General features: G+C 60.9%; 57 protein-coding genes, 1 tRNA gene and 1 other annotated feature (2 of these 59 cut by a window edge). Of the genes, 18 read left to right on the top strand and 40 right to left on the bottom strand.

The annotated features are described in order from the left end of the window. Positions 1–6: the 5' end (the start) of a Na(+)-translocating NADH-quinone reductase subunit C gene (locus AB5Y91_RS08425; RefSeq protein WP_368169540.1), read on the bottom strand. It extends 783 nt beyond the left edge of the window; only the first 6 of its 789 coding nucleotides appear in the window; its start codon is at positions 4–6; the stop codon falls past the left edge of the window. Next, positions 1–1225 carry the 5' portion of an NADH:ubiquinone reductase (Na(+)-transporting) subunit B gene (locus tag AB5Y91_RS08420; RefSeq protein WP_042649549.1) on the bottom strand. 5 nt of this gene lie to the left of the window's left edge, so only the first 1225 of its 1230 coding nucleotides appear in the window; it begins with the start codon at positions 1223–1225; its stop codon lies beyond the left edge, outside the window. The genes AB5Y91_RS08425 and AB5Y91_RS08420 overlap by 11 nt, the downstream gene beginning before the upstream one ends. Before the next feature lie 3 nt (positions 1226–1228). After that, positions 1229–2572 carry a Na(+)-translocating NADH-quinone reductase subunit A gene (locus AB5Y91_RS08415; RefSeq protein WP_111909909.1) on the bottom strand — a complete coding sequence of 448 codons (1344 nt, stop codon included), beginning with the start codon at positions 2570–2572 and terminating at the stop codon, positions 1229–1231. Positions 2573–2704: 132 nt separating this feature from the next. Further along, positions 2705–2908: a hypothetical protein gene (locus AB5Y91_RS08410; RefSeq protein WP_368169539.1), complete on the bottom strand. Its 204-nt coding sequence runs from the start codon at positions 2906–2908 to the stop codon at positions 2705–2707. Between the two features lie 101 nt (positions 2909–3009). After that, positions 3010–3318: a BolA family protein gene (locus AB5Y91_RS08405; protein ID WP_368169562.1), complete on the bottom strand. Its 309-nt coding sequence runs from the start codon at positions 3316–3318 to the stop codon at positions 3010–3012. Positions 3319–3537: 219 nt separating this feature from the next. Between AB5Y91_RS08405 and AB5Y91_RS08400 the strand changes: the two genes are divergently transcribed. The 6 genes from AB5Y91_RS08400 (at position 3538) to AB5Y91_RS08375 (ending at position 8733) form a co-directional block, all read left to right on the top strand. Further along, positions 3538–4671, top strand: coding sequence for a methyltransferase (locus AB5Y91_RS08400; protein WP_368169538.1), 1134 nt, complete (start codon positions 3538–3540; stop codon positions 4669–4671). Between the two features lie 26 nt (positions 4672–4697). Continuing rightward, positions 4698–5270: a YajG family lipoprotein gene (locus tag AB5Y91_RS08395; protein WP_368169537.1), complete on the top strand. Its 573-nt coding sequence runs from the start codon at positions 4698–4700 to the stop codon at positions 5268–5270. A 15-nt stretch (positions 5271–5285) separates the two neighbouring features. Next, positions 5286–5837, top strand: a complete 552-nt coding sequence (locus AB5Y91_RS08390) for a peptidylprolyl isomerase (RefSeq protein ID WP_106886050.1) — start codon at positions 5286–5288, stop codon at positions 5835–5837. A gap of 114 nt (positions 5838–5951) precedes the next feature. Continuing rightward, positions 5952–6281, top strand: a complete 330-nt coding sequence (locus tag AB5Y91_RS08385) for a hypothetical protein (protein ID WP_106886049.1) — start codon at positions 5952–5954, stop codon at positions 6279–6281. Positions 6282–6468: 187 nt separating this feature from the next. Next, positions 6469–7770: an MFS transporter gene (locus AB5Y91_RS08380; RefSeq protein WP_043131200.1), complete on the top strand. Its 1302-nt coding sequence runs from the start codon at positions 6469–6471 to the stop codon at positions 7768–7770. Positions 7771–7926: 156 nt separating this feature from the next. Beyond that, complete coding sequence (locus tag AB5Y91_RS08375) at positions 7927–8733, top strand: outer membrane protein OmpK (RefSeq protein WP_025327958.1); 807 nt, start codon at positions 7927–7929, stop codon at positions 8731–8733. Between the two features lie 102 nt (positions 8734–8835). Here the strand turns inward: AB5Y91_RS08375 and AB5Y91_RS08370 are convergent, their stop codons facing one another. After that, complete coding sequence (locus AB5Y91_RS08370; protein ID WP_106886048.1) at positions 8836–9318, bottom strand: YajQ family cyclic di-GMP-binding protein; 483 nt, start codon at positions 9316–9318, stop codon at positions 8836–8838. Positions 9319–9532: 214 nt separating this feature from the next. Here AB5Y91_RS08370 and AB5Y91_RS08365 point away from each other — a divergent pair, with 214 nt between their 5' ends. The 3 genes from AB5Y91_RS08365 to AB5Y91_RS08355 all read left to right on the top strand — a co-directional run bounded on the left by AB5Y91_RS08365 (position 9533) and on the right by AB5Y91_RS08355 (position 12913). Beyond that, positions 9533–10480 (top strand): ketopantoate reductase family protein, encoded by a 948-nt coding sequence (locus AB5Y91_RS08365; protein ID WP_289978061.1) that lies wholly within the window; start codon positions 9533–9535, stop codon positions 10478–10480. Between the two features lie 35 nt (positions 10481–10515). Then, a complete protein-coding gene (locus tag AB5Y91_RS08360) occupies positions 10516–11076 on the top strand; it encodes a DJ-1 family glyoxalase III (protein WP_368169536.1) in 561 nt (186 codons plus the stop codon). Between the two features lie 346 nt (positions 11077–11422). After that, positions 11423–12913, top strand: coding sequence for a SulP family inorganic anion transporter (locus tag AB5Y91_RS08355; RefSeq protein ID WP_368169535.1), 1491 nt, complete (start codon positions 11423–11425; stop codon positions 12911–12913). A 172-nt stretch (positions 12914–13085) separates the two neighbouring features. On the opposite strand, the gene arsC is transcribed toward AB5Y91_RS08355, so the two are convergent. The 9 genes from arsC to AB5Y91_RS08310 all read right to left on the bottom strand — a co-directional run bounded on the left by arsC (position 13086) and on the right by AB5Y91_RS08310 (position 20524). After that, positions 13086–13517: a glutaredoxin-dependent arsenate reductase gene (gene arsC / locus AB5Y91_RS08350; RefSeq protein WP_368169534.1), complete on the bottom strand. Its 432-nt coding sequence runs from the start codon at positions 13515–13517 to the stop codon at positions 13086–13088. Next, entirely contained in the window at positions 13514–14590 is a 1077-nt protein-coding gene (gene arsB, locus AB5Y91_RS08345) for an ACR3 family arsenite efflux transporter (RefSeq protein WP_368169533.1), read from the bottom strand. Before arsB ends, arsC begins: the two co-directional genes overlap by 4 nt. Beyond that, the gene (arsJ, locus tag AB5Y91_RS08340) at positions 14590–15831 is read right to left on the bottom strand and encodes an organoarsenical effux MFS transporter ArsJ (RefSeq protein WP_368169532.1); all 1242 of its coding nucleotides are present in this window, start codon (positions 15829–15831) and stop codon (positions 14590–14592) included. The genes arsB and arsJ overlap by 1 nt, the downstream gene beginning before the upstream one ends. A 7-nt stretch (positions 15832–15838) precedes the next feature. Continuing rightward, entirely contained in the window at positions 15839–16855 is a 1017-nt protein-coding gene (locus tag AB5Y91_RS08335; RefSeq protein ID WP_368169531.1) for an ArsJ-associated glyceraldehyde-3-phosphate dehydrogenase, read from the bottom strand. A 10-nt stretch (positions 16856–16865) separates the two neighbouring features. Further along, positions 16866–17363: a protein phosphatase gene (locus tag AB5Y91_RS08330; RefSeq protein ID WP_368169530.1), complete on the bottom strand. Its 498-nt coding sequence runs from the start codon at positions 17361–17363 to the stop codon at positions 16866–16868. 108 nt (positions 17364–17471) lie between these two features. Beyond that, positions 17472–19271 carry an arsenical pump-driving ATPase gene (arsA, locus tag AB5Y91_RS08325; protein WP_368169529.1) on the bottom strand — a complete coding sequence of 600 codons (1800 nt, stop codon included), beginning with the start codon at positions 19269–19271 and terminating at the stop codon, positions 17472–17474. 68 nt (positions 19272–19339) lie between these two features. Continuing rightward, positions 19340–19768 (bottom strand): arsenite efflux transporter metallochaperone ArsD, encoded by a 429-nt coding sequence (gene arsD / locus AB5Y91_RS08320; protein ID WP_368169528.1) that lies wholly within the window; start codon positions 19766–19768, stop codon positions 19340–19342. A gap of 3 nt (positions 19769–19771) precedes the next feature. Then, positions 19772–20140 carry a helix-turn-helix transcriptional regulator gene (locus tag AB5Y91_RS08315; RefSeq protein ID WP_025327981.1) on the bottom strand — a complete coding sequence of 123 codons (369 nt, stop codon included), beginning with the start codon at positions 20138–20140 and terminating at the stop codon, positions 19772–19774. 87 nt (positions 20141–20227) lie between these two features. Beyond that, positions 20228–20524 carry a helix-turn-helix transcriptional regulator gene (locus AB5Y91_RS08310; RefSeq protein ID WP_025327982.1) on the bottom strand — a complete coding sequence of 99 codons (297 nt, stop codon included), beginning with the start codon at positions 20522–20524 and terminating at the stop codon, positions 20228–20230. Positions 20525–20631: 107 nt separating this feature from the next. Here AB5Y91_RS08310 and AB5Y91_RS08305 point away from each other — a divergent pair, with 107 nt between their 5' ends. Next, positions 20632–21714, top strand: coding sequence for a permease (locus AB5Y91_RS08305; protein WP_368169527.1), 1083 nt, complete (start codon positions 20632–20634; stop codon positions 21712–21714). A 208-nt stretch (positions 21715–21922) separates the two neighbouring features. On the opposite strand, the gene AB5Y91_RS08300 is transcribed toward AB5Y91_RS08305, so the two are convergent. Together AB5Y91_RS08300 and AB5Y91_RS08295 are read right to left on the bottom strand one after the other, a co-directional pair. Further along, the gene (locus AB5Y91_RS08300) at positions 21923–23002 is read right to left on the bottom strand and encodes an ATP-binding protein (RefSeq protein WP_368169526.1); all 1080 of its coding nucleotides are present in this window, start codon (positions 23000–23002) and stop codon (positions 21923–21925) included. Continuing rightward, positions 22999–23727, bottom strand: a complete 729-nt coding sequence (locus AB5Y91_RS08295) for a response regulator (protein WP_368169525.1) — start codon at positions 23725–23727, stop codon at positions 22999–23001. Before AB5Y91_RS08295 ends, AB5Y91_RS08300 begins: the two co-directional genes overlap by 4 nt. Before the next feature lie 155 nt (positions 23728–23882). Here AB5Y91_RS08295 and AB5Y91_RS08290 point away from each other — a divergent pair, with 155 nt between their 5' ends. The 3 genes from AB5Y91_RS08290 to AB5Y91_RS08280 all read left to right on the top strand — a co-directional run bounded on the left by AB5Y91_RS08290 (position 23883) and on the right by AB5Y91_RS08280 (position 28756). Beyond that, entirely contained in the window at positions 23883–25040 is a 1158-nt protein-coding gene (locus tag AB5Y91_RS08290) for an efflux RND transporter periplasmic adaptor subunit (RefSeq protein ID WP_368169524.1), read from the top strand. A 14-nt stretch (positions 25041–25054) separates the two neighbouring features. Beyond that, entirely contained in the window at positions 25055–28180 is a 3126-nt protein-coding gene (locus tag AB5Y91_RS08285) for a multidrug efflux RND transporter permease subunit (RefSeq protein ID WP_368169523.1), read from the top strand. Between the two features lie 117 nt (positions 28181–28297). Continuing rightward, positions 28298–28756: an MFS transporter gene (locus AB5Y91_RS08280; RefSeq protein ID WP_204787269.1), complete on the top strand. Its 459-nt coding sequence runs from the start codon at positions 28298–28300 to the stop codon at positions 28754–28756. 15 nt (positions 28757–28771) lie between these two features. Here the strand turns inward: AB5Y91_RS08280 and AB5Y91_RS08275 are convergent. Next, positions 28772–28859 (bottom strand) — tRNA-Ser (locus AB5Y91_RS08275). 198 nt (positions 28860–29057) lie between these two features. On the opposite strand from AB5Y91_RS08275, the gene AB5Y91_RS08270 reads away from it, so the two are divergent. Then, entirely contained in the window at positions 29058–29807 is a 750-nt protein-coding gene (locus AB5Y91_RS08270; protein ID WP_106886032.1) for a DsbA family protein, read from the top strand. Between the two features lie 180 nt (positions 29808–29987). On the opposite strand, the gene galE is transcribed toward AB5Y91_RS08270, so the two are convergent. The 20 genes from galE to AB5Y91_RS08170 all read right to left on the bottom strand — a co-directional run bounded on the left by galE (position 29988) and on the right by AB5Y91_RS08170 (position 47503). After that, positions 29988–31013, bottom strand: a complete 1026-nt coding sequence (gene galE, locus AB5Y91_RS08265; protein WP_290030476.1) for a UDP-glucose 4-epimerase GalE — start codon at positions 31011–31013, stop codon at positions 29988–29990. Positions 31014–31098: 85 nt separating this feature from the next. Beyond that, positions 31099–32130: an FAD-binding oxidoreductase gene (locus tag AB5Y91_RS08260; protein ID WP_368169522.1), complete on the bottom strand. Its 1032-nt coding sequence runs from the start codon at positions 32128–32130 to the stop codon at positions 31099–31101. 172 nt (positions 32131–32302) lie between these two features. Further along, entirely contained in the window at positions 32303–33952 is a 1650-nt protein-coding gene (gene hcp, locus AB5Y91_RS08255) for a hydroxylamine reductase (RefSeq protein WP_368169521.1), read from the bottom strand. 244 nt (positions 33953–34196) lie between these two features. Continuing rightward, positions 34197–34664: a Dps family protein gene (locus AB5Y91_RS08250; RefSeq protein ID WP_106886029.1), complete on the bottom strand. Its 468-nt coding sequence runs from the start codon at positions 34662–34664 to the stop codon at positions 34197–34199. Between the two features lie 130 nt (positions 34665–34794). After that, positions 34795–35337 (bottom strand): DUF3833 domain-containing protein, encoded by a 543-nt coding sequence (locus AB5Y91_RS08245; protein WP_368169520.1) that lies wholly within the window; start codon positions 35335–35337, stop codon positions 34795–34797. Between the two features lie 14 nt (positions 35338–35351). Next, entirely contained in the window at positions 35352–35894 is a 543-nt protein-coding gene (locus AB5Y91_RS08240; protein ID WP_368169519.1) for a chalcone isomerase family protein, read from the bottom strand. Beyond that, positions 35851–36069, bottom strand: coding sequence for a TIGR02450 family Trp-rich protein (locus tag AB5Y91_RS08235; protein WP_025327995.1), 219 nt, complete (start codon positions 36067–36069; stop codon positions 35851–35853). The genes AB5Y91_RS08240 and AB5Y91_RS08235 overlap by 44 nt, the downstream gene beginning before the upstream one ends. Beyond that, positions 36066–36545, bottom strand: a complete 480-nt coding sequence (locus tag AB5Y91_RS08230; RefSeq protein WP_163148776.1) for a DUF2878 domain-containing protein — start codon at positions 36543–36545, stop codon at positions 36066–36068. The genes AB5Y91_RS08235 and AB5Y91_RS08230 overlap by 4 nt, the downstream gene beginning before the upstream one ends. Positions 36546–36547: 2 nt before the next feature. Next, positions 36548–37804: a class I SAM-dependent methyltransferase gene (locus AB5Y91_RS08225; RefSeq protein WP_368169518.1), complete on the bottom strand. Its 1257-nt coding sequence runs from the start codon at positions 37802–37804 to the stop codon at positions 36548–36550. Next, positions 37804–38538 carry a DUF1365 domain-containing protein gene (locus tag AB5Y91_RS08220; protein ID WP_368169561.1) on the bottom strand — a complete coding sequence of 245 codons (735 nt, stop codon included), beginning with the start codon at positions 38536–38538 and terminating at the stop codon, positions 37804–37806. Before AB5Y91_RS08220 ends, AB5Y91_RS08225 begins: the two co-directional genes overlap by 1 nt. Before the next feature lie 17 nt (positions 38539–38555). Next, a complete protein-coding gene (locus tag AB5Y91_RS08215; protein ID WP_368169517.1) occupies positions 38556–39815 on the bottom strand; it encodes an NAD(P)/FAD-dependent oxidoreductase in 1260 nt (419 codons plus the stop codon). Beyond that, positions 39812–40546 carry an SDR family NAD(P)-dependent oxidoreductase gene (locus AB5Y91_RS08210; RefSeq protein WP_368169516.1) on the bottom strand — a complete coding sequence of 245 codons (735 nt, stop codon included), beginning with the start codon at positions 40544–40546 and terminating at the stop codon, positions 39812–39814. Before AB5Y91_RS08210 ends, AB5Y91_RS08215 begins: the two co-directional genes overlap by 4 nt. After that, positions 40543–40971: a nuclear transport factor 2 family protein gene (locus tag AB5Y91_RS08205; RefSeq protein ID WP_168235653.1), complete on the bottom strand. Its 429-nt coding sequence runs from the start codon at positions 40969–40971 to the stop codon at positions 40543–40545. Before AB5Y91_RS08205 ends, AB5Y91_RS08210 begins: the two co-directional genes overlap by 4 nt. A gap of 1 nt (position 40972) precedes the next feature. Continuing rightward, the gene (phrB, locus tag AB5Y91_RS08200) at positions 40973–42409 is read right to left on the bottom strand and encodes a deoxyribodipyrimidine photo-lyase (RefSeq protein ID WP_368169515.1); all 1437 of its coding nucleotides are present in this window, start codon (positions 42407–42409) and stop codon (positions 40973–40975) included. Beyond that, positions 42406–43293, bottom strand: a complete 888-nt coding sequence (locus AB5Y91_RS08195; protein WP_368169514.1) for a MerR family transcriptional regulator — start codon at positions 43291–43293, stop codon at positions 42406–42408. The genes phrB and AB5Y91_RS08195 overlap by 4 nt, the downstream gene beginning before the upstream one ends. A gap of 64 nt (positions 43294–43357) precedes the next feature. Further along, positions 43358–44302, bottom strand: coding sequence for a DUF523 and DUF1722 domain-containing protein (locus tag AB5Y91_RS08190; protein WP_106886019.1), 945 nt, complete (start codon positions 44300–44302; stop codon positions 43358–43360). A gap of 173 nt (positions 44303–44475) precedes the next feature. Beyond that, positions 44476–45105, bottom strand: a complete 630-nt coding sequence (locus AB5Y91_RS08185; protein ID WP_106886018.1) for an autotransporter — start codon at positions 45103–45105, stop codon at positions 44476–44478. 182 nt (positions 45106–45287) lie between these two features. Then, complete coding sequence (locus tag AB5Y91_RS08180; RefSeq protein ID WP_106886017.1) at positions 45288–45842, bottom strand: DUF3157 family protein; 555 nt, start codon at positions 45840–45842, stop codon at positions 45288–45290. Between the two features lie 95 nt (positions 45843–45937). Continuing rightward, entirely contained in the window at positions 45938–46768 is an 831-nt protein-coding gene (locus AB5Y91_RS08175) for a hypothetical protein (protein ID WP_163137168.1), read from the bottom strand. A 138-nt stretch (positions 46769–46906) separates the two neighbouring features. Then, positions 46907–47503 (bottom strand): HAD family hydrolase, encoded by a 597-nt coding sequence (locus AB5Y91_RS08170; protein ID WP_368169513.1) that lies wholly within the window; start codon positions 47501–47503, stop codon positions 46907–46909. Between the two features lie 165 nt (positions 47504–47668). Further along, positions 47669–47791, top strand: a sequence feature (Phe leader region). 38 nt (positions 47792–47829) lie between these two features. Here AB5Y91_RS08170 and pheA point away from each other — a divergent pair. After that, positions 47830–49002 (top strand): prephenate dehydratase, encoded by a 1173-nt coding sequence (pheA, locus tag AB5Y91_RS08165; RefSeq protein WP_368169512.1) that lies wholly within the window; start codon positions 47830–47832, stop codon positions 49000–49002. 337 nt (positions 49003–49339) lie between these two features. On the opposite strand, the gene AB5Y91_RS08160 is transcribed toward pheA, so the two are convergent. Continuing rightward, positions 49340–49765 (bottom strand): LPP20 family lipoprotein, encoded by a 426-nt coding sequence (locus AB5Y91_RS08160; protein WP_139745389.1) that lies wholly within the window; start codon positions 49763–49765, stop codon positions 49340–49342. Positions 49766–49778: 13 nt separating this feature from the next. Then, positions 49779–50399 (bottom strand): FlgO family outer membrane protein, encoded by a 621-nt coding sequence (locus AB5Y91_RS08155; RefSeq protein WP_106886012.1) that lies wholly within the window; start codon positions 50397–50399, stop codon positions 49779–49781. A 285-nt stretch (positions 50400–50684) separates the two neighbouring features. Here AB5Y91_RS08155 and AB5Y91_RS08150 point away from each other — a divergent pair, with 285 nt between their 5' ends. The 3 genes from AB5Y91_RS08150 (at position 50685) to AB5Y91_RS08140 (ending at position 54406) form a co-directional block, all read left to right on the top strand. Then, on the top strand, positions 50685–51839 hold the full coding sequence (locus AB5Y91_RS08150) for a flagellar assembly protein FlgT (RefSeq protein ID WP_106886010.1): 1155 nt from the start codon (positions 50685–50687) through the stop codon (positions 51837–51839). Positions 51840–52185: 346 nt separating this feature from the next. Beyond that, a complete protein-coding gene (locus AB5Y91_RS08145; RefSeq protein ID WP_335845051.1) occupies positions 52186–53727 on the top strand; it encodes a tyrosine-type recombinase/integrase in 1542 nt (513 codons plus the stop codon). Between the two features lie 226 nt (positions 53728–53953). Beyond that, positions 53954–54406 (top strand): antitoxin Xre/MbcA/ParS toxin-binding domain-containing protein, encoded by a 453-nt coding sequence (locus AB5Y91_RS08140; RefSeq protein ID WP_323921459.1) that lies wholly within the window; start codon positions 53954–53956, stop codon positions 54404–54406. The last annotated feature ends 605 nt before the right edge of the window (positions 54407–55011 follow it).

The following is a 55011-nucleotide window of genomic DNA, read 5'->3' as shown; positions in this document are numbered from 1 at the left end:
CGCCACGTGCGATCCTCCGCTTGATGTTCGCCTGCGCCACGAAATGGTCAAACAAGGGGGCAAACAGGTTGGCAAACAGAATGGCCAGCATCATGCCTTCCGGGAACGCGGGGTTCACGACACGGATCAGCACGACCATGACGCCGATGAGGGCGCCGTACCACCACTTGCCCTTGTTGGTAAAGGCGGCGGAGACAGGATCGGTCGCCATGAAGGCCATGCCAAAGGCGAAGCCGCCCAGCACCAGATGCCAGTGCCACGGCATGCTGAACATGGGGTTGGTATCTGAACCTATGACGTTGAACAGCAGGGAGGTCGCCACCATGCCGATCATGACGCCGGCGATGATGCGCCAGGAGGCGATCCGCATGTAGACGATCATGGCCGCACCGATGAGGATCATCAGGGTGGAGACTTCACCGATGGAACCCGGCAGGTTGCCGAGGAAGGCATCCATCCAGCTGATGGCTTCGCCGGTGGCACCGTTGATCAGCGCCATCTGGCCGCCCTGAGCCCACTGGCTCAGCGCAGTCGCGCCTGAATAGCCGTCAACGGCCACCCAGACGGCATCGCCGGAGATCTGGCCCGGGTAGGCAAAGAACAGGAACGCACGACCCGCCAGGGCCGGGTTCAGGAAGTTCTTGCCAGTACCGCCGAACACTTCCTTGGCCAGCACCACGCCGAAGGTGATGCCGAGCGCGGCTTGCCACAGGGGCAGCTCGGGCGGCACTATCAGGGCGAACAGGATGGAGGTTACGAAGAAGCCTTCATTGATCTCGTGCTTGCGCACCATGGCGAACAGCACTTCCCAGAAACCACCGACCAGGAACACGGTCAGGTAGATGGGCAGGAAGTGGGCCGCACCGATCAGCATCTTGCTGCCGATGCCAGCCACGGCCGGATCCAGCGAAGCACCCAGCAGGGTCGCTATGGTGTATTGCCAGGTATCGGCACCGGCCGCGCTGCCCAGATGGGCGATGGCGGCGATGGACTGGTTGCCGACGTTGTACATGCCCCAGAACATGGCCGGGAACACGGCCAGCCACACCATGATCATCATGCGCTTCAGATCGATCGCATCACGGACGTGGGCGGCATTGCGGGTCACGGACCCGGGGGTATAAAACAGGGTATACGCCGCCTCGAACAGGGCATAGTACTTGGCGTACTTGCCACCCGGCTCGAAGTGATGTTCCATATTTTCAAGAAGTTGCTTGAAACTCATCGCTTAACCTTCCAGTTCTATCTTGGTCAGGCACTCACGCAAGACTGGGCCGTACTCTGTCTTGCCTGGGCAGACGAAGGTACAGAGCGCCAGATCTTCCTCATCCAGCTCCAGGCAGCCGAGCGCTTGTGCGCTGTCGGTGTCGCCGGAGACCAGATCCCGCAGCAGCAGGGTCGGCAGGATGTCGAGCGGCATCACGCGCTCATAGTTGCCGATAGGCACCATGGAGCGATCACTACCGTTGGTGGTGGTAGTGAAGTTGATGAGTTTGCCCTTCATCAGATGAGAGAGGGTGGTACGGGTGATGGAGAACTTGTCGGCACTGGGTTTGACCCAGCCGAGGAACTCTTTCTCACGACCTTCACCCAGTACGCTCACCTGATTGTGGTAGCGACCCAGGTAGTCATGAACCCCTTCGGCCTTGGCACCGCTGAGCAGGGAACCGGAGATGATGCGATTCTCGTCCGCACGCAGCTCGTTGTTGGTCAGCTGGCTGATGCAGGCGCCCAGACGGGTGCGCAGCAGGCGCGGCTTGATCACGTTCGGGCCGGCCAGGGCGATCACCTTGTCGGTGAAGATCTGACCCGTGGTGAACAGCTTGCCGTAGGCGATCACATCCTGATAGTTGATGTGCCACTGCACTTTCTTGGCACCGACCGGGTCCAGGAAGTGGATATGGGTACCGGGCAGGCCGGCAGGGTGCGGGCCGACAAACACGGCTTCCTTGACCTGGGCCAGGGAGGCGTGCGGCAGGCTGGCTTCGCCCTTGCAGACGTGGACTGTGCCATCGGTCAGGCGGCTCAGCACGGCCAGACCGTCGAGGAAGGCCTGGGCCTGTTCCTTGATGATGATCTCGGCGTTGGCGGCCAGCGGGTTGGTGTCCATGGCGGTGACGAAGATGGCACGCGGGGCAGAGCCCACTGCCGGCACCTTGCTGAATGGACGGGTACGCAATGCGGTCCATTGGCCTGATGCGACCAGGATCTCCTGCACCTTGCTGCGCTCGAGCTGTGCCAGCTCGGCAGACGCAAAGTGTTCAAAGGTCACCTGTTCGTCAGAACCATCGATGTCGATGACAACGGATTGCAGAACACGCTTGGCACCGCGGTTGATCTCAGAAACCACACCGGTGGCAGGGGCCGTGAATTTAACGCCGGGATTCTTCTTATCTTCGAAGAGCTCCTGACCTTTAATGACGCGATCACCTACTTTGACGAACATAGTAGGGCGCATCCCCACGAACTCTTCGCCGAGTGTAGCAACACGGGTGATGGCCGGGCCATCGTAGATTACTTGCTCCGGAGCACCCAGCACGGGGATGTCCAGTCCTCTTTTAATTGTAATCATACTCACTTGCACTACCGTTAAGGGAAGACAGGTTGGTTAGCGCCGAGAAATACATCACGACGAGTTGTTGAATGAGCCCGTCAACATCGCGGTAAAATGTCGATAAAACAAACAAATCAGCAACATACAGGATCATTCAAAAGCGACTGAGTTTACCACCTTAGACAAGTCGGTCGCCACGCCAAATGGGGAAAATCCCCGTCCTATCACAAAATTAACCTCCAATGAATATTTCCCTTCCATCCCTGCAACCCGTGGTTTTAAAGGATTCTTTGTTTTACTACCCATATTGAGGTAATTCACTTGCCCCAAAGGTTGATTAGAAAAAGTAATCATTACCCCGATCCAATGCGCTCGGGGCCAGGGGCTAACGCCCCGGCCCCGTCGTGATAATTTTGTTAATTAATCGACAATTGGGTAATGAAAAGGTCAATGGCTCAGGCAAAGGGGGCCTTGCTGACACAGCCCGGAGTTTTGGGGGCCTGCTCCCGGGCCTGCCACTCCGCCTCGGTATAGGTATGCAGCGCCAGCGCATGGATGGCCCCTGCCAGCTCCTCTGCCAACACGCCGTTGACCTGACGATGGCGCCCCAGCAGGCGCTGCCCCTCGAAGGCCTGACTCACCACTATGACCTTGAAGTGGCTCTCGGATCCCGGCTCCACCCTGTGCATGTAGCTCTCGTTGATCACTTCCAGATGACTGGGGGACAAGGCGGCGGCCAGTTTGGCCTCTATCTGTTGTTGCATGCTCACGGGCAAGACTCCCTCGTTGGATATCCGGCCATTGTAGCCAGGGTTGCATACCGGATGCATCAGGCCAGCTTTAAGTAGAGGAAGGCCGGGCGCCTCCTCGCTGCGGGCTGGTGAAATTTTCCGTCGCCGCTAGAATAGCGCCACTTTCCCTGCCTGCCGGGCAACACGGTGCGGGCGGGCATCATCTATCAGCAACACGTTGGACTCTCTCTTATGCAAACCCTGCTCGACACGGCCCATTGTCGTCTGACCCTGTATCGCTACCCACGGCAGAGCCAGGATCCCCTGCAGGCCTGGGATGCGGCGGACGAGTACCTGATCAACACCCTGGCCGAGGAGCCGCTCGAGCAGGATGGCCCCGTCATCATCATGAACGACGGCTTCGGCGCCCTGGCCGCCTGTCTGCACGGCCATGGCCCGGTCTGCGTGAGCGACTCCTATATCAGCGAGCGGGCCACCCTGGCCAATCTGGCGGAGAACGGGCTGGAGGCGAGCGGGATCACCCTGCAGGATGCCCTGGCCCCGCTGCCCGCGGCCCCTGCGCTGGTGGTGATCAAGGTCTCCAAGTATCAGGCGCTGCTGGAGCAGCAACTGCTGGCCCTGCGTGCGGTGGTCACCCCGGCCACCCGCATCCTGGCCGCCGGCAAGGCGAAAGACATCCATAGCTCCACCCTCAAGCTGTTCGAGAAATACCTCGGACCGACTCGCACCTCGCTGGCCTGGAAGAAGGCGCGCCTCATTCACTGCGAGCCGCAGGCCGCTCGCCCTGCCCTGACCAACCCCTTCCCGACCGTCTGGCCGCTGGAGGGCAGCGACATGCTCATCCACAACCATGCCAACGTCTTCTCGCGCACCAGCCTGGATATAGGCGCCCGCTTCATGCTGGACAATTTGCCGATCCACAGTGCCCGCAAGGTGATAGACCTGGGCTGCGGCAACGGGGTGCTGGGTCTCTCGCTGCTGGCAAAAGACAGCGAGGTGGAGGTGACCTTCATCGACGAATCCTATATGGCGGTCGCCTCGGCGCGGCTCAACGTCGAGCACAACCTGCCGGACGCCCTGCCGCGGGCCCACTTCATGGTCAACAACTGTCTCGACGGCGTAGCGGTCGGGGCAGCGGATCGGATCCTCTGCAATCCCCCCTTCCATCAGTTGCAGGCGATCACCGATCACATCGCCTGGCAGATGTTCACCGACGCACACCGGGTGTTGCCTCAGGGGGGTGAACTCTGGATAGTAGGCAACCGTCATCTGGACTATCACAACAAACTCAAGCGCTTGTTTGCCAACGCACAAGTCGTTGCGTCGAACAGCAAATTCGTTATTTTGAAAGCCATCAAACGCTAAAGATCAAAAGCTAAAGGAAACCCATGATGAAAAAGTCACTCTTGCTGCTGGCCGCCCTGATGCTGGGTGGTTGTGCCACCCACTGGCCGGAGACGGCGTTGCTCAATCCGCAAGTCATCCCCTCCAACCAGCAGTACTACTCTGGCAACCGCATCACCATGGAAGGGGTGGACAAGCGCGAGGCCGCCTATGTCTTCTCCATCAAGAAGAAAGAGAAGGCTCCCGTGCTGGTCAACAGCAGCCAGCCCCTCAACAACCTGCTGGCGGAAAAACTGGCGGAAGGGTTGCGCAGCCAGGGCCTCGAAGTGGGTAACAGCGGCACCACCAACCTGACCCTGGCCATCTCCACCGCCGCGGTCACGGTCGAAGAGAAGACCTTCACCTATGTCACCAAGTCCAAGGTCAGCCTGCAGGTGATCGCCGACTTCCAGGGCAACAAGCTGACCAAGCAGTTCAACATGTCATCCAGCAAGGAAGAGCCGGGTGAGCCGACCATGGCCGATCTGGAGTCCACACTGAACCAGCAACTGGGCAGCGTGCTGCAACAGATCATGGCCGACGAGGCACTGCGCGGTTATCTCAAAGGCCAGCCTAGCTGAGCAAGGAGCATATAAATGAAGAAACTCTGGTTACTGGCCACCCTGATCGCCCCCCTGGCGTTCGCCGGACAAAAAGTCCAGATGGAAACCAACCACGGCAACATAGTGGTGGAGCTGGCCCCCAAGCAGGCGCCGCAGACGGTGAAGAACTTCCTGCGCTACGTGGCGGATGGCAGCTATGACGGCAGCCTGTTCCACCGGGTGATCCAGAACTTCGTGGTGCAGGGCGGGGGCTACAATCAGCAATTCCAGCCGCTGCCGACCTTCGACCCCGTGGTCAACGAGTCCAGGGGCGGCCTGCCCAACAAGCGTGGCAGCATCGCCATGGCCCGCACCCAGGCGGTCGACAGCGCCACCCGCCAGTTCTACTTCAACCTGGTGGACAACGACAACCTCAACGCCAATGCCGGCGCCGGTTATACGGTGTTCGGCCAGGTGGTGCAGGGCATGGAGGTGCTGGACAAGCTGGCTCAGGTCCAGACCGGCTACAGCTCCATACTGCGCGCCAATGACGTGCCGACCAGCCCCATCATCCTGAAAAAAGTGGTGCTGCTGGCGGACAAATAACGCGGGACGGATCACATTCCACCACTGCGTAGCCCAGGTCACCGGCGCCCCTTTCTATACTCTGGCCTTGTCCGATGTGCACGGGACATGGCCAGGCAGAGAGAGGAGGTTCCGGTGACTTGTCACGATTACATTGCCCAACACGCCATTGAGCTGGCTCAGGCGGTTCGTCACTTTCTGGCACGAGAAATGCCCTATCGGCAGCTCGAGGATCTGAGCTGGCAACTCCTCTCCCGCTGGCAGGCGCTGCCCGCCATCCCCATTGACAAAGTACCCGCCACCGAGCAGGAGGGAGTGTTCTGGCACCTGCTCCACAGCTTGCACCTGTGGGACGAGCATCAGCTCATCACAGACACCTGGCTGCGTCAGCAACTGATGGCCTGCGCCAGCTTCCTCGTGGCCGAAGGGCCCTGTCCGCGTCACTGCATCGGCTCACGACCCTGAATCCCGGGCCGCCTCGTTCGGCTTGCCTTGGCTATCCCCCTCGAACCTGACAAAATGACCCCCTTTTCTCTGAGGAGTCAGGCAGTTGAACAATCTCCGCCCGCCCAGCCAAACCCCGGACCGCGCCACAAGCTGGCGAGACGCCCTCGCCGTCTATCTGGAAGCGCGGGTACTCACTCTGTTTGCCATGGGCTTCTCCTCCGGCCTGCCCTTGCTGCTGGTCTTCGGCACCCTCTCGTTCTGGCTGCGCGAAGCCGATGTCAGCCTGACCGACATCGGCTACATGAGCTGGGTGGCGCTGGCCTATGGCTTCAAATGGCTGTGGTCCCCCCTGGTGGATCGACTGCCGCTGCCGCTGCTCTCCCGGCTGCTGGGACGACGACGCAGCTGGATGCTGCTCTCCCAGGTGCTGATCGCCCTCTCCCTGGTGGGCATGGCCTATTGCGATCCCAAAACCCAGCTCGCCCAGCTCGCCCTGTTCGCTCTGCTGGTGGCGTTTTGCTCCGCGACGCAGGATATCGTCATCGATGCCTACCGCATCGAGTCGGCACCTGAGCGCCTGCAGGCGGCCATGGCGGCCTCCTACATGACGGGTTACCGGCTCGCCATGATAATGGCAGGGGCGGGCGCGCTGGCACTGGCGGCCTGGCTTGGCAGCAACGACAGCTACGACTACCGCGGCTGGCAGCTCACTTACCTGCTGATGGCGGGACTCATGTCCCTCGGCGTCATCACCACACTGCTCAGCCACGAGCCGGATATCGACCTCCATCGCCAGAACGAGCAACAGATGGAGCGCAAGGCGCTGCTGCTCGAGCGGGGCTGGCCCAAGACCCTGGCCGGGCTGGGCGCCTGGACCTATGAAGCCATCTGGTGCCCCTTTGCCGATTTCTTCCGCCGCTACGGCGGCTCGGCCCTGCTGATCCTGGGGCTCATCGCCTGTTATCGCATCTCGGATGTGGTGATGGGGGTGATGTCCAACAGCTTCTATGTGGATCTGCAGTTCAGCAAGACGGAGGTGGCCACCATCACCAAGGTGTATGGCGTCATCATGACGCTGGTGGGGGCAGCCCTGGGGGGCGTATTGGTGATGCGCTTCGGCACCCTGCGCATCCTGTTTCTCGGCGCCGTGCTCACCGCCAGCACCAATCTGTTGTTCGCCCTGCTCAACGAAGTGGGTCACGATCTGGAGCTGCTGACCCTGATCATCTCCCTGGACAACCTCAGCGCCGGCATTGCGACGGCGGCCTTCGTGACCTATCTGTCGAGCCTGACCAACGTCGCCTTCTCGGCGACCCAGTACGCCCTGTTCAGCTCCATCATGTTGCTAATGCCCAAGCTGCTGGCGGGTTTTTCCGGTCAGGTGGTCGAGCAGATCGGCTACAGCAGCTTCTTCGTCGGCACCAGTCTGCTCGGCATCCCTGTCATGATACTGATCATCATGGTTGCCAAACGAGGCGATGCTTTGTTACCACAAGCGGACAAATAGCAAGCGTTTGCGCCATTTTGGGGGTGATTAGATTCACAAAACCGGACAAAGTTCCCTGGCTCTTGTTTATCCGATGAATTTATTTGGCTAGAATCCCTTCCGCTCCTTGTGGGCAGGCTACGGAAAACCTCAACTAACGCACAAGAGACCAATAAAATGGCCAAATTTACCAAGACTCTGATCGCTGCCGGTCTGCTGGCTGCATCCGCCACTCCGGCCCTTGCTGCCGATTACAGCGGCGACATCCACAAGAACGACTACAAGTGGTTCCAGTTCAACGTGATGCACACCATCGATCAGCTGCCCTACAGCGAATCTGAAGGTGGTTACAACGATACCTACTTCGAAATGGAGTTTGGTGGCCGCTCTGGTATCTTCGATCTGTACGGTTACGTCGACGTCTTCGACATCTTCCAGAACCGTCACGACGACAAGCACAACCAAGACAACCTGTTCATCAAGTTCGCACCGCGTATCTCCATCGATGCCATGACCGGCAAAGATCTCTCCTTCGGCCCGGTGCAGGAAGTCTACATCGCCAACCTGATCAACGTGGGTGGTCCGGATGGTCTGTTTGAAGCCATGACCGGTCTGGGTGCAGACGTACAAGTACCCTGGTTCGGCAAGGTTGGCATGAACCTGTATGCCCGTCACGTCAACGAAGGCGGCGGCGAGCAGGGCTGGAACGGCTATCAGTTCTCCATGAACTGGTTCAAGCCTTTCTACACCTTCTCCAACGGCAGCTTCGTAGCCTATCAGGGTTACCTGGATCACCTGTTTGATGCCAAGGACACTTCCACCGACGGTACCGCCATGTTCAACGGCCTGTACTGGCACTCCGACCGCTACGCCGTCGGTTACGGTCTGAAGTACTTCAACGACATCTATGGCATCCAGAACGGTTCCTACGGTCTGAAGACCACTGGTTTCGGCCACTACTTCTCCGTGACCTACAAGTTCTAATCGAACTCGTCACACGGACACAAAAAACCGGAGCAGCTGCTCCGGTTTTTTTATGGCGCTTCCTCGATGAGGGGAGTGGCCAGGGCCCTCCCCCCTTCATCATCAATCGCGGAAGTTCTGGAACTGCATCGGCTGACCCAGCTCGGCGCCACGCACCAGTGCCATGGTCTCCTGCAGATCGTCACGCTTCTTGCCGGTGACGCGCACTTCGTCACCCTGGATGGCGACCTGCACCTTGATCTTGGAATCCTTGATGAGCTTCACCAGCTTCTTGGCGATCTCTTTCTCGATCCCCTGCTTGAACTTGACGTTCAGGTGGAAACGCTTGCCGGAGTGAACGCTGTCACCCACATCCATTGAGCTGTTCTCGATGTTGCGCTTGAGCAGGGCTGCGCGCAGGATCTCGACCATCTGCTTGAGCTGGAAATCGGCGTCGGCTTCCAGCTTGACCTCTTCCTTGTTCAATTCGAAGCTGGCTTCCACACCACGAAAATCGAAACGGGTCGCCAGTTCACGATTGGCGTTATCGACGGCGTTCAACACCTCGTTCATTTTGACTTCAGAGACAATATCGAATGACGGCATAGCCGGGCTCCTCATGCTGTACTTCAGGTTGTGCTGACAAAGGGGCAAATCTACCAGAAAACCGGCAAATTTGCTGATTTCAATGGGATTGCTCTGCTAGAATCCCCTGCGCACAGGAATGGCGAGACCCGTTAGTGTCCGCCGAGCGACATCTTCACTTATCCCCGGTAGCGAGTTGCTCGGAACGCAGCCACTACCCTGATTGAGCCTCTCCATGCCAAGCGGATTACGCGACAACAACCTGAAAAACAGCCGACACCCCTCCTCCCCTCACTGGTCCTTGCTGGGTTGTGGTGCCTTGGGCGGCGTCTTCGCCTCCTTGCTGACCCAAAGTGGCCAGCCGACCCGTGTCCTGCTGAGCGAGCGACACCGCGCCACCCTGCACCCCGGCATCGACTTCACTTCCCTCGAGGGCCACACCCAGTTGCTCGCCATCGAGCGGGGTTTCATCGACAAGCCCGGCACCATCCAGCGACTGCTGGTGATGACCAAGGCGGGTCAGGTGGTGTCGGCCTTGACGCCCCTGGTAGGCAAGCTGGCGGCAGGGGTTCCCATAGTGCTGTTGCACAATGGCATGGGCATAGCCGAACAGGTGGTGCAGCTGTTTCCGCATAACCCCGTCATTGCCGGTGTCACCAGCCACGGCGCCATGCAATGCGGCCACTTCGTGTTCCGCCATACCGGCAAGGGCGAAACCTGGCTCGGCCCGATCAATGAGGCCGCCAAGGCCCATTCCGCCCTGGCAGACCAGCTCGCCACCGCTCTCGGTCAAGCCGGCTGGGATGAGCAGATCCTGACCCGCCAGTGGCAGAAGCTCGCCATCAACTGCGCCATCAATCCGCTCACTGCGCTTTACAAGCTCAAGAATGGCGAGCTGGCCGGCCCGCGCTTCGCCGATGTGCTGCAACAGATCTGCGTGGAAGTGGCTGACGTGATGCAGGCCGAAGGCCAGCCGACCGGCAGCGACGAGCTGCTGCGCCGGGTGATGACTGTGGTGGAACTCACCGCCGACAATTACTCTTCCATGTATCAGGACATGGAGCAGGGGCGTGAGACCGAGATCGAGGCCATCACCGGCTTCCTGCTCGGCAAGGCCGCCGCTCACGGCATAGCGGTGCCGGTCAATCAGGGCCTCTATCAGGCCGTCAAAGAGAAGCGCTGAGCAGAGCGGCACTGCCGGCGACGAAGGAGTGCAGGATGACAGTACTGGTATTGGTAGCCCCGGGGTCGGAAGAGATAGAAACGGTCGCCATCGTCGACACCCTGGTGCGCGGCGGCATAGAGGTGGTGCTGGCCTCCTGCTGCCCGGCGGGAGCGCGCCAGATCCGCGCCTCCCGCGGGGTACAGCTGGTGGCGGACTGCCATCTCGACGAGCTGACCAGCCGTGACTTCGATGCCATGGTCGTGCCGGGCGGTCTGCCCGGCAGCGAAGCTATCCGCGACACCCCCCTCGCCATCGACCTGCTGAGAGAACAGGCGGCCCTGGGCCGTTGGCGCGCGGCCATCTGCGCCGCCCCCGCCGTGGTACTGCACCATCACGGCTTGCTGGGGGATGCCAGCGTCACCTGCCATCCGGGCTTTCAGGCCCGCCTGCCCGCCGCGCAACTGAGCACAGCCCGGGTGGTGCGGGATGATGCCCATCGTCTCATCACCAGCCAGGGCCCAGGCACCGCCATCGAGTTTGCCCTCGAGCTGGTGCGGGTGCTGCGAGGTGACGAGGCCGCCCGCGCGGTAGCCGGGCCCATGGTGCTGCCATAACCTACGCTGGATAATCAAGAATGCCCCATGCGTTGCAAGGGGTATTCTTCTTTTCATGTATGTAGCCCCTCCCCATACACACTGAAGAAAGGTCCGGGCTTTCCTGCCCCCACCTTGACTGCTAACATGCGCCCCCTATGCCTGTTTTGCGCTCTGGCGTGACCGTCACGCCGCCCTAACCCCGCCCTTCGCGGCACCTGCCGCCTGACTCTGGTTGCCACAACCGGAGCGTTTTGTTCATCTGTCATATACCAATACAACAATGTGATCCTGCCAAAATGCCACCTGACCCCGGGTCTGTGGCGACTTGCGACCATGGATCCTCAACAAGCGAGAAAATCCCCCCATGCTGGAACGTGCAAGACAAGAGTGGTTCTCCAACATACGTGGCGACCTGCTGGCCGGTATCGTGGTCGCCCTGGCGCTGATCCCGGAAGCCATCGCCTTCTCCATCATCGCCGGAGTAGACCCCAAGGTCGGCCTCTATGCCTCCTTCTGTATCGCCGTGGTCATCGCCTTCGTCGGCGGTCGCCCAGGAATGATCTCCGCCGCCACCGGCGCCATGGCGCTGCTGATGGTGACCCTGGTCAAAGAGCATGGCCTGCAGTATCTGTTGGCGGCGACCCTGCTCACCGGCCTCTTCCAGATAGCGGCGGGCTACCTGAAGCTCGGCAGCCTGATGCGGTTTGTCTCCCGCTCCGTTGTCACCGGCTTCGTCAATGCGCTGGCCATCCTCATCTTTATGGCCCAGTTGCCCGAGCTCACCAACGTCACCTGGCAGGTCTACGCCATGACGGCGGCCGGCCTTGGCATCATCTATCTGTTCCCGCTCATCCCCGTGGTGGGCAAGCTGGTGCCCTCCCCGCTGCTTTGCATCGTCATACTGACGGCGGTGGCCATCACCATGGGGATAGATATTCGCACCGTGGGCGACATGGGCGAGCTGCCCGATACCCTGCCCATCTTCCTGTGGCCCGAGGTGCCGCTCAATCTCGAGACCTTGGTCATCATCTTCCCCTACTCTGCGGGTCTGGCCGTGGTGGGTCTGCTCGAATCCATGATGACGGCGGCCATCGTCGATGACCTGACCGATACCCCAAGCGATCGCAATCGCGAGTGCAAGGGCCAGGGGATCGCCAACCTAGGTGCCGGCCTGATGGGGGGCATGGCGGGGTGCGCCATGATTGGCCAGTCCATCATCAACATCAAATCCGGTGGCCGTGGTCGCCTCTCCACCTTTGTGGCGGGCACCTTGCTGATCCTGATGGTGGTATTCATGGATGAGTGGATCCGCCAGATCCCCATGGCGGCCCTGGTGGCCGTGATGATCATGGTCTCTATCGGGACATTTTCCTGGGAGTCGGTGCGCAACCTGAAAACCCACCCCCTCTCCACCAGCATCGTGATGCTGGCCACAGTCGCCGTGGTAGTGGCTACCCATAACCTGGCGCTCGGAGTATTTGTCGGGGTACTGCTCGCCTCCCTGTTCTTCGCCAGCAAGGTCGCCCGCTTCATGTTGGTCAAGAGCGACAGCGAGCGAAAAGGAGAAGTACGCACCTATCTGGTGCGGGGCCAGGTGTTCTTCGCCAGTGCCGAGCAGTTCTTTGCCGGATTCGACTTCAAGGAGGTGGTGGAGAAGGTGGTGATCGACCTCACCCATGCCCACTTCTGGGACATCACCGCCGTCACTACGCTGGACAAGGTGGTCCTCAAGTTCCGCCGCGAGGGCACCGAGGTGGAGATCATCGGCCTGAACGAGGCAAGTGCCACTATCGTTGACCGCTTCGGGGTACACGACAAACCGGAAGAAGTGGAAAAGCTGCTGGCTGGCCACTGATCACAAGACGGGATCCATCATGACAAGCATTGTTGCCGGGATCGACGGCTCACCTGCCCAGGCGGCGCCGCCTGGGCCTCGACCGGCACGGCGCTGCCGTGCTCCTGCGGAGATAAAGAGCGAGGGGGTGGCCATGGCCACCCCCTTCTTCCTTATACGGGCTCATGCCCCCTCACTCGATGCGCCGCCCTTTTTCGTCCACCACCCGCTCCCCGTCTTCCTTGGTGAAGGCACCTTGCTGTGGGTTCGGCAGTATATCCAGCACCACCTCTGACGGACGGCACAGCCTGGTGCCCAGCGGGGTGACCACTATGGGGCGGTTGATCAGGATGGGATGGGACAACATGGCGTCGATCAGTTCCTCGTCGCTGAATCCCTCCCCAGCCAGCCCCAGCGCCTCGTAGGGGGGCACATTCTGGCGCAGCAACCCGCGCGCCGGTATCCCCATGGCAGCAATCAGTGCGACCAGGGTCTCGCGACTCGGCGGCATCTCCAGATAGTGGATGACGGTCGGCTCCACACCTGAGTTGCGGATAAGTGCCAGCGTATTGCGTGAGGTGCCACAGGCCGGGTTATGGTAGATGGTGATAGCGGTGTCACTCATGCTTGCGCCTCCGCTTTGCCATAGTGGCGCTTCATACGCAGGGCCACGTTGACCAGGGCAATCAGCACTGGCACTTCAACCAGTGGGCCTATGACGCCGGCGAAGGCCTGATCCGAGCTCAGCCCGAACACGGCGATGGAGACCGCAATGGCCAGCTCGAAGTTGTTGCCGGTCGCAGTAAAGGCGATGGAGGCGTTCTTGTCATAGGGAATGCCCAGCTTCTTGCCCACCAGGAAGCTGGTGAAGAACATCAGCACAAAGTAGATCACCAGCGGGATGGCAACGCGAACCACATCCATGGGCAGCTCGACGATCATCTCCCCCTTGAGGCTGAACATCAGCACTATGGTGGCCAGCAGGGCGATAAGCGTGATAGGTGAAATAGCCGGGATGAAGCGCTCGCTATACCACTTCTCCCCCTTGGCCTTGACCAGGTAATGGCGGCTCAGGAAGCCTGCCAGGAAGGGGATGCCGAGATAGATGAACACGCTCTTGGCGATATCCAGCATGGTGATATCCACCGCGAAGCCCTGCAGCCCGAACAGGGGCGGCAGCACTGTAATGAACAGCCAGGCCATGAAGCTGTAGGTGAGGATCTGGAAACCGCTGTTGAGGGCCACCAAGCCAGCACCGTACTCCTTGCTGCCGCCGCCGAGATCGTTCCACACCAGCACCATGGCGATGCAGCGCGCCAGGCCTATCAGGATGAGGCCCACCATGTAGCCCGGCTGATCATGCAAAAACACCAGGGCGATGACGAACATCAGGATGGGGCCCACCAGCCAGTTCATCACCAGGGAGAGGGTGATGGCGCGGCGATCCCGGGTCATGGCGCCCATGGTGCCGTAATTCACCTTGGCGAGCGGCGGGTACATCATCAGGATGAGGCCTATGGCCAGCGGCACGTTGGTGGTGCCGACCGACATCGCCTCGTTCCACTGGGCCACCTGGGGGAACAGATAGCCAATTCCCACCCCTATGGCCATGGCGACGAAGATCCAGAGGGTGAGATTGCGGTCGAGAAAACTCATTTTTTTGCTGACGGGCAGATCGCCGCAGGCTGTTGTACTCATCACGAGACTCCATGAGGATTGGATGAAACGGGCGGCTGATGGCGGGGCAAACCGATTGAAATCAACGCCGCCAACAGGATAAAGAGGGTGGAGATCCAGAGGCAGGCCTCGAGACCATGGAGCTGGAACACCAGCCCGGAGAGCAGGGTGCCGAGCAGACGCCCCAGGGCATTGGCCATGTAGTAGAAACCCACATCCAGCGATACCCCGTCAGAACCGGCATAACTGACGATGAGGTAGCTGTGCAGAGAAGAGTTGATGGCAAACAGGGCGCCAAACACCATAAACCCTCCCACCAGACTGATGGCAGGGTGCAGATCGTAATGAAGCGCCAAGGCAATCAGGGCTGGGGTCAGTGCCAGCACCAATGCCCAGCGCATTGCCGCCTTGCCATCGGGTACCCGCCCCTCCCGCTTGCCGGTAAAGCGGGGGGCCTGGGTCTGAACCACACCATAAGCAATAATCCAGAGCGCCAGGAAGCCCCCCACATACCAGTGATCCCAGCCAAAGCTGGATGCGAGGTAGACAGGCAGCGCCACCACAAACCAGACATCCCGGGCCCCGAACAGGAAGAGACGGGCCGCCGACAGGTAATTGATGGCGCGGCTCTTGGAGAAAATTTCGCTGAACTTGGGCTTGTTCTTGGCTTTGCCGAGATCCCGTTTCAGGGTCAGCATGCTGACGCACCACACCAGCGCCAACGCCAGGGCCATGACCAGCACGGCCCCCTGAAACCCGAGCAGGGTCAGCAGGGCGCCACCGAGGAAAAAGCCCATCCCTTTCAGAGCATTCTTCGAACCCGTCAAGAGTGCCACCCACTTGTAGAGCTGACCCTGCGCCTCTCCCGGCACCAGCAACTTGATGGAGCTTTTGGCGCTCATCTTGTTGAGGTCTTTGGCTATCCCCGAGAGCGCCTGCGCCCCCATCACCCAGGGCACCGTCAGCCAGAGCGGCGGCACCAGCAGCATGCCCAATGCCAGCACCTGGAGGGCGAGGCCGATGTTCATGGTGCGGTTGAGCCCGAGGCGAGCACCGAGCCATCCCCCCACCAGATTGGTCACCACCCCGAAGATCTCGTAGAAGAGAAACAGGGAGGCGATGGCCAGCGGGCTGTAACCGAGCCCATGGAAGTAGAGCACCACCAACATGCGCAGAGCGCCATCGGTCAGGGTGAAGGCCCAGTAGTTGCCGGTCACCAGCAGATATTGGCGAGCCTCGGGGGAGAGTCGGGTCAGTGCCATGGTCGGGTTATCCTTGCGCCTTGTCCATTTGACCGACCATGCGCATCAGCTCGGCGGTGCGGTTGGCATAGCCCCACTCGTTGTCATACCAGGCGTAAATCTTCACCTGGGTGTCATTGATCACCATGGTGGAGAGCGCATCTATGGTGCAGGAGCGCGGATCCGTCTTGTAATCCACCGACACCAGGGGGCGCTCCTCATAGCCCATGATCCCCTTGAGCTCACTCATGGCGGCGGCCTTGAGCAAGCCGTTGACCTCGGCTTCTGTGGTGGGACGGTTCACCTCGAACACGCAATCGGTGAGGGAGGCGTTGGCGAGCGGCACCCGCACCGCATGACCGTTCAGCTTGCCCTTGAGCTCGGGGAAGATGTGGGTGATGGCGGTGGCAGAACCCGTGGTAGTGGGGATAAGGCTCAGGCCACAGGCGCGGGCGCGGCGCAGATCGCTATGGGGTGCATCCAGTATGGTCTGGGTGTTGGTGATGTCGTGAATGGTGGTCATGGAGCCGTGCTTGATGCCGAGCTGCTCGTGGATCACCTTCACCACGGGCGCCAGGCAGTTGGTGGTACAGGAGGCCGCCGTCACTATGGGGTGCTGCGCCTTGTCGTAGAGGTGGTGGTTGACCCCCATGACGACGTTGAGGACACCCTCTTCCTTGACCGGAGCTGTCACCACAACACGCTTCACCCCTTGCGCCAGATAGGCATTGAGCAGCGCCTTGGTTTTCATCTTGCCGGAAGCCTCGATCACCACATCACAACCGGACCAGTCGGTCTGACCGATCTCTTTGTTGCGAGTACAGAGGATGCGATGGTTGCCTATCACCATCTGGTCCCCCTCGGCGCTGGCTTCATGATGCCAGCGGCCATGGACCGAATCGAAGGTGATGAGGTGTGCCAGCGAGGCGGCGTCCCCGGCCGGGTCATTGATGCGCACAAACTCCACATCCGCCCAGTCGAAGGCGGCGCGAAATGAGAGACGGCCCATGCGGCCAAAACCGTTGATACCAACTTTGATAGTCATGCTGTTTTCCTTAACCGGCGAATGAATAGTGGCTGTTGAGGTAGTGAACGTGGGGCGCCAGGGTCAGCGCCTTGGGACGCAGCCCTTGCACCAGCGTCTTGACCTGTGTGGGGGCATAGCCCGATTCCAGCAGCAGTATGGCCGCCATCAACCCGGTACGACCCGAGCCACCACGACAATGAATGGCCAGGGTCTGACCCGCCGCCAGGCGAGCCAGCAGCGCCGTCTTGTGGCTGGCAAAGGCGGCGGCAAAGGGCGCCTCGGGGGCGCAGTCGTCCTCCACTGGCAGCTGGAACCAGGCCAGCCCCAACGCGGCGCACTCGGCGGGCAAGCTATCGGCCTTGAATTCGCCAAGCTCGGTATCGGGCATCATGGTGACTACCGCATCGGCCCCGGCGGCTTGCAGGGTCTTGAGGGAGGCTTGCAGGGAAGCCTCCTTGGTGCCAGGACAGGGGGTGAAGATAAGGCGGGCGCCATTATCCAGGTTCAGGATGTCAAAGGGGTGCATGATAAGCAGCGGCTCCATGTCTCATTGAGAACATCAGATTGGTTGGTGAAAACAGGTTGTTGGTACCCAGTGCTGGTGGCCGCAAGCCGCGACCACGCAAGCATCGTCTCACCCCTCCTTGTGGGCAGGGTGACATAAGTCTTGCAGGGCCTTGACGCCGACCGGTTCAACCGCCAGCAGGGGCACCACGGCATAACGCTTCCCATGCTCACCCCTGACCGCCTCGATATGGGGCTGCTGGCGACAGGCTCGCTGGGCAAGCAGGGGGGAGCTGACGCTGGCCGGGGACAGCATGTGATTGACTACCCAGGCCCAGGGCTCGATACCGGCGCGGCGCAAGTCGGCTTGCAAGTTGGCCGCCTCCTGTACCGGGGTGGGCTCGGGCAGAGTGACTATCATCACCTTGGTCTGTTTCGGGTCTTGCAACTGCATCATGGGGGTGGTGAAGTGCAGCCCTTTGCCCCCCATCTGACGGGCAATTTCCCTGTGATAGGCACCAGTCGCATCGAGCAGCAACAGGGTGTGGCCGGTCGGCGCCGTATCCATCACCACGAAGCGCTTGCCCGCCTCGCGAATGATCCGCGAGAAGGCCTGAAACACGGCGATCTCTTCGGTACAGGGGGAACGCAAATCTTCTTCCAGCAGGGCGCGGCCCTGGGCATCCAGACTCGCCCCCTTGGTGGCCAGCACCTGGGCACGGTAACGCTCGGTCTCGGCGTGGGGATCGATACGACTGACCTCCAGGCTCGGCAGTGCCCCTGCCAGTGTCTCTCCCAGATGGGCTGCGGGATCTGAGGTGGTCAGGTGAACCGGCAACCCCCGACTGGCGAGCTCCACCGCCACTGCTGCCGCCAGAGTGGTTTTACCCACACCGCCCTTGCCCATCAGCATGATGAGCCCGTGGCCATCGCTGGCCAGCTCATCGACCAGTTGCTTCAAGCCGGGATGTTGCTGGTCCTGTGACTCGGCGGCCGGGCGTTCGACCTCGAGGTTCCCGTTGACAGGCGCTGCGCCGAGTAACTGGCGCAGGCTATCGACCCCAACCAGATTGGTCGCCAATAGCGGCACTCTGTCTTGTGGCAGGCTGGCCAGCAGCGCTGGCATTTGAGCCATAGCCAGCTGCTCTCGTTGCCACAGGGCGGTCGCCAAGGGGTCATCAACCAGTTCGCTTTGCGGGAAGATGCCATTGATGACCAGTTGCTGATTGGCAAGGCCTATGGTCGCCAGTTCGTCATGGGTACGCGCCACTTCCCGAAGGGTCGAGGCTTGCGCTCGGGCGACCAGAATCAGCCGGGTTTTCTCTGCATCGGACAAGGCAGCAACGGCCTCGGCGTATTGGCTGCGCTGTTTTTCCAGTCCAGCCAATGGCCCCAGACAGGAAGCATCGCCCTTGCCTTGCTCCAGAAACTCGCTCCATGCCCCCGGCAATTGCAACAGACGTATGGTGTGACCGGTGGGGGCCGTATCGAAAACGATATGGTCGTATTCCCCCACCAGGCTGCTGTCGGTCAAGAGAGCAGTGAACTCGTCAAAGGCGGCGATCTCTGTGGTGCAGGCACCGGAGAGTTGCTCCTCGATGCTGCGCACCACGCTCTCGGGCAACTTGCCGCGCACCGGGCCAACGATCCGCTCCCGATAGGCTTGTGCGGCGGCTTGCGGGTCAATCTCCAGTGCTGACAACCCACTGACCGCCGCTATGGCGGTCATCTTGTTGCCTATCCGGGTATCGAACACCTGGCCTACGTTTGAGGCCGGATCCGTGCTGACCAGCAGTACCCTTTTGCCACTGTCACACAAGGCAACCGCATTGGCACAGGCCAGCGAGGTCTTGCCCACCCCGCCCTTGCCGGTGAAGAAGAGAAACGGCGGCGCATCATGGAGAAACGAGTAGTTCAGAAACGGGGACATGAGAGACTCCTATCAGAAACAACGAGGCAATTGACCGAGCAGCGAGCTTGCCAGCCAGGCAATGACGCTTAGCAGCAACCACTGCTGCCGGAGCAGCAGCCACTCTTGACGATCCCCTTGATGACGCCGGCCTTGCTGGACTCTGCTTCTGGTTGTTCAACGTCGGCACCATCACTTCCCGGGGCTTTAGGTAATGCCAGTCCCGCATAGCGCGCCAGTTCAGCGCGGCTGGGATAACGACCTGTGAGTACCACCTGACCATCCACCAGGGTCACAGGCAGTCCTTCTTCCCCGGTCAGTTCCAGGAAGGAGGCCACTGCGGGGGTCTCGGCGAAGACCAGGGGTTGTTGTGCCAGGTTGAATCGATATAGAGAGCCACCCTGTTGCTTGAGCCATTCGGCGTCACCGGCAAAGGTCACCAGCGCCTGATCAACCTCTGCGCCACATACCCCGCTGGAACAGCACAGGGCAGGGTCGAATACTTGTATCAGTCTCATGATCTACTCCTCATTGCAGCAAGGCTGCGCAGGCAACACATGGGGCGAGCAACCGGATTCGGCTCTCATCACCCCGCAGGCTTCCGGATGACCGGCGCAGCACTCCTCGGTGAGGTAGCCGATAAGACTCAGCATCAGGGGAATGTTGGCGCGATAGCGCAAAAAGCGCCCCTCCTGCTCCACCGAGAGCAGACCCGCGTGCAGCATGGCTTTCAGGTGAAACGAGAGGGTGTTGGGGGCTATGTCGAGCTCGCTGGCCAACTGGCCGGCAACCTGACCTTCCAACCCGGCCTTGACCAGCAGACGCCACACATCGAGGCGAATGCCGGATGCGAGGGACTCGAATACCTTGGTGGCGATCTCTTTGTTCATGGAACTTCCCCTTCATTCACTTCATAATTTCAACTATACAAGAATTATTGAAATGATCAGCATGGCCAGAGCCTATCGTCGATCTCCTCACTCCCTCTTGTCGTTCACACAGCACTCCTCGCGGAAAAACGCGATGATCTCTTCCAGCACCTCGTATTGAGAGACGCACAGCAGGGTGCGGCTCTCCCGGTTCTGCTTAACCAGGCCAACCGAAACCAGGGCCGCAATATGATGGCTCAGGGTCGAGGCGGGAATGGCGAGCTGCTTTTGCAAGTCTCCCACGGGCAGGCCTTGCTCCCCGGCCTTGACCAGGTGCTTGAAAATAAACAAGCGAGTCGGGTGACCCAACTCTTTCAATGCCTTGGCGACCGCTTCCAACTCCATGCTCCAACCCTCTTCATAGATGACATTTCGATATTACCAGAAATATCTTGACCACCCACATACTTCGATTATTTTAGAAATATAGTCAAACCTAAGAGGATATGAAGATGAATGACTGGTTAACCATGTTGACGGATGCATCTCGGATGTTTGTGTTCCTGGCCGTCGAACTCTCGGTGCTGTTCCTGGTGATCAGTGCCGCCGTCAGCCTGATCCGCCAGAAGATCCCCGATACCAAGATCCAGGCCATGCTGGGGGCTAGAAAAGGCAGAGGCTATTTGATTTCGGCTCTACTGGGTGCCCTGACCCCCTTTTGCAGTTGCTCGACCATCCCCATGCTACGCGGACTCCTGTCCGCCAAAGCCGGTTTCGGGCCAACCCTGACCTTCCTGTTCGTCTCGCCGCTGCTCAATCCGATCATCGTCGGCCTGATGTGGGTCACCTTCGGCTGGAAACTGACGGTCCTGTATGCCGTTATCGCCGCCGGCGTCTCTGTACTGGCGAGCATGCTGCTGGACATGCTGGGATTCGAGCGTCATGTGATTGACCCCAAAGAGGCCAAGCAAAGCAGCTGTGGCACAGGTTGTGGCACCACGACGAGTGAACCTGCCAGTGTGAGCGCAACAGCTTGCTGCTCAAGCAAGGCTATCAAGTCAGTCACACCGCTAAAGGCTCAGGCATCTTGCCGGCCCTCACAACCCGAGGCCACGCCAGCCATCTCTTGCTGCGCAGACGGCACTGCGGCCCTGACTCAGGCGCCGGTGAGATCCACGGCCTTCGCCAAGGCACGGGCGGATGCCTGGCAACAATTCAGGGAGGTGCTGCCCTACCTGCTGCTGGGAGTTCTAGTCGGGTCATTTATCTACGGCTTTATTCCGGCAGAGTGGATAGCCGCCCACGCCGGGGCTGACAACCCGCTGGCGATCCCATTCAGCGCCGTTGTGGGCATTCCGCTCTATATCCGGGCAGAAGCCGTGATCCCTCTGGCATCTGTGCTGCTGGGCAAAGGGATGGGCATGGGGGCTGTGATGGCACTCATCATCGGCAGTGCGGGGGCCAGTCTGACCGAGGTGATCCTGCTCAAGTCGATGTTCAGAACCCCTATGATGGTGGCATTCCTCACCGTGATCCTGGGAATGGCCATCCTGATGGGTTATCTGGCACAAGGACTGTCTGCGGCCCTGGCCTGAGATCGGCCGCACCGACGCGGTGAGATGGAACATGAGAATGGCGTGGGCGAAGGGACGGGAGCTGAAAACTCACAGACCAGAAAAAGCCATCCCAATCAATCGGATGAACTTGGATATGTGGAGAAGGGCATAACCTCGCTCACCCATCTCCGCGGATCAGGCTTACCGCACCACACCCGCAACAGATAAAGGAGGAGGCTGGCAGGAGTCATGGCCTGTCGTCAGCGGCCAAGATGGGCCAGGAAAGCAGGAATGTGGTGCCGCCCCGCCCATTGGGCTGGCAGAGGGCACTGCCGCCGTGGGCCTCGGCAATGGCCTTGACCACGGCGAGCCCGAGCCCGCTGCCGCCGCTCTTGCGCGAGCGCGACGGATCCCCCCGGCGAAACGCATCGAAGATATAGGCAGCAACCTCCTCGCCGATCCCTGGCCCCTCGTCTTCCACGCTCAGAGTGCACAGGGCACCCGAGCGTTGCAGGCGCACTGTCAGCAGGCCAGGCACGGCGTGCTTCTGGGCATTTTCCAGCAGCGCCATCAGGGCCTGACGGATGCGAAGCGCATCGCAGCAGACAGGGAGTTCGACATCGAGCTCCCGCTTCAGCATGAAACCGCTCGCAGCCAGGGGGCTGGCAAAGGCGTCAAGCACCACGGCAAGCTCGTCGGCCAGCCTTACCTCTGAGCGTTGCAGCTCCAGGTGGCCGCTGTCGTTGAGGCTCAATACCCGCAAGTCTTCGATCAGGTGGGTGAGGCCCTCCACCTGACGCAGCAAGCTTTCGAAGAGTTCGCGCTCTGGCAAAAATACCCCTTCGGCCAGCCCCTGCAAGCGGCCGCGCAAAATGGTCACCGGGGTGCGCAATTCGTGGGCGATGGCGGCATTCCAGAACTCCCGCTCGCGGGTCATGTTCTGCAGCCGCTCGGCCATGGTGTTGAAGTCGCGCACCAGTTGCGCCGTCTCCCCGATAGCCTGTTCATCGATCGGCACGCGGGCGTCGAGCCTGCCCTCTGCGACATCTCGCAGGCTGTTTGCCACCGAGTTGAGGGGGGTCAGGATGCGGCGAGAGAGACGAACCGCCACGTACAGCGCCATCCCCAATGCGATGAGAATGGTAGAGCCGACCCAGATCATCTCCACCCTCGAGGGGATCCAGCTCTCGGAGATGCTGCCGGGCAGGTAGGTCACGGCGATGGCATAAAACACATAGGTGCCGATCACCGCGAGGGAGATGATGCCGAGCGCCATCAGGCCCAGGGCATGGATGATCTGCCTGCGCAGGCCAGGTGCCGGTTTCATGCATCGCCACCGAAGCGATAACCAACCCCCCAGACACTGGCAGGTACCCCCTGGATGCCGTGGGCCTCGAGCTTCTTGCGCAGCTTGCTGATGTGGCTGTCCACTGTGCGTTCCTGGGTATCCCCTTCGGGCAGGCAGTGGGTCAGCAGCTCGGCGCGGCTGAACACCCGTTTCGGCGCCCGCATCAGAGAGGCGAGCAACTTGAACTCGGTCAGGGTCAGCTCCAGTCGCTGTTGCCCGTCATCGCGGCAAATGCTGGCTTCGTGACTCTCCAGATCGATCTGGAAGGGGCCGACCCGCAGCACCCGGGCAGTGGCTGGGGTTGCGGCCTTGGTGCGCCTGAGCACCGCCTGCACCCGGGCCACCACTTCTGCCGGGTTGAAGGGTTTGACCACATAGTCATCCGCCCCCATGCGCAGCCCCATCAGCTTGTCGAGGTCCTGATCCAGGGCGGTCAGCATGATCACCGGCGTGTCGCCACGGGCCCGGATCTCGCTGAGCACCTGCCAGCCATCGAGCTGCGGCATCTGTACATCCAGCAGCAGGAGATCGGGCTTGAATGCCTGGTGCATGGCCAGCGCCTCGCGGCCATCGGCGGCATGAAGAGTACGCAATCCGTGACGTTGCAGGTAGGCGGCGAGGATCTCGGCGATCTCGGCTTCATCCTCTGCAATCAGTACCAGTGACTGTACCGCCGGGCTGGCGGAAGCATGAAGATACGACATGGTCGGACTCGAAAATGGTGGGCTTGAACTTTATCACCGCCTCCATGGATTCTCCACAAAGCCTCGAATCATTCGCAATAGCCCCTCTCCATAATGCCCGCTCGATGTGCTCTCGCGGCAACACCATTCCGGGGAGACGGTTTAACGAGGTGAGTATGATGTTTGTCAAACAGCGGTATGCGGGCGCCCTGCTCGCCGTCATTGCCGCATTCGGGTTGGCGGGTTGCGATGGGGCGCCGCAAGCGCAAGATGCGCCGGCCCCCCTTCAGGTGTCGGTGATGACGCTGGCAGGAGAAGATCTTGTCATCAGCGAGGATCTGCCCGCCCGGGTGGCGGCACTGCGCAGCGCCGAAATTCGCGCCCAGATCAGCGGCATAGTGCAGCGTCGCCTGTTCGAGCAAGGCGCCGAGATCAGCGCGGGTACAGTGCTGTTCCAGATAAACCCGGCCCCCTTCAAGACAGACGTCGACAGCGCCGCCGCGGCATTGCAGCGGGCCGAGGCCGTGCTGGCGCGCGCCTGCATCCAGGTTGACCGCCTGGTGCCGCTGCTGCGCACCGAGGCCATCAGTCGCCAGACCTATGACGACGCCCTCTCCCTGCGGGATCAGGCGGCCGCCGACGTGGCCCAGGCCAAGGCGACCCTGGCACGGCACAAGCTGAACCTGCAATTTGCCAACGTAGAGGCCCCCATCGCCGGGCGCATCGATCAGGCCCTGGTGAGCGAAGGTGCCCTGGTGTCGCCCACCGATGCCACCCCCATGGCCAGGATCCAGCAGATCGATCAGGTCTATGTCGATGTCCGCCAACCGGCCTCTGTGCTGGAAACCCTGCGCCAGCAGGCAGGATCCATGGCCCCTGAACTGGAGGTGGAGATCCTCGGCAGCGATGGCAAGCCGCTAGGCATGCAGGGGCACATCCTCTTCTCCGGCATCGAGGTGGATGCCGGGACCGGCGACGTGTTGCTGCGAGTACTGGTGGATAACCCGGAGCGGCGCCTGTTGCCCGGCCTCTACGTGCAGGCCCGCATTCCCCGGGCTCACTACGCCAGCGCCCTGAGCGTGCCCCAGCAAGCCCTGGTGCGCACATCGGGTCAGGCCTGCGTGTGGGTGGTGGATGGCCAGGGGCAGGTACAGCAGGTGCCGGTCAACACCGCTGAACTGGTGGATCGCCAGTACCGCATCGCATCCGGGCTCAGCGCCGGGCAACGGGTGGTGATCGAAGGGATCGACCGCCTGACCCCGGGGGTTCAGGTCATTGCCCACCCCTGGCAACCCCTTGTTGCCAGCCAGCAAGCCGGCACTAACACCCGCTGAATCGGAGACATTCCATGCCGCAGTTTTTTATTCATCGCCCGGTATTTGCCTGGGTGATCGCCCTTTTCATCGTGCTAGCGGGGGTCATCGCCATCCCCAAGTTGCCCATCTCCCGCTACCCCTCGGTGGCGCCGGTGTCGGTGACCCTCTATGCCACCTATCCGGGCGCCACGCCGCAGACCCTGAACGATGCGGTGGTGAGCCTTATCGAGCGCGAGCTGTCTGGGGTGAAGAACCTGCTCTACTTCGAGTCATCGGTGGACGCCTCGGGCAGCGCGCAGATCACCGCCACCTTCAAGCCGGGCACAGACCCGGAGCTGGCCCAGATGGACGTGCAAAACCGCATCAAGGCGGTCGAACCTCGCCTGCCGCAAGCGGTGCGGCAGAACGGTCTGCAGGTGGAGTCCGCCTCGTCGGGTTTTCTGATGATGGTCGGCATGACCTCGCCGGATGGCCGCTTTGATGAAGTCGCCCTCAACGACTACATGGCGCGCAATATCGTTCAGGAGCTGCGCCGCATCGAGGGCGTGGGACGGGTGCAGCTGTTTGGCGCCGAACAGGCCATGCGCATCTGGGTGGATCCGGGCAAGCTCGCCGCCTACGGGCTGACCATCAGCGAGGTGGCGCAGGCCATAGAGCAGCAGAACGTCCAGATAGCACCGGGGCGCGTCGGTGACGAACCCGCCCTGCCGGGACAGCGCCTGACGGTTCCTCTCACGGTTCAAGGGCAGCTGACGACCCCAGAGGCGTTCGCCGCCATAGTGCTGCGGGCCGGCGCCGATGGCGCCAAGTTGGTGCTGGGTGACGTGGCCAGGGTCGAGCTGGGGGCGCAATCCTACACCTTTGCCAACCGCGAGAACGGCGTGGCCGCCACCAGCGCCGCCATCCAGCTCTCTCCCGGTGCCAACGCCGTGCGTACCGCCGATGCGGTACGCACCCGTCTCGCCCAGCTCGCCCCTACCCTGCCGGCGGGCATGGTCTATTCGATCCCGTTCGACTCGGCCCCCTTCGTCAAGGTCTCCATCGACAAGGTGATCCACACCCTGCTGGAGGCCATGGTGCTGGTGTTCCTGGTGATGTTCCTCTTCCTGCAGAACCTGCGCTACACCCTGATCCCGGCCATAGTCGCCCCCATAGCCCTGCTCGGCACCTTCGCGGTGATGCTGCTTGCCGGCTTTTCGATCAACTCCCTGACCATGTTCGGCATGGTGCTGGCCATCGGCATCATAGTCGACGACGCAATAGTGGTGGTGGAGAACGTCGAGCGCCTGATGGCCACCCGGGGACTGTCGCCCCGAGAGGCGACCTCGCAGGCCATGAAGGAGATCACCGGGGCGGTGATCGGCATCACTCTGGTGCTCACGGCAGTGTTCATCCCCATGGCGTTCGGCAGCGGCTCGGTGGGGGTCATCTACCAGCAGTTCACCCTGTCGATGGCGGTGTCTATCCTCATTTCGGCCTTCCTCGCCCTGACCCTGACGCCAGCACTGTGCGCCACCCTGTTGCGTCCGGTCAGCCCGGATCATCATGAGAAGCGCGGCTTCTTCGGCGCCTTCAACCAGAGTTTCGAGCGGCTCACTGCGGGCTACGGCGCCCGGGTGACCCGCCTGGTCGGGCGCAGCGGACGCATGATGGCGGCCTTCGTCGCCCTCTGCGCCGTGCTGGCCATCGCCGCCGCCCAGTTGCCCTCCTCTTTCCTGCCGGACGAGGATCAGGGCTACTTCATGACCTCCATCCAGCTGCCGACCGGCGCCACCAGCGAGCGCACCCTGGCGGTGATCAAGGAGTTCGAGGCCCACGTCGCCTCTCGAGAGGCGCTGGACACCAACCTGGTGGTGCAGGGCTTCAGCTTCTCAGGCGCAGGCCCCAATGCGGCCATGGCCTTCACCATGCTCAAAGACTGGGACCAGCGCCATGGCGCCACGGCCGCCGAAGAAGCAGAGCTGGCTCAGGCGGCCATGGCCAACAGCAGAGAGGGCACAGTGATGAGCCTGTTGCCGCCCGCCATCGACGAGCTGGGCACCTCTTCGGGTTTCACGCTCTTCCTGCAGGACAGGGCCAATAGGGGGAACGCCGCGCTGCTGGCCGCCCAGGCGCAACTGCTGGCGCTGGCCGCGCAAAGCGAGGTGGTGAGCGATGTCTACCCTGACAGCCTGCCCCCCGGCGAGAGCATTCACCTCGAGATCAACCGGCAGAAGGCCGAGGCCATGGGGCTCTCGTTTACCAGCGTGAGCAGCACACTGTCGACCGCGATGGGGTCGCTCTACGTCAACGACTTCCCCAACGGCGGGCACATGCAGCAGGTCATACTGCAGGCCGACGCCCCGGCCCGCATGCAGCTCGACGACGTGCTCGGCCTGCGGGTGCGCAATGCCAGCGGCGGCATGGTGCCCCTGCGGGAGGTGGTGACACCGGTATGGAGCGAATCCCCGCAGCAGATGATGCGCTTCGAGGGCTTCCCCGCCGTGCGTCTTTCCGGGAGTGCCGCACCCGGGATATCCAGCGGCGCCGCCATGGAGGAGATGGAGCGCCTGGTGGCGCAATTGCCGCAAGGCTTCGCCCTGGCCTGGACGGGGCAGTCGTTGCAGGAGCGTCAGTCGGCGGCCCAGGCCCCCATGCTGATGCTGCTGTCGGCGCTGGTGGTCTTCCTGGTGCTGGCGGCGCTCTACGAGAGCTGGTCCATCCCGCTGTCGGTGATGCTGGTGGTACCCCTGGGGTTACTCGGCACCGTCGCCGCCGTGATGCTGCGCGATATGCCCAACGACGTCTTCTTCAAGGTGGGCATGATCACCATCATCGGTCTGTCGGCCAAGAACGCCATCCTCATCGTCGAGTTTGCGCGCCAGTTGCACGCCGAGGGGCGCACGCTGATAGACGCAGCTGTGACCGCCGCACGCCTGCGTCTTCGCCCCATCCTGATGACCTCGCTGGCCTTCACCCTGGGCGTGATGCCGCTGATGCTCGCCAGCGGCGCCAGCGCGGAGACCCAGCATGCCATCGGCACCGGCGTATTCGGCGGCATGATCAGCGGCACCCTGCTGGCCATCTTCTTCGTGCCGGTCTTCTTCGTCTTCGTCATCGGCACCCAGGAGCGCTTTCAGCTCTGGCGGGCCCGGCGAGTGCACAGGGGGGAGCAATGATGCCAGTGTTGCAGCCCCTCTTCCTGCCCTGCGGCCTGAACGAGGGCAGCCAGACAGCGGGGGTTGAGGTCAGCGCAGCCAGCCCCCGTTCATTCATCATTGCGGAGGAGTCAATTCATGTTCTCTGACATCCAACGCCGCTGGCTGGTGCTGCTGGCTGTCATGCTGGCCTTCCTGCCGGTGGTCATCGACATGACCATATTGCACATAGCCGTGCCTTCCCTGACCCAGGCCCTGGGCGCATCCGCGACCGAGGTACTGTGGATCATCGACATCTACCCGCTGCTGATGGCGGGGCTGCTGGTGCCCATGGGCACACTGGCGGACCACATCGGCAACCGGCGTCTGCTGCTCACCGGGCTGGTCATCTTCGGGGTCTCTTCCCTGCTGGCAGCCTTTGCGCCGACGCCCGCCATGCTCATAGGCGCACGGGTGCTGCTGGCCCTGGGAGGCGCGATGATCATGCCCTGCGTGCTTGGCACCATACGTCGCACCTTCGAAGACCAGGATGAGCGCGCCATGGCGCTGGGTCTGTGGCACGCGAATACGAAAAAGCCCATCTCAATCAATGATTGAGATGGGCCGTATAAATGGCGGAGGAGGTGGGATTTGAACCCACGGATGGTCGCCCATCGCCGGTTTTCAAGACCGGTGCATTCAGCCGCTCTGCCACCCCTCCGCAGCAGTGCGACGCATATTACCCATGACGATCCCCCTTGTAAATCCCCGCTCTGTTCGTTTGCCGATTTATTGGGCTAAATGGCCAACAAAACCCGCAGACTCGCCCCAAACCGTGCTTTTTCAACCGGATGGCTTGACTTGAAAACAGACTCACCCACTATAGTGGCCTCCACGATATTCCCAGCAAGATGGACATATGAGAATCAAACATGCCCTGTTCGCCGCCCTGACCGGCGCGACCCTGCTTGCGGCGCCGGTGCAGGCGAGCGAGCTGACCAAGAGCGACGTCGAGCAGATCGTGCGCGACTATCTGGTCAAGAACCCGGAAATACTGGTCGAGATGTCCAATGCCCTGCGCGCCAAGCAGGAGAGCCAGCAGGCCGAGAACGACAAGACGCTGATCGAGGCCCATGCCAAGCAGCTCTTCGCCAACCAGGATCCCGAGACCGGCAACCCCAAGGGCAGCCTGACCGTGGTCGAGTTCTTCGACTACAACTGCGGCTACTGCAAGCGGGCCCACCCCCTCATCCAGCAACTGCTCGCTGAAGACAAGGACATCCGCTACATCTACAAGCAGTTCCCCATACTGAGCGAGACCTCCTACTATGCCGCCCGCGCGGCGCTGGCGGTGAAGCTCGGCCAGCCTGACAAGTACCAGGCCTTCCACGACAAGCTCTATGCCCATCAGGGACCGCTCTCCGACGAAGCCCAGGTGAAGCAGCTTGCGGAGGCGGCTGGCGTCAACTGGAGCAAGGTCGAGGCGAAGATCAAGGACGGCAGCATAGATCAGAACCTGGGTACCAACCGTGCCCTGGCCGAGGCCATGAGCATCTCCGGTACCCCGGCCTTCATCATCGGCGATCAGATCCTGCGCGGCGCACCCCGCGATCTGGCGAGCCTGAAAGGCTTCATCAAGGACGTGCGAGCCGGCAAGAGCATTCAGTAACCCGCTCTTCGCTCGTAAAAAAACGCCCCGGCATCTCGATGCCGGGGCGTTTTGTCATTCAGGCTCCAGTCCCTCAGGACTGATGGGCCGTCGCGAGCAGCTGTCAGCAAGGCGAAGAGCTGCGCAGGGACCGGAGTTTATATGAATAAATGAGGCTCCCGAGCAGCGCATGATCCTTGATCACGGCTTCGTAGCAGGACCATAGCCGTTCGGGTTCTGGCTTTGCCAGCGCCAGGTGTCCACCATCATCTGCTCGAGCCCGCGCTCCGCCTGCCAGCCCAGCTCGTCCCGGGCCAGAGTAGGCTCGGCCCAGCATTCGGCGATGTCGCCGGGGCGACGGGGCTTGATCTGGTAGGGAATGGGGCGACCACTTGCGGTTTCGAACGCCTTGACCATCTCCAGCACTGAGTAACCCTGACCTGTGCCCAGGTTGTAGGTGAAGACCCCGGTGTCGCTCCCGATGCGGGCCAGCGCCTTGAGGTGACCTATGGCGAGATCCACCACGTGGATGTAGTCGCGCACCCCGGTGCCGTCCGGCGTCGGGTAGTCGTTGCCAAAGACCCCCAGCTCCTTGAGCTTGCCGACACCGACCTGGCTGATATAGGGCAGCAGGTTGTTGGGAATGCCGTTGGGATCTTCGCCGATGAGGCCACTCTCGTGGGCACCGACCGGGTTGAAGTAGCGCAGCAGCACTATGGCCCAACGGGGATCGGATTGGGAGAGATCCCGCAGTATCTCCTCCACCATCAGCTTGGAGCGGCCGTAGGGGTTGGTGGCGCTGGTGGGGAAGTCTTCCCGCAGGGGCACAGAGGCGGGATCGCCATAGACGGTGGCCGAGGAGCTGAACACCAGGCGGAACACGCCGGCATTGGCCATCTCTTCGCACAGCACCAGGGTGCCGGTCACGTTGTTCTGGTAGTAGGTGAGCGGGATCTGGCTGGACTCCCCCACCGCCTTGAGGCCGGCGAAGTGGATCACAGACTCAATCTTGTGGGCCGCGAACAGCCGCTGCAGGCACTCCCTGTCCAGGATGTCCCCCTCGACGAAGGTGACCGCCTTGCCGGTGATCCGCTCGACCCGCCTGAGGGATTCGGGGGAGGAGTTGGAGAGATTGTCCAGTACCACCACCTGCTGGCCGGCGCCCAGCAGCTCAACCAAGGTGTGGGAGCCGATATAACCGGCACCACCCGTGACCAGAATTGTCATTTTTTATCCCGTGCTTTGAGGAAACTGGAGCTGAGTCTACCCGCCCTGCCCGCGCGGGAAAAGCTCGGGATACCTATGACGCCCCTTAGTAGTCGAGGCCGACATCCCCCCTTGCGGTGCAGGAGCAGGCCAGTGCGACGCCGCTCTCCAGATCCTGCGGGCTGAGAGTCATCACGCTCTGGCGTTCGATCTCGCCGGTGGTGGTGCAGCGGCAGGCCCCGCACACCCCGGCGCGGCAGGCGGCCATCATGGTCTCCCCCGCCCCCTCGAGCGCGGCCAGCAGGGTCTGACCTGGCAGTATCTTCACCTTCTTGCCGCTCTTTTTCAGGGTCAGCCAGAAATGGTCACCCCCGGCGGCAACTGGCGCTGCGCCCGATGTAACAGCAGGCAGGCCAAACGACTCCTGATGCAACTGCGCCGCTGGCAACCCCAGCTCCGCCAGCATGGTGCTCACCGCCGCCATATAGGGCGCGGGCCCGCACAGATAGACGTGGCGGCCGAGCAAGTCCGGCGCCAGTTCCTTCAGCATGGAGGGTGTGAGACGCCCCACCCAAGGGTGAGCCGCCGGTGCTTCTTCCAGCACTCTCTCCGGTACTCTCTCCACTACTAGGGCATGGCGCAGCCCGGCATGAGCCTCGGCCAGCGCGGCCAATTCATCCGCGAAGATCACATCCTGGGGCGATCGGGCGCTGTGGACAAAGCGGATGTCCGCCTCCGGTCGTTTGACCAGCTCGTCCCGCAGCATGGCCCACATGGGGGTGATGCCGGAGCCGGCGCTCAGCAGCAGCGGCCGCTCGCAAGGCAGCGCGGTCAGATTGAAGTCGCCGAAGGGGCCGTCGGCCCGGATCTCGTCCCCCACCTGCAGGCTCTGGTGCAGATGGTGGGAGACAAGCCCCACGTCCTTGATGGTGACCTGCCAGCAGGCATCCTGCGGGCTGGAGGAGAGGGTGTAGGCGCGGCACTGGGGCTGGCCGTCTATCTCTGTGTGCAGGGTCACGCACTGGCCGGCCAGCACGGGGGGCAGCGTGCCCTCGGTGGCGACAAACTGCCAGCTGGTCACGTCGTGGGTATCCGCACGACGGCCAATGCAGCGCAGGGAAAGAGAGGTGGAGGTCATCGCAAGGCTCCTCTTTTATAAAAGGCATCTCAGTGAAAAAAGGCGAGCCGGGGGCTCGCCAAAGGCTTACAACATGGTGGGCCGCGCCCGGATCAGGCCGCCAGTATCTCGGCCAGATCCGCTTCGGCCGTAGTGGTTCCCTTGAGACCGGACTATGTCTCCAGCACCTTGATCAGGCCGCCAGTATCTCGGCCAGATCCGCTTCGGCCGTGGTGGTACCTTTCAGACCGAACTGCTCCTCCAGCACCTTGAGCAGGGCCGGGGTGAGGAAGGCCGGGGCGGTCGGGCCGGTGCGGATGTCTTTCACCCCGAGCGCCAGCAGGGTGAGCAGAATGACGATGGCCTTTTGCTCAAACCAGGAGAGCACCAGGGTCAGCGGCAGATCGTTGACGCCGCACTCGAACGCCTCGGAGAGCGCCAGGGCGAGCTGGATGGCGGAGTAGGCGTCGTTGCACTGGCCCACGTCCAGCAGACGGGGAATGCCGCCTATGTCGCCGAAATCGAGCTTGTTGAACTTGTACTTGCCGCAGCCCAGGGTGAGCAGCAGGCTGTCTTGGGGGGCGGCCTTGGCAAACTCGGTGAAGTAAGCGCGCTCGGCCTTGTCGCCGTCACAACCGCCCACCAGGAAGAAGTGGCTGATCTCGCCGGCCTTGACCTTGTCGATCACTGCCGGGGCGGCCTGCATCAGGGCGTTGCGGGCAAAGCCTATGGTGATGAAGTGCTCGAGCTCGGTGTGCTTGAAGCCCTCCAGCGCCTGCGCCTTCGCTACCACGGCGGAGAAATCATCCCCCTCCAGGTGGGTCACCCCCGGCCAGCCGACGATGGAGCGGGTGAAGATGCGATCGCTGTAGTCGCCCACGTTGGGATCTATGATGCAGTTGGAGGTCATCACCACGGCGCCGGGGAAGTTGGCAAACTCTTTTTGCTGGTTCTGCCAGGCGGAGCCGTAGTTGCCCACCAGGTGCGGGTACTGCTTGAAGAAGGGATAGGCCTGCGCCGGCAGCATCTCGCCGTGGGTGTAGACATTGATGCCGGTACCAGCGGTCTGCTCCAGGATGAGCTTGAGATCCATCATGTCGTGGCCTGAGACCAGGATGCACTTGCCCGGCACCGGGGTGACGCGCACCTGAGTCGGTTCTGGGTGGCCAAACGCAGTGGTCTCGCCGAGATCCAGCATCTCCATGATTTTGAAGTTGAGCAGGCCTATCTCCATGGCGCATTTGAACAGGGGATCCAGCTCGCTCGGGTCCGTGCTGAGCCAGCTCATGATGCGATGGAACTCGGCGGCCACGGCGCTGTCTTGCTGACCCAGCACCCGGGCGTGCTCCATGTAGGCGGCGGCGCCTTTGAGGCCGTAGAGGCAGAGCAAGCGCAGCCCCATGATGTCTTCGTTGACCTCGCTCTTGCCGCGATTGACCGCGGTCTGGGGCGCATGGGCCAGCTGTTCCAGCAGTTCGGCACCCGGCTCGAAGCGGGCGGCGGCGGGCAGCTCGCTGACCTGCACCGCCAGCGCGGCCAGACGGTCGGCCAGTTGCTGACGATGAGCCAGCGCCTGGTTCACATAGCCGACAATGCGGGCGGAGTCGAAGTTGACGTTGGTAAGGGTGGCGAAGAACGCCTTGGGTACGAAGGCATCGATCTCGTTGTCGATGACGCCGTGCTCGCGAGCGGCCAGCGCCCAGGCGCTGAGGCCCTGCAGCGCATAGATCAGCACATCCTGCAGATCCGAGGTTTCAGCCGTCTTGCCGCACATGCCCTGTGCATAAGCGCAGCCATTGCCTGCCGGGGTACGAATTGTCTGTTCACATTGCACACAAAACATCATGCCTCTCCTAATTGGACATTTCAGTTGCTTGTTTTGTGGCGATTCTATGCCCCTCGCGAAAAACTTAATAGGCATTCAATTTACCAATTAAGTTTTCATTGATGCAGATCAAAAACAAAAAAGCCGCCCAGACAGGGCGGCAAGCGGGTGGATAACATCAAAGACAATTCAGGATTGCAGCAACAAGGGATAAGGGAACGGCTGGGCCGGCGCCACTCGTGGCATCCGGCCCTGCATGTCATCAGTCCAGGTAGGCCCGCAGCATCCAGACCAGCTTTTCCTGCTGCTGCACATAGTCGGAGAGGATGGAGGCGGTGCCCTCGTCACCGGCTTCGGCAGCCTGCGCCAGGATGCGGCGCTGGGCTACCAGCAACTCGCGGAAACTCTCCAGCAGGGATTCGACACAGGCGCGGCCGTCGTGCAACCCCTTCTGCTCCGGGATGGCAGAGACTTTGATGTAGTCGCTGAAACTGTGCAGGGGTACCCCATCCAGGGTGAGGATGCGCTCGGCCAGGGCATCGACTTTCAGCAGCAGATCGTTGTAGATCTCTTCGAATTTCAGGTGCAGCTCGAAGAACTGGTTGCCGCGGATGTTCCAGTGGAAACCACGGACGTTCATGTAGAGGATCTGGTAGCTGGCCAGCAAGTTGTTCAGCTCGGCGGCCAGGGCTTGTGATTGAACGGTATCAAGACCAATGGGGCTCTTCATCATTCACCTCCAGGTGGTAAACATTATTGGGAACTGAGTCAGCATATCCCCGCACAGACTCAAAGGACAATTGCTTATACCTTGCCCATTGATAGCGACTGGCTATCGTCAGCGGGGAAAATACCAGCTTTTATCGCTCAAGCCGCTCGATATAGAGGATCACCTCCCCCAGATGAATGCCGAACTTGCTGATCTCGGCGCGATTGATCAGGCGATCTTGATCCAGCAGATACATCCAGTCATCGAAGCTCACCCGCACCACCTCTCCGTCCGGCAGGGCCAGATCGAGTTGATAGCGCCAGTTCAGGGCAAAGCCTGCCGTCTTGCCCACCGCTTCCCCCACCACGTCCGAGGCTGTGCCGCGCCAGTGGCCATCAACCCCCTTGCTCAGAAACCAGGTGCGTGTCTGCTTTCGACCATCATCGAAATAGAACTGCTCGAACAGCTCCCCTTTGCCCTCTCGCCAGCGCCCCTGCATCTCGACCCGAAAGCGACTGGTCACTTCGCCGCTACGGTCCGTCACCAGGCCATGGGCCACCAGCTTGCCATTGAAGAAACGGGCGAGATCCCAGTTCGGGCCCTGCCCTCTGTAGTCATCTAGGCTGGTGCCACAACCAGCCAGCAGCAGCAGTGGCCACAGCAGCAACATGCGCCATGTGCGGTAGAGAGGCATGAGGGACTCCAGTGTCAGGGTTGGCCGCGCAGGCGGCGGGTAAGGGCGGGATCGCGACTGTTGTCGGCGAGCCAGATGGCCAGAAAGGCGGCAGAAAACTGCGGATCGGCGAGGGAACCCAGGGGCTTGTCCTGCCACCAGAAGTGACCTGCTCCCGCGCTGTCCACATAGAAGGTGAGTCTGTCCCCCGCCCCGACGTCGGGCCAGAGGGCGGCGAGCCGGCCGAGCCAGCGCTGGCGATCCGTCTCGCTGCCGAGCCCGAGCCGCTGCCATTCGGCGGCGGTGGCGCTCAGCAGATCTTCCCGTTCTATGGCCCTGGCATAGGTCAGGGTGAGCGCCTGCGGATAGCGACCGGGCTCGTAGCGGCCGCTCTCGCTGTAGAGGGTGGCGTCATAGAGCTTGAACCAGAGCCAGCTCATCTCCCCCTGCCCGACCGGGCGCAGCTGTTGCCAGGGAGCGGCAGAGGCCTGCACGGCAGTGGCCACAAGCAGCGTCAGCGCCGCCAGCAAGGTGCTAATTCCACCCCATGTGCCAATGGGCGGGATCTTCCAGTTCATGCCAGTCCATCTCCTGTTCCTGCAGGGTATTGATATCCTGCATCACCACGCTCGCCAGTTGACCTCGCGCATCCCGCTGGCACGCCACCACCAGGTAGAAGCGGTCGGCCAGCTCGTACTGGCTCTCCTTGGTCCATTTGGAAAACAACAAGGCGTCGGTCGAAAAGGTGTTCATCTCGGCTCACCCTCCAGCGTCACCGTTACCCACAGCAGTACGGGTAACCACCACATCCAGATCACCGCCAGCAGCGCCGTGCTGATCCAGATGCCCCAGGGTAAGTGTACGGCCCCCATGGCAGCCCCCGCCACATAGGAGCTCGCGCCCCCCACCATGCCAAAGAGCGCCTGCTGCCAGCGGGGCAAGGGCCGAAGCCAGCGCAGACCGTGGGAGAGGGTCAGGGCAAAACCGCACCAGAGCAGCAACAGCCAGAGGGGGAAGCCGGACGGAAACTGGAACAGACCGAGCAGCCAGAGCAGGATGTCGAGCAGACAACCTGCCAGTGCAACGGGAATGAGCCGCCAGTCTTGCCGGCGACGAGGAGAGAAGAGGAAATGAAGCAACAGCATCAGCAGCAGCGGGCCTGGTTGCTGCCATTTCACCGCCAGCAACCAGTAGAGGTTGAATCCCAGCAGATGGGCCCACTGCCACATGGTCAGTGACTGCTCACTGGCAGATCGCCGGACCAGCCGAGCGGGCCCGGCTTGGCCGCCTCCAGCTGCACCAGGCTGATGGCCCGCTCCCAGAAGCCCCCCTCGCAGTAGGCGAAATAGAAGTGCCACAACCGGATGAAGTCCTGGCTGTAGCCGAGCCTTGGCAACTCCGGGGCCAGCGCCAGGAAGCGTTCACACCAGTGGGCCAGGGTGCGGGCATAGTGGTGGCCGTGATCGTGCAGCCGCACCAACTGCATGTCGGTCTCCCGGGCGAGCAGCCCCGCCATCTGGGAGACGCTCGGCAGACAGCCGCCGGGGAAGATGTAGCGCTGGATGAAGTCGACACCGCGCAGATACTGGGCGTGGCGCTGATCGGCTATGGTGATGGCCTGAATGAGCAGGCGGCCGCCGGGTCTGAGCAGGCGCGACAGCTGGCGGAAGTAGTCCGGCAGGAAGGCGTGCCCCACCGCCTCTATCATCTCGATGGAGACCAGCTTGTCGAAGCTCCCCTCCAGCTTGCGGTAATCCTCCAGCAGCAGGGTGATGCGATCCCCCAGCCCCTCCCGGGCAATCCACTCTTTTGCGTAATCATGCTGGGCCTGGGAGATGGTGGTGGTGGTCACGCGGCAGCCGTAATGGCGGGCGGCATAGACAGCCAGGCCGCCCCAGCCGGTGCCTATCTCCAGCAGGTGATCCTCCGGCCCCAGCTCGAGCCGCTCGCAGATGGTGCGCAGCTTGGCCTGCTGCCCCTGCTCCAGGCTGGCCTCGGCGCTCGGGTAGATGGCGCTCGAATACTGCATGTGGCTGTCGAGGAAACCCTGATAGAGGGTATTGCCGAGATCATAGTGAGCGGCGATGTTGGATCGCGACCCGGTCAGGGTATTGCGATTGAGCCAGTGGCGCACCTTGTTGAAGGGGAAGCTGAGCCAGCCGAGGCGCCGCTCCAGGGTGTCGAGCAGCGTCAGGTTGCGGGCCAGCAGCCGCACCAGAGCAACAGGATCCGGGCTGGTCCAGAGTCCCTCCACCCAGGTCTCACCGGCGGCTATGCTGCCCCCCAGCAACAGGCGGCGATAGAAGGCAGGATCCTGCACTATCACCTCGGCATGGAGATCTGTGCCCGCCACCCCGAAGCTGTGGCGCTCGTTGCCGTCCCGCAGCAGCAGTTGCCCCTGTTCGAGGCGTCCCAGCAGACTGAGCAGCAGTTGCCTGGCCCCCTTGTCGATGAAAGAGGCTGAACTTGTTGATTGCACCAGTTCCATTAGCGAGTCTCCGGATGGCTGAAGATAGGTGTTCGTTTGATAAAAAGACGCAGGGCCTGCCAGTAGATACCGAGCAACACCTTGAGGGTCATCCAGGGCCAGCGGGCGAGCAGGGCCGCCAGCCCCTGGCGCGACAGCGGCTCGCGGCGCAGCGCCAGGGTGGCGTCGAACAGCTTGGCCTCGCCTGATCTGGGATGGCTCTCGATATGGATCAGCGTCTCCTGCGCCGGCGCCCTGATGCGCCAGTGGTAGCGCATGGCCAGCCCCATGAAGGGGGAGACGTGAAAATCCTTGTCATGGGGCGCCAGGGCCGCCAGATCCAGCAGATAGTAGTGGCGCTCGTTCCAGGGGGTGTTCGACACCTCCGCCAGCAGATAGCGCGCCTCCCCCTGCCGGTAGCAGAAGTAGAAGTTGACCGGGCTGAAGTAGAAGCCCAGGCAGCGCACGTTGCCGAGCAGCAGCACCCGACCGTCCGGCTCGGCACTGCCGCCAAGGGCGGTCACCTTGTCCCACACCGCCTGCTTGAGGGGCCCTTCGCTGCCACTCAGATAGTCGCTTCGGCGAAAGGAGAGCAGCCCCGCCCGCTCCACGCCAAACCAGCGCCCCTGGCTGAGCCCCGGCAGTTCGTCCAGATCCAGCCCCAGCATGAAGAGGCCGTAAGAGAAGGCGTGGCAGCGCGGCGCGAAGCGACGGTGGCGCACCGAGCCCTGCCAGATGGCGCTGATGGTGTCCATGGTGTCGCCGGCGGCCTTCACAGGCTGGCTCCGAAGCGACTGGCCATGTCCAGGGCGCTGCGCACCCCGTCCTCGTGAAAGCCGTTGTACCAGTAGGCACCGCAGAAATGGGTGTGCTGCCGGCCGCAGATCTCGGCCCGCCGCTGCTGGGCGGCGATGGAAGCCTGATTGAACACCGGATGATGATAGACGAAGCGGCGCAGCACCTTGCTCTCGTCCACCCGGCCCTGAGGGTTGAGGCTGACGCAGAAGGGTTGCGGCGAGCTTAGTCCCTGCAAGATGTTCATGTTGTAGCTCACCAGGGGGCGCGCTTCGTCGTCGTCCCCAAGCTGATAGTTCCAGCTGGCCCAGGCCTTTTGCCGCGCAGGCAGGCAGCTCACATCGGTGTGCAGCCAGACGTCGTTGGCCTGATAGGCCATGTCCCCGAGAATGGCCTGCTCCCCTTCGCTCGCATCCGTCAGCAGGGCCAGCGCCTGATCGCTGTGACAGGCGAGGATCACCTCGTCAAACTGCTCCTCCCCGTAGCCGCTCTGGACCAGTACCCCCTCGGCCGTGCGCCTTATCCCCTGCACCGGGCAGGCCAGCCGGATCCGCGGCAGCCAGCCTGCGGTGAGCGGGCCTATGTATTCCCGCGAGCCGCCCGGAATGACGTACCACTGGGGGCGGTTGGCCACATCGAGCAGGCCGTGGTTGGCAAAGAAACGCAGGAAAAAGCCCAGCGGAAAGGCGCGCATGTCCGCCAGGGTGGAGGACCAGATGGCCGCCCCCATGGGCAGTATGTAGTGACGGGCGAAGTAGTCGCTGAACTCCCCCAGTTGCAGGAAATCCCCCAGGGTAGGTTCGCTGCCACCGCCGTGGCGCCCAAGCTCCGCCAGCCAGGCGCGAGCCTCCCGGTTGAAGCGCAGTATCTCCGCGACGAAGCGGTAGAAACGCGGGCTCAGCAGGTTGCTGCGCTGGGCAAACAGGGTATCCAGATTGTGGCCGTTGTACTCCAGCCCCTCCGGGCTCTTGACCGAGAAGCTCATCTCGGTGGGCTGGCGCGCCACCCCGATCCGCTCCAGCAGTTTCAGGAAATTCGGGTAGGTGCGATCGTTGAAGACGATAAAGCCGGTGTCGATGGCATAGCTGCGACCGGCCAGGCTGACATCCACTGTGGCGGTATGTCCGCCGAGCAGGGGGGCCGCCTCGAACAAGGTGATGTCGTGCAGCTTGTGGAGCAGAAAACCGGCGCTGAGACCCGAGATCCCGGAACCTATGATGGCGATCTTTTTCTTCATGAAGGGGATCCTTTCGAGATGAGAGTGCGCCCCAGCCGCAGCCAGAGCCCGGTCGGCAGTGCCCCCAGCAGGCGCAGCAGCCAGATGAAGCGACGGGGGAAGTGGATCTGGTGACGACCGGCGGCCAGCCCGCTCATGATGGCGCGGGAAGCCTCCTCCACCGTCACCAGACAGGGCATGGGAAAATCATTCTTCGCGGTGAGCGGCGTCTGCACGAAGCCGGGGCGGATCAGGGTCACCCCTATGCCCAGAGCCGCGAGATCCAGACGCAGGGTGGCGGCCAGATAGTCGAGGGCGGCCTTGGAGGCGCCATAGGCCTCGGCCCTTGGCAGGGGTAGCCAGCTGACAGAGGAACTGACGATGGCGAGCCGTGATCCTGCCGTCAGCCGCGGCAGGAAGGCGGCCAGGGTGTGACCGGTGGCGACGAGGTTGGTCTCTATCACCCGGGCAAAGAGGGCGCCGTCGAACCCCTCTGCCAAATCCATGTATTCGCAGTTGCCGGCGTTAAGGATCAGCAGATCCAGCGTGGGCAGGCCGGCGGCAACCTCGGCCATGGCGGCGCTGTCCCGTGCATCGAACTGCAGGGGGGTTATCCCCTCATGAGCCAATGCCTGCAACCGCTCGCCGTCGCGGCCACAGCCCCACACCTGCCAGCCAGCGCGCAGATAATCGAGTGCCAGCTGGCGACCTATGCCGGAGGTGGCGCCGGTGATCAGCACACGTCCGCTCATGTCCCCAGCCTCCCCTTGATGGTGCGCACCACGGGCCCGAGCAGCGGCAACTGCTCGTAGAGCATGGCGCCGAGATCGAAGTAGTCCCGATGCAGGCAGACCTTGCCCCAGGCATCGAACTGCAGCCGGGTAGCCCCCTCCACCCGCACGGGTCGCCCGCCGGCGATCCTGGGATGGGCGAAGATCATGACCCAGCTGAGCCAGGCCTCATTGCCCTGCTGCTGCCGGCTGGTGATCTCGAAACGGCACTCCTTGAGCCGCCCGTAGAGGGAGGAGAAATAGCGGGTGAGCGCGGCCAGCCCCTCGATGCGGTGGGCCGGATCGATGAACACCACCTGATCGGCATAGATCTCCGGCAGGCGGTGCAACTGATGCTTGTCCAGTTGCAGATAGAGGACGATGAAATGGGCCAGCGCGTCGTTCATGTTATTTCTTCTCCAGGTCACGGAACATCTCGATGGCCCTCACCCGTGCAACGGCATGATCCACCATGGGCGCCGGGTAACACTGCCGCCCCTTGAGCCGCAACCAGTCGTGGGGCTGGTGCACATAGGTGGCAGGCAGATCGGCAAGCTCAGATACCCAGGTACGGATAAAGTCCCCTTGTGGATCAAATCGTTGCCCCTGAGTCGTCGGGTTGAACACCCGAAAATAGGGGGCCGCATCGGCGCCTGTGCCCGCCGCCCACTGCCAGCCGCCATTGTTGGCCGCCAGATCCCCGTCAATCAGCCGGCTCATGAAGTAATCCTCCCCGAGCCGCCAGTGAATGTGCAGATCCTTGGTGAGGAAGCTCGCCACTATCATCCTCAGCCGGTTGTGCATCCAGCCGGTGGCGTTGAGGCAGCGCATGGCGGCGTCGACTATGGGGTAACCGGTACGCCCCTCGCACCAGGCGGCGAAGGCATCCGGATCCCAGCTCCAGGGCAGGGCCGCCGTCTCGGGCTTGAAGGGCCGGTTCATGGAGAGGCTTGGCACCAGCACCAGCAGGTGGCGATAGAACTCGCGCCAGATGAGCTCGTTGAGCCAGACGAAACCGGGCTGCGCCTTGGACTGGGGCCGGCCGCCGAGCCGCTGCTGCAAGGCTGCCACGCACTGACGGGGGCTTATGATGCCCGCCGCCAGATAGGGAGAGAGAACGGAAGTGCCCGCCATAGCCGGAAAATCCCGGGTCTCGCCGTAGTCCAGCACCCCCTGATCCAGGAAGGCATGCAGTCGCCGCAGGGCCTCGGCCTCCCCCACGGGCCAGCGGGGATCCGGGGTCGTCTCCCCAAGCGCCTCATCGACAAAGGCCCTCTCGGCGAGCGGCTGCCAAGGCAGGGAGTCGCCCCGCGGCGCCGGGGCTCTGTGGATGACGAAACCATCCTCATCCAGCGCCTTGAGCCAGGCGCGACTGAAGGGGGTGAAGACCTTGAACATCTCCCTCGAACCGGTCAGCACCCGCCCCGGCGGCAGCACGCAGCAGCCGTTGAGCCAGTGGCAACTCACCTCCTGCTCTGCCAGCACTGCGGTGACGGCGCCATCCCGGCGCTGTTCGTCAAGCTCGATGGCCTGATTGGCGTAGAGCCGGGTGACGCCGAGCTCGCGGCAGAGGCTCGCAAGCGCCGCCGGTGTCTCGGCAAAGGTCTCGACCCGCAGCAGATGAAGCTCTATGCCGAGGGCCGCCAGCTCAAGGCCCAGCGCATCGACCTGGGCCAGGAGGAAGCGCTGACGCATGGGGGCCATCTTGTGCTGGCGCCACTGGGTCGGCGAGATGACGAAGAGGGCAGCTACCGGCTCCTCATCGGCGCCTGCATTCCCGCAGCAAGAGCGCAGCGCCGGGTTGTCGGCCAGGCGCAAGTCATTGCGAAACCAGACCAGTCTCATGATTTCTTGCTCCCGCGCCCGCCCAAGCCGCGCGCGGCAGGCTTGTCTGCCATCACCTCGGCCAGGGTCGCCCGCCAGCCGTGGGCGGCCAGCCACTCAGCGTCATAGAGTCGCCCCAGCTCGCCAAAGAGACGGGTACCGGCAGGCCAGTCGGCGGCCAGCGCCGGCTTGCCAAGCCCGGCCCCCAGCAGCACCCGCCAGGGGGTGGCGGCCCGCCCCTCCAGCAGGGCGACGTGGCGCGGCTCCACCGCCCCCAGCAGTTGCACCTCATAGCCCTGACCTATCAGCTCGTAGGCCGCCCAGACCAGATCGAGCGGGCCCACCTGGCCCCAGCTTGCCAGGGTGACCGGCAAGCCCTTCTCCTGCTCGATGAGGTGGCGGGCGAAGCGGGTGTGCAGCCAGCCCAGCCACACCTGTTGCAGCAGTTCGCCGTCCGGTCGCTCGCGCCACAGGCCCAGCAGCCGCTCCACCAGCGGTTGCAGCACCCGGCTGCGCACCAGCTCGAAGGGATAGCTCGCCAGCAGGTCGTTAAGCTCGGCCTCCGCCTTGCGCTGGTTGAAGGCGAGCAACGCCTGGCTGAACTGCTCCAGGGTCTGCTGCCAGTGATCGCTCACCGGCTGGGCGTGGGGTTCACTCAGCAACCCCTTGACCTGGCCTATGCTCACCCCCCGCTCCAGCCAGCTCAGGATCTCGCCTATCTGGCGGATATCCTGCTCGCTGTAGAGGCGGTGCCCCTTGTCGGTGCGGGCGGGCTGCACCAGACCGTAGCGGCGCTGCCAGGCACGCAGGGTGACGGCATTGACCCCGGTGAGGCGGGAGACCTCGCGGATGGGGTAGATCCCCTCATCCGGTTTGGCGGCATCATCTTGTGGTAAATCTGACATGGTTACTTCCGTTCAACAGGGTATGAGCGCCCCGGCCAAAGGGGCCGGGGTCGCAAAACAGGGATCAGAGCCCGTAGCGCAGCTTGAGCGTATCGGGATGAGGATTGAGATAGACCTGCTCCGCGAGATAGGTATTGGGGTATTCCCGCAGGTAGTGGCGGATCAGGGTGAGCGGCACCAGCAGCGGGAAGATGCCGGTGCGGTACTTGTCTATGGTGTCGGCAAGCTCCTGCTTCTGGGCCGGGGTCAGCACCCGCTTGAAATAGCCCTGCAGGTGCATCAGCACATTGGTGTGGCTGCGGCGGTTTGCCCGCAGGGTCAGCGCCGCCATCAAGCCCTTGATGTAGCTGTCGGCCACCTCCTGCAGGTTGGCCTTGCCGAGGTTGCCGAGCAGCTTGCCGAGGGTGCGGTAGTGGGTGGTGGCGTGGGAGAGCACCAGATACTTGTAGCGCGAATGAAAGCGAATGAGGGCGGCGGCGGTGATCCCGCTGGCGCAGAGCTGCTGCCAGTCGTGATAGGCAAAGACCCGCAGCACGAAGTTCTCCCGCAGTATGGGGTCGCACAGGCGGCCATCCTCCTCCACCGGCAACAGGGGGTTGGCCTCCATCAAGGCCTTGGCAAAGAGGCCAATTCCCTCCTTGGCGCTCCCCTCGTTGTTGGCGCCATAGATGCGCACCCGCTCCATGCCGCAGCTAGGTGACTTGGCGCAGAGGATGTAGCCGGAGAGGAAGTCGAGCTGACGGGCTTTTTGCTCACTGAAGGCAATCAGCTTGTCGGTGACGTCGAAGCTGCCGTTGCTCGCCTCGGCCCGCACCTCCCCATGGCGCTTGACCAGGCGGATGGCGGCGCGGGGGGCGCCGAGGCCGATGGCCATCTCGGGGCAGACGGGGTGATACTCGAAGTGAGCGCCAAGATCCCGTTCGCAGAAACTGGAGCGCTTGTGGCCCCCGTCGAACCGCACTTCCTGCCCCAGCAGACAGGCACTGATACCGACCTTGATCTTGTACATGATGACGCCCCTTGTATAAGCATTGAACCAGTTATAGCAGTTATACAAAGAAATGAAAGTTGTATAACTATTACGGACCGATACGACACAAGGGGGAAAACAGGATCACCGGAAAATAAAAAAGCCCATGACCGGGGTCATGGGCAAGATGGAGGTCACGACAGACAGGGAAATCAGAAGCTGTATTTCACACCCAGGCTGGTGATGGATCCTTTCTGCAGATCCCAGTTGCGATAGGTGTAATCGGCGGTGAGGGCCAGGTTCTGGCTCACCTTGTAGGCGGCACCCGCCTTGAAGTCGTGCATGTCGTCGGTCATGTTGGCGTAGCGATAGCCGGTGGAAAGCTCGACGGCGCCGATGTCGTAGCGCAGACCCACTTCACCGTAGAGGCTGCCGCTGCTCTTGCGGGTGATGTTGTCCCAGCCGCTGTCGTTCACGTTGGAGGCGAGCTCGCGCTCCATGCTGTAGCCCATCAGACCCGCTTCACCGTACAGGTTCAGGCCTGTGCTGAGGGGAGTGAACACCCCCATACCCAGATTGGAGATGGCCATGCTGTCATTGCCGCTGTTGCGGGAGCTGTATTCGGAACCGAAACGGCCGTAGAAGTTGGAGCCGAAGCTCTTGGAGAGATCCAGGCTCAGACCACCGAAATCGCGGTTGTTGCTGTCCTTGCCGCCAACGTAGTCGGACTTGGTGTGTGCCCAGGTGGCAGCACCCTTGGCGTAGCTGAACGCATCTTGCGCCAGAACAGAGGTGGAAGAGAGGCCGGCCAGAACCAGAACAGACAGTGCGAGCTTTTGCATTTTGTTGACTCCGATTGTTGAGTTAGGCGGAACCTAACTGGAATGGAGTCATTGTGACGGGCAAGGGGGGAGGTGCCGAGCGGCAAGCTGTTGCCAAACCATGTCAGATGTAAGCAGATATTGCTGGCGGTTACCGGAGCAACACTCCATGGGGGACGGACCTGCCCGTCCCCGCCGCGATTCTAGCGGAATTCCACTTCGTCGATCTGCACCCGCACCAGCGGCTTGCCGGTCAGATTGGCCGGACGGGCCAGCTCGATGGCTCGCGACGGACGCTGCTCGCCCTTGCGCAGATAGGATTCCGGCAGACGGTTCTCCCCGACCCAGAAGCGCACCGGCTGGGTCGAGAGCTGCACGCCCTCGGCGCTGAACAGGGTCAGGCTGCCGTTGACCCGCACCACGTTGCGGCTGCCGGTGTTGCTCACCATGAATTGCAGGCGCAATGGATCCTCGCCCTCCACCTGGTTCAGGGTCACAGTGATGCCGTCCCGGGTCGCCTGGGCGAGCAGATCGGGATTGGCCAGGGCCTGCTCGGTCAGCACCGGCGCCGCCACGCTCGCCGTCACCGTCTTGCCGGGGCTCGCCTCGGCGGGCTTGACCAGCAGGTATTCCCAGGTGAAATCATCGTTGAGCTGCACCTGACGGCCATCGGCCAGGGTGACCTGGGTCAGGGGCGCGGCCTGGGCCAGCATGGGGGAGAGGCAGAGGGCAAGCAGCAGTCTGGACAAGGGTTTCATGGGCAGATGACTCGATAGGGATGCAGAGGGAGCAGTATAAAGAGTCGGGCTGCCCTTGCCTATGACCCGACTCACGTTACGGGCCGGGCCCGGGATCAGATGACCAGCAGCTGGGGATCTTCCCCCGATACCATGTCCAGGGTCACCAGATCGAACTGGGCGCTCTGCAGCGCCTTCTGGATGCTCGGCTGCATGTCGAACACCAGGGCCCGCATGCGCTGGGGCACCCTGACCCTGGCCAGGGTGGTGACCCTGTCCGCCAGGGTATGGAAGAAGACCTGGGCTCCATCCAGTCCCATGTCGAACAGCATCTGCTCGGCCATGTCGACCATGCGCAGGTGACGCCGGTCCAGGGATTCGATATCGGAGAAGCGTTGGCTCAGGCAAGCCTCTCCCCCCGCTCCCCACAGGGCCAGCTGGCGCTTGTGGAAGCCATAGCGAAAGTCCCGGTTGGTCATGCCCTGCTCGGCAAAGATCCAGAGGGTATTGGCTGGCACGCTGTCAAAACGCCGCAGATACTCCCGCATCTCCTCCGCCGAGGCCGACATCAGGATAGGGGGGCCGTCATCGTGTTCGAGCTGCTGACAGAGGTAGCGCACCGGATCCGTCACCTCGGCGAGGTGGCCGAGGTGCACGCTGAAGATCATCTCGTCGGTCTTGATCACCTGATGGTCGATGCCGTAGTGCTTGCAATAGCGCTTGGCCCGGGCCACCGCCTTGCGGCTGAGGGTCGGGTTGTCCAGGGTGATGGCCCGAAAGCGGACCCCGCTGGCCCGGCACAGATCCATGCTGTAGCAGGACTCCAGTCGGCCGGAGAAGGAGACAAGCAGTTCGCCGTAACCGGCCAGGGTATTGATGAGCCTCTGTTCCCTGGCCTGAAATAGCTGATCGTATCCCCGATTCAGCGCGACTACATTGGCATCCATAACAACGGCTCCGGATGATGAATAGGATGTTATTTTGCGATGACAAAGCTGAATAGACACTTAAATAATGGGGACAAAGTTGTTCTTTATTCGCCCAGCACCCCTTTTATCCGGGCCCGGCGAAGGGCCCCATCCCCCTCAGGCGGGCAACAATCCTTGCTCGACCAGCTGCCGACGGCATGCGGGGACGTCGGTGAACACCATGCCCTGCAGGCCGAGCGCCCGGGCCGCCGCCACATTGGCCGGGCTGTCGTCGATGAAGAAGCACTCCCCAGCCTTGAGGTCGAACGACACCAGCAGATAGCGGTAGATGTCGGGCTCGGGCTTGAGCATCCGCACCCGGGCCGACACCACCTTGCCGCTGAAGAAGCGCCAGAACTCCTGCTGCTCCAGCCAGTCGATGCTGGCATGGCCCATGTTGGAGAGGGCGTAGAGCCGGTGACCGGCACTGTGCAGCGCCTCGATAAGCGCCACCATGGCGGGATCCGGCAATAAAGAAGCGGGCACCGCCTGCAAGATGGCGAGGTTCTGTGCCGCCGGCAAGCCGGTGCGCTCCTCTGCCTGGCGCGCCATGGCGTGCAGGGAGAGGGTGCCCCTGTCCACCTCCAGCCAGTCGGGGTGGTTGAACAGCAGCTCCGCCAGGGCCTCGGCGCCATCCGGCCCTCGCACCGAGCGCACTATGCCAACCGGGTCCCAGCTCACCACCACCCGCCCCAGATCGAAGATAATCGCCATCCTCTCGTCTCCCCTCTCATTGACCAGAAACAACGGGACCGGTGTGGCACTCATTTAGCCATGGATCCCGACCACCTACCCTGCCCCGTTCAACGCCCCCGGGCAAGTTTTACTTGCATCGGCGTGCCAAATCCCTTAATGGTTATGACGTTACATTCAGGACAACATCATGCACACAACATTCTTCTTTGCTTTCTCGTTTATCCGGCCCTCATAAGGGAAGGCCCTGTCGTCGCATCAACAGAAAGCAAAGACGAATCGAGCCTCCCCCAGCGGAGGCTTTTTTTTGCAGCAACCACCACAGAAGATTTGGATAGGGAACCACAATGGCTACGCTCGACGAGATCAGACAAGACATCACCCAGTTGGATCAGGAGCTGCTCGCCCTGCTGGCCAAGCGCAAGACCCTCAGCATCGAGGTTGCCCGCGCCAAGCAGGCCAATCCCCGTCCCATCCGCGACACCCAGCGGGAACAGGACCTGCTGGTTGCCCTGATCCAGAAGGGGCGTGCCCTCGGGCTGGATGCCCAGTACATCACCCGCATCTACCACACCATCATCGAAGACTCGGTGCTCTCCCAGCAGGCCTATCTGCAGAGCCTGCTCAACCCCCAGCAGCAGGAGCCCATGACCAGCGTCGCCTACCTGGGCCCGCGCGGCTCTTACTCCAGCCTGGCCGCCCGCAAGTACCTGGCGCGCTACAAGGATCAGGTGATAGAGGTGAACTGCCAGAACTTCCGCGAGGTGCTGGACACAGTGGAGTCGGGGCGCGCCGCCTTCGGGGTGCTGCCCATAGAGAACACCAGCTCGGGCTCCATCAACGAGGTGTACGACGTGATGCAGCACACCACCCTCTCCATCGTCGGTGAGCTGACCTACCCCATAGAGCACTGCATCCTCACCGCAGTGCCGACCGAGCTTGGCCGCATCAAGACCTTCTACGCCCACCCCCAGGTGTTCCAGCAGTGCTCCCACTATCTGAGCAAGCTGGAAGGGGCGCGCCACGAGATCTGCGACTCCTCCTCCAGCGCCATGATGAAGGTCAAGGAGCTGGGGAGCCCGGATGCGGCCGCCATCGGCAGCGCCGCCGGCGGCGAACTCTACGGGCTGGACGTGCTGGCCGAGCAGCTCGCCAACCAGAAAGAGAACTACAGCCGCTTCATCGTGGTGGCGCGCAAGCCCATAGACGTGGCACCGCAGATCCCGGCCAAGACCACCCTCATCATGTCCACCTCCCAGAAGCCGGGTTCCCTGGTGGAGGCGCTGCTGGTGCTGCGCAGCCACGAGATCAACATGACCAAGCTGGAATCCCGTCCGGTGCAGGGCAACCCCTGGGAAGAGATGTTCTATCTGGATGTCTCCGCCAACCTGCAGACCCCGGCCATGCAGGCCGCCCTGCTGGAGCTGACCAAGATCACCCGCTACGTCAAGGTGCTGGGCTGCTACCCGAGCGAAGACGTCAAGCCGACCGCAGTGCCGCCGGTACTGATGGGCAACTAAGCCACCCCGAACGGCAAGAGGCGAGCATCAGGCTCGCCTCTCTCTTTTCTGCCTCCCAACTCCTGCAGGAGGCGCCACAGCCACATTTACCGCCATCGGCCACCCCAGTCCCCCCGACTAATCGTTTGATAAAACTGAACGATATACTTCCATCATTCACTCTAATTATACGACTCAGGCCGCCAACCGGGCCCCAGACTCAAGCTGACGGGGAGCCACCCCTGGTCCTGCCCCCAACCGACCCGGCCCCCGGACAACAAAAAGGCGAGCCCATGGCTCGCCTTTGTCTGTGCTGTGATGACCGCCGGGCTCATGCCGGCGTCCGCTCGGACCCGCCCTAGAACTGACCTGCCATCAGCTGATTCAGGTGATAGAGGTTGCGGGTATCGAGCTCCAGCTCGGTGGCATAGGTGTTGCCACGGGGATAGGTCGCCACCACACGGGCACCGCGCACCATACCGGCCACAGACACATCCAGGGAGTTGGAGGTCTGGGTCAGGTCCTTGTAGCTGCTCTGGCCGCGCACCTGCTGGCCGTTGAGCTGCTCCGCCAGCTCCCGGTAGGCATCCATCTTGGACGCCCGGATCGCCTGCAGCATCTTCTCCGACTGGGAGGGGCCGGGCTGGATGTCTATCACCGCGTAGCCCACCGCCTTGAGCACAGGGAAGTCATCTGGCTTCTCGGCCACGTCATAGTTCACCACCCGGTTGCCGCTGCACGCCGTCAGCAAGAGGGCCATCATCAGGCCAAACAGGATTCTCATGGCTGTCTACTCCTCAGGGGGTCAGGTTGACCAGATGGCCGGACGCGCTCTGGCCGCCCCGCATCAGGTAACCCCGGTTGACCGATGCCCGGCCAAAGGAGTTGCTGGCGCCGGACAGATATTGTTGCGGGATCAGGCTCTGGGCCGTGGTCTCCACCATCTTGGTACGCAGATCGATGATCCGGGCATTGACCAGGATCCCCTGCTGATTGCGGCTGAAGGTGCCGGTCAGGATCCGGGAGATGGGCAGGCGGGCGGAGAGATCCCGGTAGTTGCGGCTCATCACGAAGTCGCCACTGGGGGTCACTTGAATGCTGCCCGTGGTCTTGAAGTCCACCACCACTTCCCCGCGCCTGTTCAGCTCGTAGATGAAGCTCTCCTCTATCTGCAGACCCATCCAGTTGGTGTCTTTCAGGGTGTCGAGATCGACGAAGGAGGCGACGGCGATGGGCTCGCTCAGGGTAGTGAGAGACTTGCGCTCCATCAGCTGATCCGTCATGCGGGCCACCAGCCAGTTGAGCTCCATCCCTTTGGCCGCCTGCCGGGGATCCCCTTGATCCCGGTTGATGGGGTCGGCCGAGCCGCAGCCGGCCAGCGCCAGCGCAACCGCCAGCGCCGTGATAATTCTGTTCATGGATACCTGTTCCTGTATCTACACCTGACTTGTTATCGGTCGCAGCGGCCAACACTTGAGACGGGAATGCGCCAAGGATCACCCGATGATCCGCCAGAGGGCCTTGGGCGGCGCCAATAAAGAGGCTGGGACCGGGAAATGCGGCGAGCCACGCACTCTTTCGCCGGAACAAGGCATGGATCTTGCTTTTATTTGCGCACCCGGTGCAAACCAGGCCAGTGTCCATGAAGCCGCTCACCCGTCCCCTGGGGCGCAAGAGGGGTTCATCTATTCAAGGTGTACGTTATGAAAGTTGTGCTGCTGTCAACCCTGTTGCTGGCCAGTCTGTCGGCCCGCGCCGAGCTCATAGAGGCCCAGGGCAGTGCCGCCATTCTGGGAGGCGACGAGGTCTATGCCCGCGAGCAGGCGACCCGGGATGCGCTGCGTCAGGCCCTGCTGGCCAGCGGCGCGTCCGTCTCCAGCATCCAGCGCCTGGAGAACGGCAGCCTGCGCTCGGAGCAGATCCAGATCCGCTCCGGCGGCGACATTCGCCAGTACCGCCTCAAGCGCGAGGAGGTGCGCAACGGCCGTATGTACATCACCCTGGTGGCCGACATCCAGGCCGAGCGCCAGATCTGCCAGACCCAGCACTACGCCAAGGATTTGACGCTGGTGCGCCTGCGCATGCGCTACCCGGATCAGGCGAGCACGGGCGCCCTCGACGACATGCCGGCGGATCTCTCCCGCCGCCTGTTCGAGACCCTGGCGGCGGCGCCCCAGGGGGTGGTCGCCCGCCAGTGGCTGGACGAGAACCTGCGCATAGACCCGCTCCACCTGCAGCAGGGAGATCGCAGCGCCCTCGAGGAGATCAAGGCCCTGAGCCTGCGCACCGACAGCCAGTATCTGGTGCTCGGCAGCATCGACGATCTCTCCCTCGAGCCCCAGGGCAACCAGCTGACCAGCTGGTATAAGGACCCGATCCGCAACTTCCGCATGCAGCTCTACCTGTTCGACGGCATCAACGGCAGCCTGCTCGGGCGCAAGGAGTATCAGGGCCGCGCCAACTGGACCTTCTCCAAGCGGGAGCTGGTGGGCAGCAACAGCGGCCAGTTCTGGCAGTCCAGCTACGGCCAGGAGGTGAGCTACCAGCTGAAGGAGGCGGCCCAGGACATCATCGCCGAGCTCGCCTGCGCCCCCGTCACCGCCCGCATCGTCGCCCAGCACGAACGGGGCCCCCACATCAGCCTGGGCCGTCGCAACGGGGTCAAGCTCGGGGATCAGTTCCGGGTCCAGCACAGCGCCGACTTCATCGATCCCTACGGCAAGTCCAGGGTGATGCGCAACCCCGCCGACGGCCTGTTCGAGGTGGTGCAGGTGTTCGAGGATGGCGCCATCATCAGCAGTCAGAACAAATATTCGCCGTTTAATGTCCAAATCGGCGATCTGGCCGTATTGGAATAGGAATCAAGGGTTTAAAAGCACAATGCTTCTTGTATAATGCCCGCCACAAGGTTCCCGTAGCTCAGCAGGATAGAGCGGTCCCCTCCTAAGGGATGTTTATTGCTTAAAAATCTATCTAAATAGGCTGTTATAAGATTTTTTAAATATTAGGAATTATAAATATTTCCTTTAAAAACATAGCTTTATAGTTCAAAAAGCATTCATAAACAACCAGGCCGCTTGTTTTGTGAGCGGTGCAATCGATGCCTATTTTGCGCTATTTAAGAGCTATTCACGCCATTCAACTCTACTTTTGCGCTATTTTGCCGCTATAATGTCTCAATAGAACATTTTTCGGTGGTACCTAATGGCTCCCAAAAATCCGGCTACATCCATACGCAAAGAAGAGTTCGATCTTAAGACGCTGCTCCAGGGTCACCCTGCGGCCATAATTAAAGGGAAATTCTCATTCACCTTTAAAGACCAGTACATAGATAGTCTTCCATTTATTAATGATAAAAATAAATGCGTTGAATTAACGCACTATAGTTCTGACGATGAGAAATATAATGAAAAGAACAAACCAAGATTAAAACTAAGAATCGGAAACAGTGTTAAGACATTCTATATTGTTTACGATAAAAATCGGAGGCAGAAAATTGGCAATTGGATGACTCGCACTAAAAGTGGACATTATCCAAAAGGTTTTTTTAGCGTTACACAGGCTAAGGAAGAGTTTAAGAGATTAGTTAGTGATGCTGAAAAGATTAATCCAGAAAAGTGGAAATATCAGTCTTTTACATTGAGAACTTATCTTTTAGAGCATTATAAAAACGACCGTGAAAACAAATCAAACAAGAGGAATTCATTAATCCCTGTTACCGACAAAACAATAAGGGAAATCTCATCTGCCTTTGAACCATGGTTAGACCTCAAGCTATCTGAATTTAATGAAGATCACCCAGTAATATTCAAAAAGTATTGGCAGAACAAAGAAACGCCAATAACATCAGAAACAATGAGGAAATACTATTCCTTATTAAACAGCTTGTTTAATATGTGCGTTACGTGCGCCTATTTACCAAAGAATAAAATTGATAGGCATATTTTTCTGTTCCCAAGAAACCCTAAGAGGCCTGTCACAACATATACTGACCCCACAAATGAAGTCGTGGAATTTATTTTTGATGAAGACACTCCAGGTGGTGGGGATTCCAAGATCATAGTTGCAACCATGTTCCTATGCGGGGCAAGAAACTCTGAAATATATAGAAACACAAGCAACAATTTTAATATTAATGATAGATCCATACGTATTCCTGAGCACATTAGTAAAAACAAGGCTGCACGCATTGTTGCTATTGAGTCAGACTCATACTGGAATTACGTAGCGAAATACAAAACTCTAAAAAGCTTGAGTGATCGAGAGGGTGAGTTGATGTTTCCTTGTTGCCGCGAAGCAAAGGCCCCCCATGTAACTTCGAGCCTTTATCAGAAAACTTGGCAGGCAGTTAAAAAAGAGTTTAATTTTCCTAAGATAGGCCGATTATATGATGCCAGACATACTTTTGCCAAAAAAGCACTAGAAAGCGGAGTGCCTATTCAAGATTTATCCAAGATCACTGGACACAGCCTCCAAACGCTGATGGATTACTATATTGACAACAACATCAGCAAAGCTACAAGAGAAAAGTTAAGGGATGCAACAAATTCTAATGCAGCTATAAAGGTGCAACAGGAAACAAATTTCCCTCCATCTGTTAATAGCCTATATGAAAGCTATATTAGGAGATGTATAAAGAAGAATATAAAAGATGAACTCTCTACGTTCGTACAAGAAATGAAAGATTTGGGTGACCAAAACCAACTAAATGCAGAGCAAATTTTTTGGCTTAAAGAAATGCTGTAGCGTGAATATAAAGCTATTATTTTCTTGAAATGGATTTGCTGAATGAGGCCATATTTCAGGTATAGGCCATGAACATGATTCAGTTCGCTCATTCGCTAATGGAGGGGGCGGGTGCCCTCCATATCAGCAACATCAACAATTATAACCAGTGAGGTAACTGTCAGAAAATCTGAACATGGAGTACGATGATGAGAACAAATCATTGTCAATACGGGAACAGTAAAATATGTCACTTTCAGTTTATCAACCCAGTACGCAGGCTAGTTCAGCACCCACCCTTATGACGACTCTCAACATCCCTCAAGATCCACTGAGTGCACATCTCTGGATCATAGCTGGCGTAGCGCCAAGCATCATTCATCGACTAGCTGAATTGATGAACACAGACTCAGGTTTGATATGCCGCTTAGCAGGCATTAGCCTGAGCACTGTTGCTCGCAAGCTGAGGATTGAGGCTCCCCTATCAATCTCGCAGGGTGCCAGGGTATACGGCGTTGTACAGGCACTCGATGCGGCACTATCCCTCAACAAGAACGATACTGCCAAGGCGTTGTCATGGATAAACAGACCAGCCTGGGGCCTCGGTGGCGTGGCTCCAGCCACATTGCTGAATACACCGATGGGGGTTCAGGCTGTTGTGAATTTGGTGGGACGGATTAGGCATGGGGTTTGCGTATAAGCAATAAGTCGGGGGGGGGGGCGGTGAGAATAAAACCATCCAGATTGGCCAAATTTCCACCAAACAGAATTATTTTCAAACTTTTTCACATCCCCCCACTTGAAAAATTCGGAAAACTGTCCATTTACTAATTATGAGAGCTATAAATTAATTTTTTCCATTTCAACATTCCGCTGCTGCGCAGCGAAGAGAAACCAGTTTTACTACCCCCCCATAAGCTATCTTTTTAAATAAATGAAATTTAAAGAGCACTGATAAATTAAAGTTCCTTAACTTAGCTTAAGATATCAATGCTCCATCACTCAGTAATAAATTAGATTCATATAAACAGAAAACAGAAAACAGAAAACAGAAAACAGAAAACAGAAAACAGAAAACAGAAAACAGAAAACAGAAAACAGAAAACAGAAAACAGAAAACAGAAATGTAACCTCAGTTAAGATGTGGTTATATTCGCCCTGTAGGGCGGAAAATTTAAAAGGTGTTTTTGCTAGGGAAGGTGCGAATAATCGGGGAAATTCTTCTCGGCTGACTCAGTCATTTCATTTCTTCATGTTTGAGCCGATTTTTTCTCCCGTAAATGCCTTGAATCAGCCTATTTAGAC

The organism is Aeromonas sp. R4-3, assembly GCF_040908275.1.
Taxonomy (GTDB): Bacteria; Pseudomonadota; Gammaproteobacteria; order Enterobacterales; family Aeromonadaceae; genus Aeromonas; species Aeromonas rivipollensis.
Note: the sequence above shows the minus strand (reverse complement) of the source record. Positions and strands in the feature narration are given on the sequence as shown.

Excerpts from the sequence above, each read along its gene's own strand:
- arsJ (WP_368169532.1), bottom strand. The coding sequence starts at position 15,831 with ATGGCACTGACCCGACTCTCCCCCGAGGCTCGCCAATATCTGCTGGTG.
- AB5Y91_RS08335 (WP_368169531.1), bottom strand. The coding sequence starts at position 16,855 with ATGACTATCAAAGTTGGTATCAACGGTTTTGGCCGCATGGGCCGTCTC.
- AB5Y91_RS08415 (WP_111909909.1), bottom strand. The coding sequence starts at position 2,572 with ATGATTACAATTAAAAGAGGACTGGACATCCCCGTGCTGGGTGCTCCG.
- AB5Y91_RS08405 (WP_368169562.1), bottom strand. The coding sequence starts at position 3,318 with ATGCAACAACAGATAGAGGCCAAACTGGCCGCCGCCTTGTCCCCCAGT.
- phrB (WP_368169515.1), bottom strand. The coding sequence starts at position 42,409 with ATGAGACTGGTCTGGTTTCGCAATGACTTGCGCCTGGCCGACAACCCG.
- AB5Y91_RS08400 (WP_368169538.1), top strand. The coding sequence starts at position 3,538 with ATGCAAACCCTGCTCGACACGGCCCATTGTCGTCTGACCCTGTATCGC.
- AB5Y91_RS08245 (WP_368169520.1), bottom strand. The coding sequence starts at position 35,337 with ATGCCTCTCTACCGCACATGGCGCATGTTGCTGCTGTGGCCACTGCTG.
- AB5Y91_RS08285 (WP_368169523.1), top strand. The coding sequence starts at position 25,055 with ATGCCGCAGTTTTTTATTCATCGCCCGGTATTTGCCTGGGTGATCGCC.
- arsB (WP_368169533.1), bottom strand. The coding sequence starts at position 14,590 with ATGAGTACAACAGCCTGCGGCGATCTGCCCGTCAGCAAAAAAATGAGT.
- AB5Y91_RS08250 (WP_106886029.1), bottom strand. The coding sequence starts at position 34,664 with ATGAAGAGCCCCATTGGTCTTGATACCGTTCAATCACAAGCCCTGGCC.
- AB5Y91_RS08210 (WP_368169516.1), bottom strand. The coding sequence starts at position 40,546 with ATGAGCGGACGTGTGCTGATCACCGGCGCCACCTCCGGCATAGGTCGC.
- AB5Y91_RS08380 (WP_043131200.1), top strand. The coding sequence starts at position 6,469 with ATGGGCTTCTCCTCCGGCCTGCCCTTGCTGCTGGTCTTCGGCACCCTC.
- hcp (WP_368169521.1), bottom strand. The coding sequence starts at position 33,952 with ATGTTTTGTGTGCAATGTGAACAGACAATTCGTACCCCGGCAGGCAAT.
- AB5Y91_RS08205 (WP_168235653.1), bottom strand. The coding sequence starts at position 40,971 with ATGAACGACGCGCTGGCCCATTTCATCGTCCTCTATCTGCAACTGGAC.
- arsC (WP_368169534.1), bottom strand. The coding sequence starts at position 13,517 with ATGAGTGACACCGCTATCACCATCTACCATAACCCGGCCTGTGGCACC.
- AB5Y91_RS08375 (WP_025327958.1), top strand. The coding sequence starts at position 7,927 with ATGGCCAAATTTACCAAGACTCTGATCGCTGCCGGTCTGCTGGCTGCA.
- AB5Y91_RS08290 (WP_368169524.1), top strand. The coding sequence starts at position 23,883 with ATGATGTTTGTCAAACAGCGGTATGCGGGCGCCCTGCTCGCCGTCATT.
- AB5Y91_RS08220 (WP_368169561.1), bottom strand. The coding sequence starts at position 38,538 with ATGGACACCATCAGCGCCATCTGGCAGGGCTCGGTGCGCCACCGTCGC.
- AB5Y91_RS08215 (WP_368169517.1), bottom strand. The coding sequence starts at position 39,815 with ATGAAGAAAAAGATCGCCATCATAGGTTCCGGGATCTCGGGTCTCAGC.
- AB5Y91_RS08310 (WP_025327982.1), bottom strand. The coding sequence starts at position 20,524 with ATGGAGTTGGAAGCGGTCGCCAAGGCATTGAAAGAGTTGGGTCACCCG.
- AB5Y91_RS08155 (WP_106886012.1), bottom strand. The coding sequence starts at position 50,399 with ATGAACAGAATTATCACGGCGCTGGCGGTTGCGCTGGCGCTGGCCGGC.
- AB5Y91_RS08235 (WP_025327995.1), bottom strand. The coding sequence starts at position 36,069 with ATGAACACCTTTTCGACCGACGCCTTGTTGTTTTCCAAATGGACCAAG.
- AB5Y91_RS08390 (WP_106886050.1), top strand. The coding sequence starts at position 5,286 with ATGAAGAAACTCTGGTTACTGGCCACCCTGATCGCCCCCCTGGCGTTC.
- AB5Y91_RS08140 (WP_323921459.1), top strand. The coding sequence starts at position 53,954 with ATGTCACTTTCAGTTTATCAACCCAGTACGCAGGCTAGTTCAGCACCC.
- AB5Y91_RS08190 (WP_106886019.1), bottom strand. The coding sequence starts at position 44,302 with ATGTACAAGATCAAGGTCGGTATCAGTGCCTGTCTGCTGGGGCAGGAA.
- AB5Y91_RS08175 (WP_163137168.1), bottom strand. The coding sequence starts at position 46,768 with ATGGATGCCAATGTAGTCGCGCTGAATCGGGGATACGATCAGCTATTT.
- galE (WP_290030476.1), bottom strand. The coding sequence starts at position 31,013 with ATGACAATTCTGGTCACGGGTGGTGCCGGTTATATCGGCTCCCACACC.
- AB5Y91_RS08260 (WP_368169522.1), bottom strand. The coding sequence starts at position 32,130 with ATGACCTCCACCTCTCTTTCCCTGCGCTGCATTGGCCGTCGTGCGGAT.
- arsA (WP_368169529.1), bottom strand. The coding sequence starts at position 19,271 with ATGTCCCCGTTTCTGAACTACTCGTTTCTCCATGATGCGCCGCCGTTT.
- AB5Y91_RS08195 (WP_368169514.1), bottom strand. The coding sequence starts at position 43,293 with ATGTCAGATTTACCACAAGATGATGCCGCCAAACCGGATGAGGGGATC.
- AB5Y91_RS08395 (WP_368169537.1), top strand. The coding sequence starts at position 4,698 with ATGAAAAAGTCACTCTTGCTGCTGGCCGCCCTGATGCTGGGTGGTTGT.
- pheA (WP_368169512.1), top strand. The coding sequence starts at position 47,830 with ATGGCTACGCTCGACGAGATCAGACAAGACATCACCCAGTTGGATCAG.
- AB5Y91_RS08280 (WP_204787269.1), top strand. The coding sequence starts at position 28,298 with ATGTTCTCTGACATCCAACGCCGCTGGCTGGTGCTGCTGGCTGTCATG.
- AB5Y91_RS08180 (WP_106886017.1), bottom strand. The coding sequence starts at position 45,842 with ATGAAACCCTTGTCCAGACTGCTGCTTGCCCTCTGCCTCTCCCCCATG.
- AB5Y91_RS08145 (WP_335845051.1), top strand. The coding sequence starts at position 52,186 with ATGGCTCCCAAAAATCCGGCTACATCCATACGCAAAGAAGAGTTCGAT.
- AB5Y91_RS08270 (WP_106886032.1), top strand. The coding sequence starts at position 29,058 with ATGAGAATCAAACATGCCCTGTTCGCCGCCCTGACCGGCGCGACCCTG.
- AB5Y91_RS08305 (WP_368169527.1), top strand. The coding sequence starts at position 20,632 with ATGAATGACTGGTTAACCATGTTGACGGATGCATCTCGGATGTTTGTG.
- AB5Y91_RS08295 (WP_368169525.1), bottom strand. The coding sequence starts at position 23,727 with ATGTCGTATCTTCATGCTTCCGCCAGCCCGGCGGTACAGTCACTGGTA.
- AB5Y91_RS08150 (WP_106886010.1), top strand. The coding sequence starts at position 50,685 with ATGAAAGTTGTGCTGCTGTCAACCCTGTTGCTGGCCAGTCTGTCGGCC.
- AB5Y91_RS08230 (WP_163148776.1), bottom strand. The coding sequence starts at position 36,545 with ATGTGGCAGTGGGCCCATCTGCTGGGATTCAACCTCTACTGGTTGCTG.
- AB5Y91_RS08160 (WP_139745389.1), bottom strand. The coding sequence starts at position 49,765 with ATGAGAATCCTGTTTGGCCTGATGATGGCCCTCTTGCTGACGGCGTGC.
- AB5Y91_RS08240 (WP_368169519.1), bottom strand. The coding sequence starts at position 35,894 with ATGAACTGGAAGATCCCGCCCATTGGCACATGGGGTGGAATTAGCACC.
- AB5Y91_RS08370 (WP_106886048.1), bottom strand. The coding sequence starts at position 9,318 with ATGCCGTCATTCGATATTGTCTCTGAAGTCAAAATGAACGAGGTGTTG.
- arsD (WP_368169528.1), bottom strand. The coding sequence starts at position 19,768 with ATGAGACTGATACAAGTATTCGACCCTGCCCTGTGCTGTTCCAGCGGG.
- AB5Y91_RS08225 (WP_368169518.1), bottom strand. The coding sequence starts at position 37,804 with ATGGAACTGGTGCAATCAACAAGTTCAGCCTCTTTCATCGACAAGGGG.
- AB5Y91_RS08355 (WP_368169535.1), top strand. The coding sequence starts at position 11,423 with ATGCTGGAACGTGCAAGACAAGAGTGGTTCTCCAACATACGTGGCGAC.
- AB5Y91_RS08185 (WP_106886018.1), bottom strand. The coding sequence starts at position 45,105 with ATGCAAAAGCTCGCACTGTCTGTTCTGGTTCTGGCCGGCCTCTCTTCC.
- AB5Y91_RS08360 (WP_368169536.1), top strand. The coding sequence starts at position 10,516 with ATGACAGTACTGGTATTGGTAGCCCCGGGGTCGGAAGAGATAGAAACG.
- AB5Y91_RS08315 (WP_025327981.1), bottom strand. The coding sequence starts at position 20,140 with ATGAACAAAGAGATCGCCACCAAGGTATTCGAGTCCCTCGCATCCGGC.
- AB5Y91_RS08330 (WP_368169530.1), bottom strand. The coding sequence starts at position 17,363 with ATGCACCCCTTTGACATCCTGAACCTGGATAATGGCGCCCGCCTTATC.
- AB5Y91_RS08365 (WP_289978061.1), top strand. The coding sequence starts at position 9,533 with ATGCCAAGCGGATTACGCGACAACAACCTGAAAAACAGCCGACACCCC.
- AB5Y91_RS08300 (WP_368169526.1), bottom strand. The coding sequence starts at position 23,002 with ATGAAACCGGCACCTGGCCTGCGCAGGCAGATCATCCATGCCCTGGGC.
- AB5Y91_RS08410 (WP_368169539.1), bottom strand. The coding sequence starts at position 2,908 with ATGATTACTTTTTCTAATCAACCTTTGGGGCAAGTGAATTACCTCAAT.
- AB5Y91_RS08170 (WP_368169513.1), bottom strand. The coding sequence starts at position 47,503 with ATGGCGATTATCTTCGATCTGGGGCGGGTGGTGGTGAGCTGGGACCCG.